Genomic DNA, 56724 nt, shown 5'->3' with positions numbered 1-56724 from the left:
CCAGACCGTCCGGCGCGACGTTCAGCGTCTGTCCGAGGCCAATCTGCTGATCCGCTTTCACGGCGGGGTGAGACTGCCCAATGCGACCACCGAGAACATCGCCTATCGCCAGCGCGCCCACCTGCATGCCGAGGAAAAAGAACGCATCGCCCAGGCCATCGCCCGCGAAATCCCCAACGACTGCTCGCTGCTGATCAACATCGGCACCACCACGGAAGCCATCGCGCGCGCCCTGTCCGGCCATACGGGGCTGCGCGTCATCACCAACAACGTCAACGTTGCCTACACACTGGGCCGCCAGCCAGGATGCGAGGTCATCCTGGCCGGCGGCAATGTGCGTGCCCGGGACCTGGGCATCGTGGGAGAAGCCACGGTGGAATTCATCCGCCAGTTCCGCGCCGACATCGCGCTGATGGGCATTTCCGGCATCGAAGCCGACGGCACCCTGCGCGACTATGATTTCCGCGAGGTCAAAGTATCCCAGGCCATCATGCAGTCGGCCCGGGAGGTCTGGATGGCCGCCGACACCAGCAAATTCCACCGGCCTGCCATGGTCCGGCTGGGGGACCTGTCCCAGATCGGCCGGTTGTTCACCAATGCCCGGCCCCCCGATCCTTTCCCCGGCCTGCTCAAGGCGGCTGGCGTGGACTGTGTCATCGCTTCCTGAGGAACCCCGCCATGACTTACCTGCTTGCCCTGGACCAGGGCACTTCCAGCACTCGCAGCATCGTCTTCGACCGCCAGGGCCGCATCGTCAGCCTGGCGCAGCGGGAGTTCACGCAGCACTATCCCCAACCCGGCTGGGTGGAGCACGACCCGCAGGAAATCTGGCAGACGCAACGCGATACGATGGGCGAGGCCATTCACCGGGCCGGCATCTCCGCGCGCGATGTGCGCGCCATCGGCATCACCAATCAGCGCGAGACCACGGTGGTCTGGGATCGCCGCACGGGCGAGCCCATCCACCGGGCCATCGTCTGGCAGGACCGTCGCGCCGAACCGGCCTGCGCCGAACTGCGCGCCCGGGGGCGTGAACCCGACATCCTCAAGCGGACGGGACTGCGCATCGACGCCTATTTTTCCGCCACCAAACTGAAATGGATCCTGGATCACGTCCCTGGTGCGCGCGCCCGCGCTCAGGCGGGCGAACTGCTGTTCGGCACCATCGACAGCTGGCTGATCTGGAACCTGACCGGCGGCCAGCGGCATCTGACCGACGTCAGCAATGCCGCCCGCACCATGCTGATGGACGTGCACGCCAATGCCTGGGATCCGGATCTGCTGGACTGGCTGGACGTGCCGGCGCGCATGATGCCGGACATCCAGCCCTCCTCGGCCGACTACGGCGCCTCCGCGCCAGATCTGCTGGGCCACGCCGTGCCGATCTGCGGGGTGGCCGGCGACCAGCAAAGCGCCCTCTTCGGCCAGGCGTGCTTTCATCCCGGCATGGCCAAGAACACCTACGGCACGGGGTGCTTCATGCTGATGCATACGGGCGAGCGCTTCCAGGTCTCCGGCAACGGACTGGTGACGACCAGCGCGGCACAGCCCGACCTCCGGCCCGCCTACGCGCTCGAAGGCAGCGTGTTCGTGGGCGGCGCCGTGGTTCAGTGGCTGCGCGACGGCCTGCGCGCCTTCGTGCACAGCAGCGACATCGAGGCACTCGCCGGCAGCGTGCCGGACTCGGGTGGAGTGATGTTCGTGCCCGCCTTCACCGGCCTGGGCGCACCCTGGTGGGACCCCGAGGCGCGCGGCACCATCACCGGCCTGACGCGCGGCACTTCCATGGCCCACATCGCCCGTGCGGCCCTGGAAAGCATCGCCTACCAGAGCGCCGCCCTGCTGCAGGCCATGAGCCGCGACGCCCAGGCGGCGGGCGCGGCGCCCCTGAAGGAACTGCGCGTCGACGGCGGCGCCTGCGTCAACGACCTGCTGATGCAGTTCCAGGCGGATCTGCTGGGCATTCCCGTGCTGCGCCCCACCATGGTGGAGACCACGGCGCTGGGAGTTGCGTTCCTGGCCGGCCTGCAGGCGGGTGTCTACGCCGATCTCCAGGAACTGGCCTCGCTGTGGCGCGTCGAACGCCGCTTCGAACCCGCGATGTCCCGTGATGAAGCCAACGGACGGCTGGCCGGGTGGGACCATGCGATCCGCCAGGCCAGCGCGCGCTGAAACGCATGATCCCGGATAGAATAGGGCTTGCCGCCCGCCAGACCGGGCATGCGCCCGGCACCGGCGCGGGCCTCACACGCACAGGATGCCCATGCTGAAGAAACTGATCCTGATCGTGGCGATCTTCTTCGCCATCCTGCTCGCCCTGAGCCTGAGCGAGACCGTCTTGCACGATGTCTTCGCCTGGATTTCGTCGCTGACCGGTGTGCTGATCCGCAATTTCAGCGACCTGTACATCGCGGCCGCGGGCTATCTGCGCGCCCATACCGGCAAGGTTCTCCTGGCGCTCGTGCTGACCGTCCCCGCCAGCCTGTGGATCCTGCGCTCGCACGGCAAAGGCCTGGACGGCCCTGCGGGCCACCGCAAGATCGCCATCGTGCTGGCGGTCTTTCTGGGCTGGCTGGGTGCACACAGCTTTTATCTGGGCCAGATCGGCAAAGGCATCGTCCTGCTGATCCTCAGCTGGTTCTTCACTCCCCTGGCCGTGATCGTGGGGCTGATCGATGCGATCCGCTACCTGTTCATGGACGACGAGACTTTCGTGACGACCCAGCTGTCATCGTCATGAATCAGGCCATGCCGGAGGCGCACCCTGGCGCCTACCGCCTGCTCGAAATCGCCTCCGACACCGGCCCCCTGGCCGACGAACACCTGCTGACACCGGCACTCCAGATGCCCGTCGCCTGTCTCTGGCAGGCAGCCCCGGGGCTGGTGGTGCCGCGCACCTATGCCGCTCGTCCGGAGTTCGCCACAGTCCAGGCGGATTTCGCCGCACGGGGCTGCCCCGTTCACGTTCGTCAGTCGGGAGGCGGCGTGGTGCCTCAGGGACCGGGCATCCTGAACCTGAGCCTGGCTCAGGTGTTCGCCGGCCGGCCGCTCGATCATTCCGAAAGGCTCTACCGGCATCTGTGCGCGCTGATCGGCGACACGCTGGCGACCTTCGGCATCGCAACCCGGGCCCAGGCGGTCGAGGGCTCGTTCTGCGATGGCAGGTACAATCTGGCCGTGCCGTCTCCCACGCGCAAGATCGCGGGAACCGCGCAGCTCTGGCGGCGCATCCCGGGCCACGCGCCCGACCGCCACGTGGGGCTCGTCCATGCCCTGATCCTGGCACAGGGCGATCCCGCCGGGATGACGGCAAACGCCAATGCGCTGGAAACCGCGCTGGGCACCGCCCGCCGCTACGACGCGGACCGGATCGCAACACTGGACCGCCTGCTGCCACCGGCCCAACGCCCGGGTTTCCCGGCGGCCCTGGAGGCGCGGCTGCAAGAAACCCTGCGGACCCGGCCGTCGTTGCCGACGACCGCGCCGGCCCGACCGAGACCCGAACCATGAGCCCGACCCCGCTGGAAAACAAGACCGCCCGCCTGACCGTGCTGATCGATCCGAACAAGAAAAAGGCCTTCGAACAGCTTTGCGCCCGCCAGGACCTGACGCCCTCGCAGGTGGTGCGTCAGCTGATCCGGGATTACCTGGCACAACACGACGTGGACTGGACGCCGAGCAAGCCGCGCGCCCGGTCATAACGGCTGCGGATCAGGGCCGCGCCGGATCCGCCGGCCCTGCCGAGGCCAGCGCCTCGGCGAGATCCGGCAGGCAATCGCCCGCAGCCAGACGCGACAGCGTGCCCATTCGATGCAGCTTGGCGCGGATACGGGTGTCGGCACCGCACAGAATCACGCGCATGCCGCGCGCATGCGCGGCCGCGATCTCGTCATCCAGCGCCTGCAACGCCGTGGCGTCGGCGAACGGCACCTGATCCAGGCACAGGACCAGCACGGACGAATGCGCCGCCCGGAACGCTTCCCGCAGGGACTCAGCCGCCGCGAAGAACAGCGGCCCCCGGACCCGCAACGCGCGCACGCGTGGTGCGTCCTCTCCGGACGCTGCGTCCGCTATCACCACGGGCGTCACATCGACGCTGGACGCCATGCGGCGCAGGAAGTGCAGGACCGACAGCACAATGCCGATATTGACCGCCACGACGAGGTCAGCGAAGACCGTCAGCAGCAGCGTCAGACACAGGATGACGGCGTCCGCGCGCGGCGCGGACCGGACCAGACGCAGCACACGATGCGCCTCGCTCATGTTCCAGGCGACGACGAACAGGATTGCGGCCAGCGTGGTCAGAGGAATGTTGCGCGCCAGTGGCGCGAACACCAGCAGGACCAGCGCGAGCACCAGGGCATGAACCACACCCGCCAGCGGCGCCGTGCCACCGCTGCGGATGCCCGTGGCCGTCCGGGCGATGGCGCCCGTGGCCGCGATCCCGCCGAACAGGGGACTGATCACATTGGCCAGACCCTGGCCGAACAGCTCGGCATTCGAGTCGTGCCGCGTGCCGGCCATGCCATCGGCAACCACGGCTGACAGCAGCGATTCAATTGCGCCCAGCAGGGCGATGGTGAACGCCGGACCGATCAACGGCACGATCCGGTCCAGCCCGCCTGAGGGCCAATGCGGCATCGGCAGCCCGCGCGGCAGTTCGCCGAAGGTGCTGCCGATGGTGGCCAGCTGCGGGAACTGGGCAACCCCCTGCAGGACTGTCGCCACAACCAGCGCCAGCAGGGGGCCGGGGATCCGCTGCAGCATCCGCACTCGTCGCGGCAACAACACCAGCGTCAGCGAGCCCAGGCCAAAGGCGGTGGTCACCGGATCCAGCTGCGGCAGATGCCGCACCAGGAACCAGAACTTCTCATGAAAGAAATGCCCTGACACCGCCGGCAGCCCGAAAAAGGCCTGCCACTGCCCGACCCAGATGATGATACCGATGCCGGCCGTGAAGCCCAGGATCACCGGCAAGGGGATGTACCGGATCACGCTCCCCAGACGGGCCAGGCCGAAAGCGCACAGGATCAGGCCCGCCATCAGGGTCGCCAGTTGCAGGCCCGCGACGCCATGTTCCGCGACGATGCCCGACAGGATGACGATGAAGGCGCCCGTTGGGCCGGCGATCTGCACCCGGCTGCCGCCGAACAATGACACCACCACCCCCGCCACAATGGCGGTGTACAGACCCTGCTCGGGCTTGACCCCGGAGGCGATCGCGAAGGCCATGGCGAGCGGCAGCGCCACCACGCCGACAATCACGCCCGCCACGATATTGCCCGTCCAGTGTCTGGGAGCCCACAACCCGGCTTTCCAGGCTTCCCGCGCAGCAAACATAATGTCCCGTCCGATGATCCGCATGTCCGAATTCGGCGCCCGTGCCGCCCATGCGGCGCATCGCCTTATCAAATGATCATCATATTATAATGAAACGCACATACAGGATGACGCCGTGTGGATAAAGCATGATGCTGTACTGCAACGCGCTAAAATGCCGGCTGCTCAATTTTCAGCACCAGATTCGAAGTGAGAAAAATCGTTCGCGCCAAGCTGCATGGCATTCGCGTCACCGGAGCCGACCTGGATTATCACGGTTCCATCACCCTGGATCCTGATCACTGCGAAGCCGCCGGCATCCTGCCCATGGAATTCGTGGACATCTGGAACAAGAATTCCGGAGCCCGCATCAGCACCTATGTGATCTATGGCGAACGCGGCTCTCGCTGCTGCATCCTGAACGGCGCGGCGGCGCGCACCTGCCAGCGCGGCGACGAGGTCATCATCGCCAATTCGGAATACATTCAGATATCCGAGCTGGAGCACATCAAGCCCGTCGTGCTGACCTTTCATCCCGACAACAGCGTGTGCGAGCACCTGGGCTATTCCGTCGGGCGCGACGACCGGGGCCGGTTGAGTTTCGAGATCGTGCATTTCGACTGAAACCGGCTGCGCGGGCCCGCCCGCGCGCCATGGATATCCGCCAGGGGACGGGCCGCCGCGTCTCGCATAGAATAGTTCCATCCGATCCACAGGGAATATGACATGCGCCATCAGGCCCAGGCCACCGAGCCCTCCGCGCGAACGGCACCTGCCTATCAGCGCATCAAGGACCATGTCCTGCAGCAGATCCGCGGCGGCGCCTGGACGGAGGGCATGCTGATCCCCACGGAGCTGGTGCTGTGCAAACAGTTCGGCGTCTCGCGCATGACGGTGCACCGGGCGTTGCGCGAGCTGACCGCAGACCAGGTGCTGCTGCGCTACCAGGGATCGGGCACCTACGTGGCGCCAGCCAAGATCCCGTCCACGCTGATCGAGATCCGCAGCATCGCCCAGGACATCCGCGACCGGGGCCATCGGCATTCCTGCCATGTCCTGCGGCTGGAAAGAACCACGGTGTCCACGACACAGGCGCAACGCTTTCATCTCCCGGTGGGCGCCCCGCTGTTTCATTCGATCATCGTGCATTACGAAAACGCGGAACCGATCCAGCTCGAGGACCGGGTCGTCGATGCCCGGCGTCTGCCGGACTATCTGCAGCAGGACTGGACCAGAACCACGCCCAACGAATATCTGATGCGCGCCGCCCCCGAGCCGACAGGCCGCTACACCATCGAAGTCAAGCTGCCGCCGCCGGGCGTGGCGGAGCCGCTGGACATTCCCGTCGAACAGCCCTGTCTGGTGCTGGACCGGACGACTTTCTCGGGCGGCACCTTCGCTTCGCAAGCCGTGATGTGGTATCCAGGCAATCGCTACAAGCTCGCCGGCCAGAGCTAGGGCTTGCGGGCAATCCTTCGCCTTTCGCCGGGCGCCCTTCCCCCGCACCGCCGTCTGCCCTGCGCCGCCTCCCGGGTCGGGCCGTGATTTCCGGCTCCGTCCTGGCTGATCGGGTTCCCTTGGATTGACACTCGATTCTTAATGTATGTACTTTTTTGACAGGTGCCTCGACGCCCCGCAAGAGAACAATTCCATGATGATTTTCAGCAGTGGAGACGCCTGTGCGACCCTGCTCACCGAGGAGACAGACCATGCGCAACACCCCCATCTTCAAATGGCTGCTGGCAGGCAGTTGTCTGGCGGCTGCGTCATTTGCCCTGACCGCCCGGGCGGATCAACTAGCCAACGTGAAAAAAGCCGGCGAACTGGTCGTCGGCACCGAAATGCAGTTCGCGCCATTCGACTTCCTCAAAAACGGCAAACAAGAGGGCTTCAACAAGGAATTCTTCGCCGAGGTCGGCAAAGCGCTGGGCGTGAAGGTCCGCTTCATCGATCTGCCCTGGTCCAGCGTGCTGCCGGGTCTGGATGCCAAGAAATTCGACATGGTGGGCGGCCCGTTGAACGTCACCAAGGCGCGCAAGGAACGCTATCATTTCACCCTGCCCATCGCCGACGGCACGGTCGCTTTCCTCAAGCGCGCCAAGAACAAGGACTTCACCAAACCCGAACAGGTGGCGGGCAAGGTCATCGGCAGCCAGCGCGGCTCGTCGCAGCTGGCGCAGACCAAAGCCTATGCCGAAACCCTGAATCCGGCACCTGAAATCCGTGAATACGTGGACTTCAACCAGGCCTATGCCGACCTGGCCAACGGCCGCATCATGGCGGTGGGGCATTCAATCACCAATATCGCCGTCGCGGCCAAAGAGCGCCCCGACACGTTCGCGGTCGTTCAACCCAGCATTGGCAAAAAAGTCTATTTCGCCTTCATGGGCCACAAAGGCGCCGACAGCGACTCGCTGATCACCGCCATCGACCAGGTCATCCTCGACATGCACAAGGACGGCCGCCTCAAAGCGCTGCAAACAAAATGGTTCGGCATGGAAATGCCGGTTCCCACCGAGGACTTCGTCCCGAACGTCTGACCGCCCTGCCCGGCCTCCTGCCAGAGGCCGGGCGCGCGACGGCGAGGCACAGGTCTCGCCATTTTCCGAAGCGCGATCATGTTCGATGCCGGTTCCTTCACCCAGACCCTGCCGCTGATCCTGAAGGCCTCGCAGATGACGATCTTTGTCTCTGTGATCGGGCTGGTGCTGGGATTCATCATCGCCGTGCTGGTCGTCACCCTCTGCCTGTCACCCTCGCCCTGGCTGCGGCGCTGCGGCCATCTGTACACCTTTCTGTTTCGTGGCGTGCCCCTGCTGGTCCAGCTGATGCTGGCGTACTACTTCCTGCCCACCCTGGGCATCAATGTTTCACCGCTGACAGCCGCCATCGCCGCCATTTCATTCTGTGAAGGCGCCTACCTGGGTGAAATCCTGCGTGGCGGCTTTCTGGGCATTCCGCGTGGCCAGATCGAAGCCGCGCAGATGGTGGGACTGTCACCCCTGCATACCCTGTTGCGCATCGAGATTCCCCAGGCGCTGAAACTGACCACGCCGTCACTCATCAACGAGATGATCCTGCTGATCAAGGCCTCGGCCCTGATCTCTGCGGTGGGGGTGGCAGAAATCACCCGCACCGCGCAGAACGTCGCGGCCAGCACTTTCCGGCCGCTGGAAGCCTATCTGATCGCCGGACTGATCTACATGCTGATCAACGGGGTGCTGTCGATCCTGGGACATTACGCCGAACGGCGCTTCACGAGAGCCTGATGACGGTCGATTTTTCCCTGATTTCGCAATATGGCGGCCAGATCCTGAATGGCTTCGGCATCACGATCCTCAGCTGGCTGGGCGCTGTCGTTCTGGGCATGGTACTGGGCTTCGTGATCGCCGTACTGCAACTGTTCACGGGACGCTGGCTTCGCGCGGTCCTGCGGGTCTACATCGAAATCCTGCGCACCACACCGTTCCTGGTGCAGTTGTTCATCCTGTACTACGGCGGTCCGAACATCGGCCTGTCGCTGTCGGCGCTGGACGCAGGCATTGTGGCGCTGGCGTTGTACGGCAGCGCCTATTTTGCCGAGATCTTCCGCTCGGGTTTCCTGTCGGTGCCTCACGGCCAGATCGAGGCCGCCGACTGTCTGGGCATGTCGCGCATCAGCACCATCTGGCGCGTGCAGCTGCCGCAGATGCTGGTGATCATCACGCCGGCGCTCATCAACATGATCATCATTCTCAGCAAGGAAACCTCCGTACTGTCGATCATCACAGTGCCCGAACTGACGGCTGTGCTCACGCAGATCGGATCAGAGCAATTCATCTATGTTGAAACCACCCTGGTGCTGTGCGTATGCTACCTGCTGCTGGTAGCCGTCACGCAAAAACTGGGCGGCTGGGCCGAACTGAAAGCCAGCCATTACCTGCAGCGCTGATTGACGGAATGACGCATGACGACACCCCACACGCCCTCTCAGGACAGTGAAGAACTGCTGATCGAAACCCGCGACATCACCAAGCGCTACGGCGAGAATCAGGTGCTCGACGGAATTTCCCTGGGAGTGCGCAAATCCGAAGTCATCTGCATCATCGGCCCCTCGGGTTCCGGCAAGAGCACACTGCTGCGCTCGCTGGCCTTCCTGGAGCCTTATGACTCCGGCGACGTCCTGATCGAAGGCCGGCTGCTGGGCTACGTGGATCAGGACACCGGCCGGCGCAAGGCCACGCCGGCCGAGATCAAGGATGTGCGCCGTCACGTAGGCATGGTGTTCCAGCATTTCAACCTGTGGCCACACATGACTGCCCTGGGCAATGTGGCCGAAGCCCTGATCCAAGTAAAAAAACTGCCGCGCGACCAGGCCCATGATCAGGCCCGCGCCATGCTCGCCAAGGTCGGCCTGGCGGATAAGGCCGACAGCTATCCAATCCGCCTCTCGGGCGGCCAGCAGCAGCGTGTAGCCATCGCCCGCGCCCTGGCGATGGAGCCGCACATCATGCTGTTCGACGAACCGACATCCGCGCTGGACCCGGAACTGGTGGGTGAAGTGCTGCAAGTGATGAAAGACCTGGCCAACGACGGCATGACCATGGTGGTCGTGACACACGAAATGGGCTTTGCCGCGCAGGTGGCCGACCGTGTGCTGTTCATCGACCAGGGTCGAATTGCCGCCAGTGGACCGCCCGCAACACTTTTCCGGAACGTGACACACGACCGGCTGAAGCAGTTCCTGCAGAACTACCTGGACCGCAATGCGTTCTGGGAACAATAGGACGCGCTGAGCCATGGCCTCCGGCCCCGCACCCTGCCTGCCCCACAGGACACGCTCCTGCCGCATAGCCGCAGCACAGCGGAACGCACGCGGATGGCGAGCGTCCGGCAGCTGCTGGTTCCGCAGGCGCGCTTGAATCCGGGCCGCATCCTGGACCCCTGAGGCGGATGCCGAACCGCGTGGTGGCTGCGCCATCGGCACCCGCGCGGTCGGTGGTCGCATCTTTCGTCGGCCCCGCACCGCCGTCTGCTTTGCAGCCGCTCCATGTGCCTGTGTTGTACCTCTCCATCAGGCCGGCGTTGTGCCTGTCCCGCTCTTTTCAGGCAGGAAAAGCCGTTCAATTTGTATAGACATATTGACTAAACAGATATACATTTCAACCCGTGATCTTCCGCACAGGAGCCGACCATGTCCCACACCCAATCCGACGATCCGCGCTATGACGCGAGCCGTGAAATCCATGCCCCGAAGGGCTCGGCATTGCATTGCCGCAACTGGACGATCGAGGCGGCCTACCGCATGATCCAGAACAATCTGGATCCGGCCGTGGCGGAAAATCCCAAGCATCTGGTGGTCTATGGTGGCATCGGTCGCGCCGCGCGCAACTGGACCTGCTATGACGCCATCCTCAACAGCCTGCGCGCGCTGGGCGAGGACGAAACCCTGCTGATCCAGTCGGGCAAGCCGGTGGGGGTTTTCAAGACCCATGCCGACGCGCCGCGTGTGCTGCTGGCCAATTCCAACCTGGTCCCCAAATGGGCCACCTGGGAAAAATTCAACGAACTGGACCAGGCGGGCCTGTTCATGTATGGACAGATGACTGCGGGTAGCTGGATCTACATCGGCAGCCAGGGCATTGTCCAGGGCACCTACGAGACGTTCGCCGAGGCCGCCCGGCAGCATTTCGGCGGCTCGTTTGCGGGACGCTGGATCGTCACCGCTGGGCTGGGCGGGATGGGCGGGGCCCAGCCACTGGCGGCGAGTTTTGCCGGGGCCTGCTCACTGACCGTCGAATGCCAGCAATCACGCATCGATTTCCGCCTGCGCACACGCTACCTGGACAAGCAGGCCAGCAATCTGGACGAAGCGCTGGCCATGATCGCCGAGCATACGGGACGCAAGGAAGCCATCTCCATCGGTCTGCTGGGCAACGCAGCCGACATCCTGCCGGAACTTGCCCGGCGCGCCCAGGCGGGCGGCCCACGCCCCGATCTCGTCACGGACCAGACCTCGGCGCACGACCTGATCTATGGTTACCTGCCCTCGGGCTGGACGGTAGCGCAATGGCAGGCCGCTCAGCGCGACCCGGCCCAGCACGCCCGCCTGCGGGCCGAGGCGGCGCAATCCTGCGCCCGGCATGTTCAGGCCATGCTCGATCTGCACGCCATGGGCATCCCCACGGTGGATTATGGCAACAACATCCGCCAGGTCGCCCATGACGAAGGCATCACCAACGCCTTCGACTTCCCCGGTTTCGTGCCGGCCTACATCCGGCCACTGTTCTGCGAAGGCAAAGGACCATTCCGCTGGGTGGCGCTGTCGGGCGACCCGGAAGACATCCATGCCACCGATCGCAAGCTGAAGGAACTGTTCCCGGACAACCACCACATGATCCAATGGCTGGACATGGCGCACGAGCGGATCGCATTCCAGGGCCTGCCCGCGCGCATCTGCTGGCTGGGCCTGGGCGAACGCCACCGCGCCGGGCTGGCCTTCAACGAGATGGTGCGCACGGGCGAACTGAAAGCACCCATCGTGATCGGCCGGGACCATCTGGATACGGGATCGGTGGCCAGCCCCAACCGCGAGACCGAAGCCATGCGCGATGGCACGGACGCCGTATCCGACTGGCCGCTGCTCAATGCCCTGCTGAATACCGCGGGCGGTGCCAGCTGGGTCTCACTGCACCACGGCGGCGGCGTCGGCATGGGCTACAGCCAGCACGCCGGCATGGTGATCGTGGCAGATGGCACCGATGCGGCCGCGCGCCGGCTGGAACGTGTGCTGATCAATGACTGCGGCAGCGGCGTGATGCGCCACGCGGACGCAGGCTACGATCTGGCCATCAGGACCGCACAGAATTTCGGTCTGAACCTGCCGATGATTCCCGCAGCAAAAGGAAGCTGACATGACCCTCCCCCTGGAACTCGTCCCCGGCGCACTGGATCTGGATCAGTTGCGACGCATCTGGCAAGGCGGCGTCACGTTGACCCTGCCCGCCCGGGCCTACGCCGACATGGATGCCTCGGCCGCCGTCGTGCAGGCCATCATCGACCGGGGCGACCCGGCCTATGGCATCAATACGGGCTTTGGCAAGCTGGCCCAGACGCGCATTCCCGACGACCAGTTGCAGGCGCTGCAACGCAACCTGATCCTGTCGCATTCCGTGGGCGTGGGCGATCCGCTGGACGCGCGCATCGTTCGCCTGCTGATGGCCATGAAAGCCGCCAGCCTGGCGCGCGGCTATTCCGGCATCCGCTCCAGCGTGGTGCGCACCTTGCTGCAGGTCTTCAATGCCGGCCTGATCCCGCACATCCCCGAAAAGGGGTCGGTGGGTGCCTCCGGCGACCTGGCGCCTCTGTCGCACATGACTCTGGCGCTGTTCGGCGAGGGCCGCATCCTGTGCGAAGGCCAGTGGCTGCCGGCCGGACAGGCCCTGGCGCAGGCGGACATTGCGCCCATCCACCTAGCCGCCAAAGAAGGCCTGGCCCTGATCAACGGCACGCAGGTCTCCACCGCGCTGGCGCTGCACGGGCTTTTCCTGGCCGAACATTTGTTCGACAGCGCCGTGCTGGCCGGCGCGCTGAGTGTCGATGCCGCCAAGGGCAGCGATGCACCGTTCGACCCGCGTGTGCACGAAATCCGCGGCCAGCCGGGACAGATCGAAATCGCCCGCCGTTATCGGGCCTTGCTGGCGGGCAGCGCCATCCGCACATCCCATCTGGTGTCCGACAACAAGGTGCAGGATCCCTACAGTCTGCGCTGCCAGCCTCAGGTGATGGGCGCCATTCATGATCTGATGGCCCAGGCCTCGCGCACGCTGCTGACCGAGGCCAATGCCGTGACCGACAACCCCCTGGTCTTTCCGGGGCGCGACGGCGAGCCTGACCAGGTGATCTCGGGCGGCAATTTTCATGCCGAGCCCGTGGCATTCGCCGCCGACACCCTGGCATTGGCGATCGCGGAAATCGGCGGCCTGGCCGAACGCCGCGTGGCCCTGCTGATCGATGCCAGCATTTCCGGTCTGCCCCCATTCCTGGTGCCGGAACCCGGGCTGAATTCAGGCTTCATGATCGCGCACGTCACGGCCGCCGCCCTGGCATCGGAAAACAAATCGCTGGCGCATCCCGGCAGCGTGGACAGCCTGCCCACGTCGGCCAATCAGGAAGACCACGTCAGCATGGCGACGTTTTCGGCGCGCCGGCTGGCCGACATGGCCCGCAATACGGCCTACATCGTCGGGATCGAGCTGCTGTGCGCGGCCCAGGGCATCGATTTCCACGCCCCCCTGGCGACATCGGCGCCCTTGCAGGCCCTGCACCGGCGAATCCGCCAGGACGTGCCCTTCTACGACCGCGACCGCCTGCTGGCGCCCGATCTGGACATCATCGGCCAGCGGGTCCTGGAAGGCAGTTACCGGCCGGACTGGAACACGATCCTGCCCTGACGCACCGCGAAACGGCAACGCGGCAATGCCATCCAGTAGGCCAGCTCCGCCGGGCTGTCGATCTCCCAGACCACAAAATCCGCGGGATGACCGACTGCCAGGCGGCCGCTGACCCCGGCATCCCCGAGGGCATCCGCCGCATGACGGGTGACGCCGTCCAGTGCCTCGGCCACCGTCAGCCGGAACAAGGTGCAGGCCATATTCATCATCAGCAGCAATGAGGCCGTGGGCGAGGTGCCGGGATTGCAGTCGGTGGCGACGGCCATGGGCACCCCGTGGCGACGCAGCAGATCGACGGGCGGTACCCGCGTTTCGCGCAGAAAGTAATAGGCCCCCGGCAGCAGCACCGCCACCATGCCGGCCTGTCGCATGGTCCGCACACCGGCCTCGTCCAGCCACTCCAGATGATCGGCCGACAATGCCCCATAACGGGCCGCCAGGGCCGTGCCGCCCAGCAGAGACAACTGCTCGGCATGCATTTTTACGGGCAGGCCCCGTTGCGTCGCCGACCGCAGCACACGTTCGGACTGGGCCAGGCTGAAGCCAATGCCTTCGCAAAAAACGTCCACGGCATCGACCAGCCCTTCATCATGCAGCGTCGGCAACAAGGTGCCGCACACCAGATCGATGTAATCATCGGCCCGGCCCGCGTATTCCGGTGGCAGGGCATGCGCGCCCAGAAAAGTCGTGCGCACCGTGACGGGGCGCGCCTGACCCAGACGCCGGGCCACACGCAGCATCTTGCGCTCGGTTTCCAGGTCCAGGCCGTAGCCGGATTTGATCTCGATGGCGGTCACGCCTTCCGCGCGCAGCGCATCCAGCCGCGTCAGCGCCTGCCGGAACAAGGTGTCTTCGTCGGCTGCGCGCGTGGCCCGCACACTGGACACGATGCCCCCGCCCTGGCGGGCGATCTCCTCATAGCTGGCCCCCTCGAGACGCAGGGCGAATTCGTCCGCCCGCTGCCCCCCGTGGATCAGATGCGTATGACAATCGATCAGCCCCGGCGTCACCAGCGCGCCGCCGAGATCATGTTGCGGCACATCCTGAAAACCGGCGGGCGCCTGGCTCGCTGAACCCAGCCAGGCGATGCGCTCGCCATCGACCGCCAGGTCACAGACGGGGACCGGTCCCGACCGCCAGCCGGCCGGCACCGGGCGCAGGTTCTTCCACAGGACACGGCCGGACGACGAGCGGCGGATTTCCTGGACGGGCGGCATTCCGGAGACCTCGACATGATATTTGTATAGACAATACGAGGCATTATGCCTGTCGGTCACGGGAGGGACAAGAGAAGCCCTCATCAGGAACATGGGCTCACTTGCCCGACCCGCCCGGCCGATCCTACAATCGAACCCAATTCGCCTTTACCGAGCTTCGCTAGGGGTGCCGCTGCGGCGGCTGAGACAGTCCCTTCGAACCTGATTGAGATCATCCTCGCGCAGGAAAGCAGCTCGCCACGGTCGTGGTTCGCCCACTCTCCGTGTCTGCTTTCCGCCTTTTCAGACAGGCACGCCATGCAGACATCCGTTTCCCCCTCCTCCGCTCCCGAACGTGTCTTTGGCTGGCGCGATCACACCGCCTTGTGGTTCAGTCTGGGCGTCGGCCTGCTGGTGATGCAGGTCGGTTCTTACCTGGTCCCGGCGCTGGGCACCCGCGATGCCCTGGCGGCCGTGATCGTAGGCTCGGTCCTGGGTGCCGGCCTGCTGGCCTGGGTGGCCCATCTGGGCTGCAAAAGCGGTCTGTCCAGCGCGGGCCTGATCCATACCGTCTATGGTCGGCACTTCGCCCGGTTGCCCGTGCTGCTGAACATCGTGCAACTGCTGGGCTGGGCGACTTTCGAGCTGGTCGTGATCCGTGACGGCACGGCCGTCATCAGTCGCCAGGCCTTCGGACTGGACATCGGGCTGGTGCTGCCCACGCTGTTCTGGGGACTCATCGTGCTGGCCTTGCTGCGCGGTTCCATGACCACCCTGGTGCGTCGCATCGTCAGCCGCATCGCCCTGCCCCTGGTGATTCTGTCGCTGATCTGGCTGACCCTCCAGTTCGCCCTGAAACTGGGCGCTGCTGGACTGGTTGGCCTGTGGAAGTGCACCGGCGACGGCAGCATGAACGCTTTTCAGGCGCTGGACCTGGTGATCGCGATGCCCGTTTCCTGGTTGCCCCTGGTGGCGGACTACGCCCGTCACGGCCGCAGCAGCCGGGGAGCCCTGGGAGGCACATGGCTGGGCTACACGATTGCCAACATCTGGTGCTACACGCTGGGCATTCTGGTGATCACCGCCACGGAACAGAATCTCGACATGGTGAGCGCTCTGCTGCTGGCGCAAGGCGGCCTGACCGCGCTGGGCCTGATTCTGGTCGACGAACTGGACAACACCTACGGCGATCTCTATTCGGGTGCCGTTTCCGCGCAAAGCCTGTGGCAGGGCCTCAGCCTCAAGACCTGGGGCATGATCCTGACGGTCGTGTCGATCGGACTGGCGATGGTCTTGCCCATGCACGCGCTGGAGCCCTTCCTGCTGACGCTCAGCTCGGTCTTCGTGCCCCTGTTCGGCACCATCCTGGGAAGGCTGAGTGCGCAGCCCATCCGGCCGACCGAGACGCCACGCGCGCTGTACACAGCGCCTGCCCTGATCTGGGTGCTGGGCATCGCGCTCTACCACGCGCTGGCGCAATGGGCTCCGCAATACGGCAGCGCCCTGCCGACGCTGCTGCTGACGTTTGTCCTGGGCGTCCTCAGCGCACGGGTCGGCGAGCGGGCCGCACAAACGGCCTGAGCTGACAGCGGGTTGGGCCTCATCGCCTTCACACATTTGGCCCTGTGCAGGGGCCAGGCATCAGGATACGATCCCATGCTATCGGGATGTCACGGCTCAGCCGCACGCGCAAACCCATGAAACAACGCAATAGCGGCCCTTAGACGACGCCCCTGTCCAATTTCCCGACAGTCAATCAAGCCCGCCTGTGGGCAAGCCTCAGGCAGCTGGCCCACTTTGGCGCCACACCGGCCAGTGGCGCCAATCGCCAGCGCTTTGCCATCCGGCTTCCTTCAGACTCGCAGTCACCCGCAAAACCCTTGCCGTAGGCTAACTCTTCCCCTTGCCGGGCGAGTACGGGACTTGCACCCGCTAGTGGGTACACCCTGCCGGGCGCACCATAAAAAAAGCCCGCCTCTTCCGAGGCGGGCCGTGTGAAGCGCCGGTCTCAGGCGCTTCGTACTGCAAGGCGAACCGCTTACGTCCGCTGAGCGGCCAGTCGCACATCGGCGGCAGGCGCGGACTTGCCATTCAGCAAGGCCGTCACAACCTGCCACATGACACCCAGGCCACCGGTGATGAACACCACATCCCCGAAGGTCCGGGTCCACCGCAGCGTCTGCAGGATATCCTGTTGCATGAAGGTCTCGCCGCGGGCCCACCAGGTTCCCACGCTGTAGCTGGCGTGGAACTGCATCAGGCCGATGGGCAGCAGGCTCAGGGAGATCATCATCACCAGGCCGATGTTCATGCACCAGAAGGCCGTCCGCATGAGGTTCTCATTGAACTGCATGTTGGGGCGCAGATAGCGCAGCACGAACAGGACAAAGCCCAGCGCCAGGAAGCCGTACACACCGAACAGGGCTGCGTGCGCGTGCACCGCCGTCGTGTTCAGGCCCTGGATGTAGTAGAGCGCGATCGGCGGGTTGACCATGAAGCCAAACACCCCGGCGCCCAGCATGTTCCAGAAGGCCACGGCCACGAAGAATTTCAGCGGCCAGCGCAGGTTTTCCATCCAGGGCGCCCGATCCTTCAGGCGCCAGTTCTCCCAGGCTTCATAGCCCAGCACGACCAGCGGCACCACTTCCAGCGCGCTGAACGACGAGGCGATGGCCATGATCGGCGTGGTAGTACCCGAGAAGTACATGTGGTGCAGGGTCCCCGGGGTACCGCCCAGCATGAACAACACGGCCGAAGCCAGGCAGGCGATGGTGGCGTTGCGCTTGGACACCAGGCCCATGGTCGAGAAGATGAAGGCCAACGCCGTGGTGGCGAACACTTCGAAGAAGCCTTCGACCCACAGGTGGACCACCCACCAGCGCCAGTACTCCATGACGGTGATGTGTGTCTTTTCGCCGTAGGACAGGCCGGCGCCGTAGAACAGGCCGATGCAGATCACCGAGGCACTGAACAGGGCCAGCAGGTTCTTGTCGCCTTTCTGCTTGAGCGCCGGCACGATACCGCGCAGCATCAGGAACAGCCAGAACACGATGCCCAGGAACTTGCCGATCTGCCAGAGACGGCCGAGCTCGACATACTCATAGCCTTGATGGCCCAGCCAGAAATTCCATTCAGCGGGAATCAGGTGCGCGATGGCGGCGAAGTTGCCGGTGAACGAGCCGACGACCACCAGGACCAGCGCCCAGAACAGGATATCGACACCGAGCTTCTGGAATTTGGGATCCTTGCCGCCATTGAGGATCGGCACCACGAACAGACCAATGGCCAGAAAACCGGTCGCGATCCAGAACAGGGCCGCCTGGATGTGCCAGGTGCGCACCAGGGAATACGGCAGCCATTCGGAGACATTGATACCGTAGAAGGTCTGGCCTTCAACCGTGTAGTGCGCGGTAAAGCCGCCGATGAAGATCTGCGCCACGAACAGGGCGACGACCAGGAACAGGTACTTGCCCAGCGCGCGCTGCGAGGCGGTCAGCGGAATCTGCAACACCGGATCACGCGCCGGCGCGGGGCCGATGTCGTCGTGTTCCTTGTGCGTGAATGCCCAGCCCCACACCAGCAGGCCCACGCCCGCGATCAGGATGATCACGCTCATGACGGACCAGATAATGTTTTCCGCCGTCGGCACATTGTCGATCAGCGGTTCGTGCGGCCAGTTGTTGGTGTAGCTGGCCACGGTCCCGGGCCGGTCGGTCGAGGCTGACCAGGCCGTCCAGAAGAAGAAATTCGCCAGGCGGGCGCGGGCTTCCGGCGACGGCAGCGTGCCTTCCTTCATGGCGAAGCTCTTGCGGGACTTCTGCATGGAGGCATCGTCGCCGAACAGCTTGTCATAGTACGAAGCCGTCCGGGCAATGGCCTGGGCGCGCCGGTCAGACACCGTGACGGCGCCCGAGGCGGCATCATAGGTGTTCTTGCGATACTCTTCTTTCAGGCGACGCTGCAGCACGGCCTGGGCGTCCCCGTCCAGTTGGGCGAAATTCATCCCATACTGTGCCTGGGCCGCCAGATCCAGCCAGGCCGTCAGCTCGCGATGCAGCCAGTCAGCCGTCCAGTCCGGCGCCTGGTAGGCGCCGTGCCCCCAGATCGAACCGACCGTCATCCCGCCCGCCGACTGCCAGGCGCTCTGACCGTCCAGGATCTGGGTTTCGGTCATGAGGACCTCGCCATTGGCGGTCACGACCTGCGCCGGGATGGGAGGCGCCTGGTTATAGACTTCCTTCCCCATCCATCCCAGGACACTGAATGTCACTAAAAGAACGCCGATCAGCGTCCACCATAACTTCTTATACTCACCCATTCTGCGCTCCTTCTGCAGCCGCGAGATTTTGTGGATACGACGCCGAAACGGCGCCACCTGTTTGCTTCACAAAACATTAAGCAAAAATCATGCCAATTCACCTATCTAGGGGAAATCACTGATATAAATCAAAAAGGGTATTTTTAACCCTTCGACGGACGGTACCAGATACCCTTTAATGGTATAAATTACCCTTATGGAAACCATGCTTCTTCACGACCTGTCCGCCGATCTGTCCGATGGCGTGCGCCTGCAGCGCGCCGCCATGACCATCCGCGAGGCCTTCGCCTGCGATGCTGTCGGCCTGCTGCTGCTCGACAGCGCCGATACCCTGCACCTGGTGGCCGCCGCCGGACTGGCCCACGAGGCCCTGGGTCGACGCTTCATCGTCGCCCAGCACCCACGGTTCGCCACGATCCTGTCGCGCCGCGAACCCACCTGGTTCGACCCCGAAAGCGTGCTGCCCGATCCCTACGATGGCTTGCTGGACGACCGCAAAGGCTCCCCCCTGCCGGTCCACGACTGCATGGGCATGACCCTGTACCGCCAGGGCCGTCCCTGGGGCATCATGACGCTCGACGCGCTTGCCACCGGGACCTTCGACGAAACAGCCCGCGCGCAATTGCTGCGACTCGGCCTGATCCTGCAAGCGGCCGTGCGGATCACCGAACTGGAACGCGAGAACCGCCAGCTGCGCCAGTTGGGCAGCACCCAGCAAGGCCTCGAGCGCATTGGCGAAGCCACCGAAATCCTGGGGCGCAGCGAGGCCATTCAGTCGCTGCTGCACGAACTGGACCTGGTGGCCGATTCGGATCTGCCCATTCTGCTGCTGGGCGAGACCGGCGTCGGCAAAGACCTGTTCGCCCGCCGCCTGCACCGCCACTCCCGCCGCAGCCAGCAGCCCATGATCCAGGTGAACTGCGCGGCCTTGCCCGAATCCCTGGCGGAAAGCGAATTGTTCGGCCACGTCAGGGGGGCGTTCTCGGGCGCCACATCCGACCGCCCGGGACGCTTCGAGGCGGCCCAGGGCGGCACCCTGTTCCTGGACGAGGTCGGAGAGCTGCCCCTGAGCCTGCAGGCCAAGCTGCTGCGCGTCCTGCAGAACGGCGAAATCCAGCGGCTGGGCACGGATCAGGTCATCAAGACCGACGTGCGCATCATTGCCGCCACCAACCGCGACCTCAAGGCCAACACGCAGGCCGGCCTGTTCCGCACCGACCTGTACCACCGTCTTTCGGTCTATCCGATCCCGATTCCGCCGCTGCGCGAGCGCGACCGGGATGTCCTGATCCTGGCCGGCCATTTCCTGGAACTCAGCCGCGCCCGCCTGGGATTGCGCGGCGTGCGCCTGTCCTACGAAGCCGAGCGCGCGCTGGGTCAATATCCCTGGCCCGGCAACGTCCGCGAACTGGAACACGTCATCAGCCGCGCCGCGCTGAAGATGCTCAGCCGCGGCGCCTCGCGCGACCAGGTGCTGACCATCGGCCCGGAACTGCTGGATCTGGACATCGACCTGCCCGACCCGCCTCAGGACGCCCGCAGGCTGCCGCCCGGAGACGATCCCGATCCCACTCCCGCGTCACAGACCATCGACACCATCCCGCTGCTGCGCGACAGCGTCGAGATCTGCCAGCGCCGCGCCATTGGCGAGGCCCTGACCGCCTCGCGAGGCAACTGGGCGCAGGCCGCGCGCGCGCTGGGACTGGACCCCAGCAACCTGCACAAACTCGCCCGCCGTCTGGGCCTGAAGCACGAATCCGGCGTCGCATCCTGATCCCGTCCCGGGACCTGCCGCTCCCTGAATGCACGCCGGGGCTCGTGCGCAGGAACTATTCCGCATCCGGACGCCTCCAACTACAATCCTCACGCCCGGGCCTTTCGACGGGCGCCTCCGATCGTCCCTCAAGGAACCGCACTCCATGCAATGGCAAGAAGTCCTGATCGAAAGCGGCCTGTGGCTGGCCAAGGCTTACGCGCTCACGCTGCTGTTCGGCGTGGCCATCATCTGGAGCCTGGCGCGCTTCACGCGCTGGGGACGGCAGTTCCGGCGTCTGAGCGCCGGCTATTTCTCCCCGCGCCGCAGCTGGAAACCGTTGGCCGGCGTCGCCCTGATCCTGCTGCTGACCCTCGCGGCCGTGCGCCTGGATGTGCTGTTCTCCAATTGGTACAACGCCATGTACAGCGCGCTGCAGTCCCTGGACGAGAAAACCTTCTGGGCCGCCATGCTGCTGTTCTCGCTGCTGGCCGCCGTGCATGTGATCCGCTCGCTGTTCGACTTCTATGTGCAGCAGGCCTTTACCGTCCATTGGCGCGAATGGCTCAATGAGCAGCTGCTGAGCCGCTGGATGAAGGAACAGGCCTATTACCGCGCGCAATCCCTTAGCCATCTGGCCGACAACCCCGACCAGCGGATTCAGCAGGACATCACCAATTTCGCTCAGACATCCATGACGCTTGCCGTGGGCCTGATCAATGCGCTCGTCTCCACCATCGCGTTCACCGTGATCCTCTGGAATCTGTCCGGCCCCATGACCGTCCTGGGTCATGAGATCCCGCGCGCCATGGTGTTCCTGGTCTTCATCTATGTGTTCCTGGCCACGCTGCTGGCCATCTGGATCGGCAAACCGCTCATCCGGCTGAATTTCCTGAACGAAAAGCTCAACGCGGATTACCGTTATGCCCTGGTGCGCGTGCGCGAATACGCCGAGAGCATCGCCTTCTATCGCGGCGAACGCGTCGAAGGCCGGACACTGCGGCACGGCTTCGCCCAGGTGATCGGCAATGCCTGGGACATCATCCACCGCTCCCTGAAATTCCTGGGCTTCAATTTCGTCGTCACGCAGACCGCCGTGGTCTTTCCCTTCATCCTGCAAGCCGCGCGATTCTTCTCCAAGCAGATCAGCCTGGGCGACCTGATCCAGACCGCCCAGGCCTTTGGCCGCCTGCAGGACAATCTGTCTTTCTTCCGCAATGTCTACGACAGTTTCGCCACCTACCGCGCCACGCTGGAACGTCTGGCGGGATTCGACGATGCCATCGACGCGGCCCGGGCCATGCAACTGCCCCACACCCGCCAGGACGGCAGCCGTCTGGCGCTGAGGGAGGTGACCGTGAACCGCCCCGACGACCACGCGCTGATCCGCAATTTGAGCCTGGAGGTCGCCCCCGGCCAACCGCTGCTGGTGCGCGGCCCGTCGGGCTCGGGCAAAACCACCCTGCTGCGCATGATCGCGGGCATCTGGCCGCACGGATCGGGCGAGATCATCCGCCCGGATACATCCGCCCTGTTCCTGGCCCAGAAGCCCTATCTGCCCCTGGGCACCCTGCGTCAGGCGCTGCACTATCCGCAGCCCGCCGATGCCGTCCCGCCCGGCCAGGACGAGACCATCCTGGATCGTGTGCAGCTTGGTCATCTGCGCGACCGGCTCGACATCGAGGACGACTGGAGCCGCATCCTGTCGCTGGGGGAACAGCAGCGCCTGGCCTTCGGCCGCCTGCTGATCGCGCGTCCCCAGGCAGCCTTCCTGGACGAGGCCACGTCCGCCATGGACGAGGGCCTCGAAGACGCCATGTACCGCCTGCTGCGCGACCAGTTGCCCGACGCCCGGATCATCAGTGTGGGCCATCGCGGCACGCTGCGCAGGCATCATGGCGTCGAACTGGCGCTGCAAGGCGAAAACGGCGGCTGGACGCTGAATCCGATCGAATGACCCCGGACGGCGCCCGGCCAGCCGCCACCGCAGCGGCCGGGTACGGTACACTCGCCCAGACCGTCACGGCCCGTCGCCTCATCACAGATTCATTGCCGCAACAGGCATCGCCAAGCTGCCACCTCTCCCCCAGATCATGAATTACTACTTCCCCATCAAACATCTGCACATGATGGCCGTCGGCCTGAGCATCGTCCTGTTCGTCATCCGGGCCTACTGGTCCGTGACCGGCTCGGCCCTGCTCCAGCACCGCCTGGTGCGCATTCTGCCTCACGTGGTCGATACCGTCCTGCTGACCTGTGGCGTGATCCTGGCCGCCATGATCGGCCCCGAACAGCCCTGGATCCTGACCAAGATCATACTGTTGATCGCCTACATCGGCGTCGGCTCATATGCCATCAAGCGCGGCCGCACGCCCCGGACGCGGCTGATCGCCGCCTTGTGCGCCGTCGCCATCTTCGCCTACATCGTCGGCGTGGCCCTGAGCAAAAGTCCCGCCTCCTGGTTTGCCTGAGGCCTGACATACCGGGCGGCACAGGCCATCAGCCGCTCCGATCATTCCCCGGCCGTGATATAAATAAAGTTGATATCCGCCCAGGAATCCACCCCTCATGCTCGGCCTCAGCATCCGCCAGATCGAAGTCTTCGTCGCGGTCGCCACGACCGGCGGTGTGCGGCAGGCCGCCGAACAACTGCACCTGACCCAGCCCGCCGTCAGCATGGCCCTGGGCGAACTGGAGCGTCAGTTGGGCGCCCCCCTGTTCGACCGCGAGCGCGGCCGCCTGCGGCTGAACCCCCAGGGCGCGGAACAACTGCCCCTGGCCCGCGAGATCCTCGAGCGCCTGGGCGACATGCAGCGCCGCCAACGGGACGCCGACGGCACCCTGGAAGGCGAACTGCGCATCGGCGCCAGCAATACGGTCGGCAACTACCTGGTGGGGGAACTTCTGGGCCCCATCACGGCCCAACACCCCATGGTGGCCCTGCATCTGACCGTGGACAATACCCGAGACATCACCCGCATGCTGCTCGATCATGCCATCGACGTGGCCTGCGTCGAAGGCCCCGTGCACCATGCCCAACTGGAGACCCTGCCCTGGCGCAACGACGCATTGGTCGTCTGCGCGGCCCCGGCACACCCCCTGGCGCAGCGCGCGCGACTGCAACCCCGGGATTTTGCCGATGCCCGCTGGATTCTGCGCGAACGCGGCTCGGCCACCCGCAGCCTGACCGAGCAGGCCATGACCGTGCTGCCGCCCGGACGGATCCTGCTGGAACTGGGGCAGATCGAGGCCATCAAGCAAGCCGTCATCGCCGGCCTGGGCATCGCCTGCCTGCCCTATGCCGCCACCCTGGATGCCGTGGCGACGGGCCGGCTGCGTGTGCTGCGCACGCCCTTTCTGCAACTGGACCGGCGCCTGTCGATCGTGCTGCATCGCAGCCGCTATCGAGGCGCCCTGATCGAAGCATTCCTGCAATCCCTGGAGACCGCACCCCATGCCCAAGACTGAATCCCGCGCGTCGGACGCCGCTCAAGCCTACGAAACCCGCGCCCTGGTGCTGCAAGGCGGCGGCGCCCTGGGCGCCTATCAGGCGGGCGTCTACGAAGGTCTGCACGAGGCGGGCATCGAACTGACCGATCTGGCCGGCATTTCCATCGGCGCGCTGAATGCCGCGATCATCGCCGGCAACCCGGTCGAGCGGTGCGTCGAACAACTGCACACATTCTGGGACACGATCTGCCAGCCCTACGTCGGTCCGGTGGCCAATCCGCTGCTCGAGCACAGCTTGCTTCAGATCAGCGACGTGGCGCGCCAGTTCCTCGGCGCCATGCATGCCGGCAGCGCCGTGATGGTGGGGCAGAGGGGATTCTTTCATCCGCGCTTTCCGCCGGCGGCTTTGTCCACGTCCCTGGATCCCGCCCATGTCGGCCACTACGACACCCGGCCGCTCAAGGACACGCTGGAATCCCTGTGCGATTTCGACCGCATCAACGACAGCAGGCTGCGCGTGTCGATCGGCGCCGTCAATGTGCGCACCGGCAATTTCGTCTATTTCGACAACCACAGCACACGCCTGCGGCCGGAACATTTCATGGCATCCGGCGCCCTGCCCCCGGCTTTTCCGGCCATCGAGATCGACGGCGAGTACTACTGGGACGGCGGTCTGGTCTCCAACACCCCGCTCTCCCGGATCCTGGCGCAGAACCTGTCACGCGACACGCTGGTCTTTCAGGTGGACCTGTGGTCGGCCCGCGGCGGGGTGCCGCACAGCCTGAGCGAAGTCGGCGACCGCATCCAGGACATCCGCTACTCCAGCCGGACCCGAATGGTCACCGAACAGATGCGGGCCTACCGCAAGATGCAGCGCCTGCTGCGCGACATGCTGGACAAGGTGCCGGCCAAACTGCGTGATAGCGACCCGGACTGCCGGCAGGCTGCCGAGCTGTCCAGCGACAAGCGCAGCAACATCATCCACCTGATCTACCGCGACAAACCCTACGAACAGCATTTCCGCGACTTCCAGTTCGGCCTGGCCACGATGCGGGAACACTGGTCCACGGGTCTGCAGGACATCCGCGACACCCTGAATCATCCCCGCTACCTGGCGATGCCCGACAACGCGGTCGGCTTCATCACGCACGACGTGCATCGCGACGAAATCGAAGAGGGCATGAAGTAAGCGGCATGTCCGGCAGTAAGCGGCATGTCCGGCATCGGCGGGCGCTGGGCCCTCCTCTGGCTTATGCCGCGACAGGACTCAGCCGCGCGCTGTTGGCCGGTGCCCCAGCACGACGGCCGAAATCGCCACCAGGATCGTGCCCGCCACCTGCAGCGTCGTGATCGGCTCGCCCAGGAACAGCCAGGCCAGGAACAGGATCGACACCGGCCCCAGCAGGCCCAGCTGAGCCGTCAGCGGCGCGCCGATGCGCGCCACCGACCACATGATCATGAAGGTCGGCAACACCGTGTTGATCGTGGCATGAATCAGCGACAGGCCATAGACCGGCAGGCTCTGGTTCAACCCCGCCAGCCCCTTGACCGCAAAAAAATGCACCATCGTCACCCCGGCCGAAACCGTCATCGCATAGGCCGTCAGCCGGGTGGCCGTGACCCGTTCGATCAGTTCGCCCGAGCCGATCAGGTACATGGAATAGGAAAATGCCGCCCCCAGCACGCAAGCCGCCCCCAGGACCACATCATCGCCCGTGATCGACAGATCGGCCCAGAACACCAGCGCCACGCCGCCGTAGGCCAGTGCCATGGCCAGCCATTGACGGGCAGAAATGGGCTTATGCAGGAACCACGCTGAAAACAGCAGCACGAAAGTCGGTGAGAGAAACAGGATCAGCCGCTCCAGTCCGGCGGAAATATATTGCAGTCCCAGAAAATCCAGGAAGCTGGACAGGTAATAGCCGATGAAACCCAGCACGGTGATGCGCAAGCCATCCCGCCACCCCAGCCGCACCAGCAAGCCCCGGCGCGCCCGGGACATCTGGACCAAGGCGATCCCGGCAAAGAACGGCAGCGCCAGCAGCATGCGAAAACCGATCACATCCAGCGCATCCACCCCGTGCAGGTACAGCAGCTTGGCCACGATCGCCTTGGAAGAAAACAGCACGGCGCCCAGGCCCGCCAGCACAAATCCGGTCCAGAACATACGGCGGGAGAGTGGATGCATTTATTTATTTGCCTAGTCAGATATTGATCTGGTATGATTCTATCATGCAAGCCGATCGCCCCGATGGCCCCTCGCCCTCTTCGCAAGACCATGCCTACCAGCATTATGCTGGCGTGCCCGGCGACCTCGTTCTCGAGCGCAACGTCGGTCTGCTCGTCAAGCATGTGCACACGCTGCTGCACCGGATCATCGACCTGCGCGCCGGCCCCATGGGCCTGACGGCCAACCAATGGCGTCCACTGTTGCTGATCCAGCACCGAGGCACCGACACGCCGGCCGAGCTGGCGCGCGCCCTGGACATCGACACAGGCGCCACGACGCGCATGCTGGACCGCCTGGAGTCCAAAGGCTTCGTTCAACGCGAGCGCGTGCCCGAGGACCGGCGTGTCGTGAAAATCGTGCTGACGGACATGGGTCGCACCGTGTCCAGCCAGATCCTGCCCATCGTCGCCCAGGCGCTGAACATCCATTTGAGCGGCTTCTCCGAGGACGAAATCCGCATGCTGATCGCACTGCTCAAACGCATGATCATGAACGGCGAGCACTACCTTCAACAACAGACGGCCGACCGCCCCGACAAGCCCTGACACCGGGCGCATCCGTCCGGACATCCTCTTGCCCCATATAACTGACTAGTCAGATACAGACCCGATCAATAATATTCAGCTTCCTGTCAGCATGAAACCGCTCATCCCCCTGCTGCTCGCCCTGTCGCTCTCCGCCTGCGCACCCATGGATCCCGGGGCGCCCTCGACCCGGGCGCTCGATGCACAGACCCTTGAACTGACCGACACCACCATTGACTGGCCGGGCGACCGGTGGTGGACTCGCTACCGGGATCCCCAACTCGACTCCCTGATCGACCAGGCCCTGCAATCCAATCCGTCGCTGGACGCCGCCGCCGCCCGCGTGCGCCTTGCCCGGGCCGCCGCACGCGGCGCGCGCGCCGTGCAATGGCCGCAGGTCAACGCCAACTATCACCTGACGCGACAGCGCTACAGCGAGAATTACATCTACCCCCCCCCGCTGGGCGGCTCCTACGAAACCGACACCGGCCTGACCTTGAATCTGGGCTTCGACCTGGACCTGTGGGGCCGCCTGCGCTCCCTGTCCGGCGCCGCCGCCCAGCGCGCCACCGCCGCCGAAGCCTCCCGGCAGCAGGCCCGCGTACTGCTCATTTCGGCAGTCGCCCAAGCCTACTTCCAGTTGCAGAACGCCCAGGCCCAGGCCACCGCCATCAACAGCATTGCCAGCAAGCTGCAGGAGGCCCTGAACATCACCCGCGACCGCTACAAGAACGGTCTGGGCATCCAGGTCGACGTGGATCAGGCCGACTCGGCCGTCTCGTCCGCCCGTGTCCAGCTCAGCCAGGCGCGCAACAACGCCCAGCTGCTGCACAACCGGCTGGCCGCACTGCTTGGCCTGTCGCCTGAACAATTGCCGGCCCTGACCGCGCGTCCGGGCGCTGCGCTGCCGCCCGACGTTCCCGCGCATCTGCCCATGGCCCTGCTGGGCCGGCGTGCCGACATCACGGCCGCCCGCCTGCAGGCCGAAGCGGCCGGCGCCGAAGTCTCCGCCGCCAGGGCCGAGTTCCTGCCCAACATCAGCCTGTCGGCCGCTTTCGGCTACCTGTCCCTGGGGCTGGACAAGCTGATCCGCAGCAGCAGCGAAAACTACAGCGCCGGGCCGGTTGTCACGCTGCCGATTTTCAACGCCGGCGCGCTCAATGCCCGGCTGGAAGGCCGCCGCGCCGAGCGCGACGAAGCCATCGCCCGCTACAACGAGACCATCCTGGGCGCCCTGCGCGAAGTGGCCGATGCGAGCGACTCGATCCGGTCATTGAACGAGCAGATCCGCCACCAGGAAGCCAGCATGAAGGCAATCACCTCGGCCTACGACGTGGCCCTGAACCGCTACAAGGCGGGCCTGGGCGACTTCGTCCAGGTGCTGCAAGCGCAAAGCGAAGCCCTCAAGCAGACCGTCCAGACCACCGACCTGCATGCCCGCGCCTATGTTCTGGACGTGCAACTGGCGACCGCCCTGGGCGGAGGCTATGTCCAGGGCGACAGTCCGGCCCGCGGCACCGAAAAACCGGCTCAACCGTAAACCCGCAACCCTCCCTTCGATCGCATCATGACCGCATCCAGTCCCAGCAACTCTCCCGCCCGCACCCGCCTGATGCTCTGGGCCACCGGCGCCTTCATCCTGGCCGCCGTGCTCTATGGCATCTGGTGGCTGATGTTCGCCGCACATTACGAATCCACCGATGACGCCTACGTCCAGGGCAATCTGGTGCCGATCAGCGCCCAGATTCCCGGGACGGTGGTGGCCATCGGCGCCGAGGAAACCCAGACCGTCAGTCAAAGCGACCATCTGGTGACCCTGGACGACAGCGACACGGACATCGCTCTGGCCCAGGCCGAAGCAGCCCTGGCCCAGACCGTGCGCCGCACCCGGACCCTGTTCGTGCAGAACGACGCCCTGGCCGCGGATGTCGCCGTCGGCGAGGCCAACGTCGCGCAGGCCGCAACGCAGCTCAGCAAAACGCGCAACGACCTGCAGCGGCGCAACGCCCTGCGGGGCACGGGCGGGGTCAGCGGCGAAGAACTGCTGCATGCCCAGGTCGCCGTCAAATCTGCCGAAGCGGGCCTGGCGCAGGCCCGCGCCGGTCTGGCGGCCGCACGCGCCAAACTGGCCACCAATCAGGCCCTGACCCAGGGCAGCACCGTGGCCACACATCCCGACGTCCTGCAGGCCGCGGACCTGGTGCGCCTGACTTGGCTGACCAACGTCCGTTCCCGGATTCTCGCGCCGGTCAGCGGCATGGTCGCCCAGCGATCCGTCCAGCTGGGCCAGCGCATCCAGGCGGGTACCCCGTTGATGACCATCGTGCCGCTGAACAGCCTGTGGGTGGAAGCCAATTTCAAGGAAAACCAGCTCGATTCGATGCTGCCTGGTCAAAAAGCCGCACTGGTCTCCGACCTGTACGGCAGCAAGATCATCTATCACGGCACGGTCGTCGGCGTCTCCGCCGGCAGCGGCAGCGCCTTTGCCCTGCTGCCGGCGCAAAACGCCAGCGGCAACTGGATCAAGGTCATCCAGCGCGTGCCCGTGCGCATCCGGCTGGATCCCAAGGAGCTTCAAGAACATCCCCTGCGCGTGGGTCTGTCCATGACGGTCGAGGTCGACCTGTCCTCCTCGCCAGCACCATCGGACGACGGCAAGCCTGCGGACCCGCGCCCGCAGGACCCGGCGGGCAACCCGGCCGAACCCGCGCTCAGCACCCCGGTCTACAACCATGACCCGGCCGAGATCAATGCCCGCATCCAAAAGATCATCCAGGACAACATCAGCTCATGAGCACCGCGACCCTGACGCCTGAAGACAAGGACGCGCCACCGCCGGAGGCGCCCGCCGCGCCTGCGCAGCCGCCTGCCGAAGGCTATCCGCCTCTGGAGGGCAGGGCCCGCACCTTCGGGACCATTGCCCTGTCGGCCGCCGTGTTCATGAACGTGCTGGACTCGTCGATTGCCAATGTCTCGATCCCCACCATTGCGGGCGATCTGGGCGTCAGCGCAACCCAGGGCACCTGGGTGATCACCTCGTTCGCCGTCGCCAATGCCATCACCGTGCCGCTGACGGGCTGGCTGACGCAGCGTTTCGGCCAGGTGCGCCTGTTCGTCATCGCCGTCCTGCTGTTCGTCATGAGCTCCTGGCTGTGCGGTTTCTCCTGGTCGCTGGAGTCCCTCGTGGTCTTCCGCGTCATCCAGGGCGCAGTGGCCGGGCCGATGATCCCGCTGTCGCAATCCCTGATGCTGGCCAGCTACCCCAGGGCCAAGGCCGGCATGGCGCTGGCGCTCTGGTCCATGACGATCCTGGTCGGTCCGATTGCCGGCCCCCTGCTGGGCGGCTGGATCTCGGACAACTATTCCTGGTCCTGGATCTTCTATATCAACGTGCCGGTCGGCCTGATCGCGGGCTGGGGCTCGTGGCAGGTCTACAAGTCACGGGAGTCGCGCCGCGTGCATCGGCCCATCGACCGCATGGGTCTGTTCCTGTTGATCGTCTGGGTCGGCTCCCTGCAGCTCATCCTGGACAAAGGCAAGGAACTGGAATGGTTCGCCAGTCCGCTGATCTGCGTATTGGCTGTGATCTCGATCATCACCTTCGTCTATTTCCTGATCTGGGAACTGACCGCCGCCCATCCCGTGGTCGACCTGACCCTGTTCGCGCAACGCAATTTCACCACCGGCACCATCGCCCTGTCGGTCGCTTATGGCGTGTTCTTCGGCACGGTCGTGCTGCTGCCCCTGTGGCTGCAGAACACCATGGGCTACACGGCCACCTGGGCGGGCGTGGCTTCCGCCCCGGTGGGCATCCTGGCCATCGTCCTGTCGCCGGTCGTCGGCAAGCTGCTGGCCCACGTCGATCCGCGCCCGATCGCCACTATCGCCTTTCTGATCTTCGCCCTGATCAGCTACATGCGCGCCCAGTTCAACACCGGCGTGGACCTGTACACGGTCATGCTGCCCACCTTCATCCAGGGCGCCGCCATGGCGACGTTCTTCATCCCCCTGACGACGATTTCTCTGTCGGGCCTGAGTCCCGACCGGATCCCCGCCGCCGCCGGTCTGTCGAACTTTTTCCGCCTGGTCTGCGGCGCCTTCGGCACCTCGATCACCACCACGATCTGGGACAACCGCGCCACCCTGCACCACAGCCGCCTGACCGAGGTCGCCCGCCCCGGCGAACCGGCCTTCGATCACATCACGGGCGGCCTGCAGAACCGGGGCATCGACCTGCAGCATAGCGCCGGTCTGCTGGACCGGGTGATCAATCAGCAGGCCTTCACGATGTCGGCCACCGACATTTTCTATGCCTCTGCGTGGATTTTCCTGGTCCTGATCGGCCTGATCTGGCTGGCCCGACCCAAATCGGCCACCCACGGCGGCGCGGCAGCGGCGGGCGCGCACTGACTGCGGGACATGCCCCAGCGCGCTTTGCTGGCAAGTAAAAAAATATGCTATAGTTTCGCTTCTATGCAATTCCCCGATAGCTCAGTCGGTAGAGCGACGGACTGTTAATCCGCAGGTCCCAGGTTCGAGCCCTGGTCGGGGAGCCACAGAATACCGAGCAGTATCAAGCACTTATGCCAATCCTTCACAAGATTGGCGTTTTTGTTTTTGGGCATTCTGTCAACCAAGTGTCAACGCAAAAATAACCGACCCATTGGGGCTCAACCCTACGACTCCGCCCCATTTCGGGATTTTTGACGATAAAGTACTCGAAAGGTTGATACGACTTTTCTTGTTGCGCCTCATTTTTCCAGCCCGCCTACCGCAAGGTACGCGGGCTTTGCCATGCCTGGCATTTGGTGCACATGCCTGAACCTGAGCAAGGATGGCAAGCGGATCACTGACACTCCCGTCTGATCTGTGACCGTCCAACTTCTGGGGGCAGTTCACGAAGGCCAGGGTTTTTTGCCGGCATCCTGCCGGGCTGATGATCGATCAGTCTCCCGTGCATTATGATGAACGGGTCGTCATTGATGATTTACGCATCAATCACCCAGGCCACCGCAAGTGGCCTCATGCTCCACCCATTCCAGACGCCTCCATGCACGCGCTCATTGAACTGTTTTCCGCAGTCAGCCTTGGATTGACGCTGATGCTTCCATTGGCCAATCCGCTGACCTCCATGACCCTGCTGCTGTCCATGGGCCACCTCCTCCCGCCCGCGGAACGCAACCGCCAGATCACACAGGCTGCAGTGTATGTCGTGTTGATCATGCTGGTGACATATTTCGCCGGCCAGTGGGTCATGCGCTCGTTCGGCATCTCGATTCCCGGATTGCGCATTGCCGGCGGCCTGATCGTGGTGTTCATCGGATTCACGATGCTGTTCCCGACGCAAAGCACCGAAGAAATGCCGGAAGCCGAGGCCAATGCCGATGCGCTGGCCAAGCGCAAATCCGTCAACATCGCCTTTGTCCCGCTGGCGCTGCCCGGCACGGCGGGGCCAGGCACCATCGCCTTCATCATCAGCATCACCGCTTCCGTGCAGTCGGGTCCGCCCCCCTATTCCACGCTGACGCTGATCCTCGCCCCGATCATCATCTTCATGCTGCTTGGCCTGCTGTTCTGGGTCTGCCTGCGCAGTGCCAACCGGATCGACAAGCTCATCGGCGAAGGGGGCGTCCAGGCCATCGCGCGGGTCATGGGGTTCCTGCTGGTCTGCATGGGGGTGCAATTCGTCATCAACGGCGTCCTGGACATCATCCACACGCAAGGCGCCGCCCTCCCCTGATACTGTGCGGCCTGCCCGGCCAACGAAAACCGCCCCGATCAGGGCAGGACCTCTCGGCAGCCACATTCGACAGACACCGCCGGCACCATCCGGCGACGTTACCGCCCACGCCACCGGTCGATCTGTCGCCGATCACGCTTCGTCGGGCGCCCCTCCTCAAAATCCCGGGCAGGCTCGGGCGCCAGACGGCGCATCTCGGCGGCCTGTTCCCGCGCGGCCACGCTGTCGGACGTTTCTTCATACAGCAACACAGCCTGGGCAGCCGGCCCACGCACCTTGCTGAGCGCACATACCCGGACCTGCAGGGGAGGTGCGCCGGCCCGACGCACCTCGACCCGATCGTTCAGGGAGATCTCCCGGGCGGGCTTGACCGGCTGGCCGCCGACCAGCACCCGACCGGCACCGATTTCATGTGCCGCCAGGCTGCGGGTCTTGTAAAAACGGGCGGCCCAGAGCCATTTGTCGAGTCGTATCTTGTCCATGCCAGGTCCTGTCCTTGTCGGCGACGGCTGCGGGCTGCCGGTGCGCGCCGGCTTGTCCATCGCCCGTGGAAGGGATTATCGTCGTCCGATGATGAATCCCCTCTATACCATCGGCCACTCGAACCGCAGCCTGGACGATTTCATCGCCTTGCTGACCCAGGCAAAGATTGCGCATCTGGCCGACATCCGCACGGTACCACGCTCGCGCGCCAATCCCCAATTCAACCAGGACACCTTGCCCGAGGCCCTGAGAGCGTGCGGCATCACCTACGCGCACATGGTCACCCTGGGCGGGCTGCGCGGCAAATCGAAGACCGTGTCGACCGCAACCAACGGCTACTGGGAAAACGACAGTTTCCATCATTATGCGGACTATGCCCTGAGCCCTGAATTCCATCAGGGACTTGAGGCCCTCATCACCCAGGGGCGGTCACAGCTCACTGTCCTGATGTGCGCCGAATCCGTCTGGTGGCGCTGCCACCGGCGCATCGTCTCGGATCATCTGATCGCCCACGGCATTTCCGTGTTCCACATCATGGGCGCCGGCCGGCTCGAGCCGGCCACGCTGACGCCGGACGCAGTGATTCAGGAAGACAAAACCGTCGTGTACCCGGGACCGCAGCCGACCGGGCACTCTCCGGCCACAGCCTGACGGCTCTCCGACGCAGACCGTTTTCCATACTTCTGGCCTGGACTTTCGATACACTGAGTTCTTTTTCCCGCTTTCCGATCCGGACCGACGCATGCATCCGCACCGAAACGCTCTGCACAACGAACTGCACGCCCGCCCCTCGATGTACTTCGATGCGCCGGCCCAGGTCTTTCACCTGGCGTTCCTGGACGAGCACGAAGCGGCCGAAACCATCGTCCGCTCTCTGTGCAACCGCCACGTCGCATTGGCCGATCCCACCCTGCCCCAGGGAGAATTCCCGGTGGGCGACGCACGACTCAAATGGGAAAGGCATACCGAATTCCTGACGCTGACCCTGGTGATCCCAGGTCCCCAGGCCACGCCCTGGGCGGCCCTGCCTTCGGCGCTCGCCGAAGTCGCCGAGGCCCATAGCGCCCTGCTGATCAACGCCGACCAGATCTGTGTGGAATCGGAGACAAGCTGGCGCGGCTCGATCGGGCATTACGGCTTCACGGATCCGGTCGGCTCCAAGCTGGATGACGGCAAGGCGACCGTCTGGAGCGATCTGCGTCTGAACGGCAACGGCCTGAACCGCATGCTGATCCTCAACCGGCAGTTTGACAGCCGGCGGCTGGGCCGCATGGTGCGCCGCCTGCTGGAGGTCGAAACCTACCGCCTGATGGCCTCGCTGACCCTGCCCGTCGCCCGTTCGCTGGGCGCCGAGTTGCGCCAGTACGAGCAGGAACTGGCCACGCTGTCCGACGCCAACGCCCGTGCCGAGTCCCAGGACATCGAAGCATTGCTGGAGCGCATCACCCGCCTGTCGGCCCGGATCACCCAGACCAGCGCCCGCACACGGTTGCGATTCAGCGCCACCGAAGCCTACGCCCAGCTGGTCTACGAGCGCATCGCTGAACTGCACGAGAGCCGCACCGGAGACTGCCAGCAGCTGGGGACATTCATCGCCCAGCGCTTTCGTCCCACGGTGCGCTATTGTGCGTCCACCGATCAACGCCTGAGCCGCATCGGCAGCGCGGTCTCCCACCTGAGTAACCTGCTCCAGGCTCGCGTCCAGGTCGAAATGGAAGCCCAGAACAGCCAGATCCTGCAGAGCCTGAGCACCCGGGCCGCAACCCAGATCAAGATCCAGAAGGCCGTGGAAGGTCTGTCCATCATCGCCATCAGCTATTATCTGTTCAGCCTGCTCAAACTGCTGTATCAAGGCATACTCACGCTGGGATTCGAACTGCCGCCCCGCACGGCCCTGTTGGCCGGCACACCGCTGGCAGTGCTGATCATCGGCACAATCGCCTACCGCATTCGCAACGCCCGGCGTCACTGACTCTTCCGACACCCCCCCTCCGACCATGCACACATTGCACTTTCGCAGTTTCCTGCTGCTGCTGACCGCGGTATCGATCGCCTTCATCAGCATTCTGCTGCCGTTCTACGCCGCCATCTTCTGGGGCGGCGCGCTGGCCGTGATCTTCAGCCCCATGTTCCGATTCCTGCTGCGCGCCCTGGGCGGACGCAGCCGCGGCCTGGCGGCCTTCCTGACCGTGCTGTGCATCACACTGATCGTCATCCTGCCGATGCTGTTCATTGCCGCCTCGCTCGCCAACGAGGTGGCGGGGCTGTACAACCGCGTCAATTCCGGCCAGATGAACCTGGGCGGCTACTACGAGCAGATCGTCGGCGCCCTGCCGGCCTCCGTGCACAGCTGGCTGGAATCCTTCGGTCTGGGCGATCTGCTCAGCATCCGTGAAAAACTCTCGGCAGGCGCATTGCAGGCCAGCCAGTTCCTGGCCAAGCAGGCCGTCAATATCGGCCAGAATACCTTCCAGTTCGTGGTCGGGCTGGGCATCATGCTCTACCTGCTGTTTTTCCTGCTGCGCGACGGCGCCATCATCGTCCCCAAGCTCAAGCGGCTGATCCCGCTGGAGGACTCGCACCGCCAGGGCCTGTTCCAGAAATTCGCCACCGTGGTGCGCGCCACTGTCAAGGGCAACATCGTCATCGCCGCCACTCAGGGTTTGCTGGGGGGCCTGATGTTCGCCTTTCTGGGTATTCAGGGCTCCCTGTTCTGGGGGGTGATCATGGCCTTTCTGTCTCTGCTGCCAGCCGTGGGCGCCTCACTGATCTGGGTCCCGGTCGCCATCTATTTCCTGGTCACCGGCGCCCTGTGGCAAGGCATTGTCCTGATCCTGTTCGGTGTGCTGGTCATCGGCCTGCTGGACAACCTGCTGCGTCCCATCCTGGTGGGCAAGGACACCAAACTGCCCGACTATGTCGTGCTGATCTCCACCCTGGGCGGCCTGTCGGTATTCGGGTTGAACGGCTTTGTCATCGGCCCGCTGTTCGCCGCACTGTTCATGGCCTGCTGGGATATGTTCCCCGCCGCGGTCACGCAACACCAGAAGGAACACCCGCAGGAACGCCTGCCCTCGAGAACCAGCCCTGAGCAAGACACCTGACTCTCGATCCGCGCCTCCGGGGATCGCGTCAGGCCCACAAAATCGCCAGATTCACGACCAGGGCGGCGCCCCAGACGATCGAGCGGACCAGACCGCGCCCCAGGACATAGGCCAGCACATACAGCACCCGCAAGGCCACCCAGACGCCCATCAGCCAGGCCAGCCGGTCCGGCTGCGCGCCGACATGCAGGGCATACAGCACTGCGGCATAAAAAAACGGCAGTCCCTCGAACAGATTGGCCTGCGCCGCATTGGCGCGGGCACGCCAGCCCTGCTGGGCGGCCAGCCAGGGGCGCGGATCGTTGTTGTCGTATCGCTGGCCGCCGGCCTTGGCCGTCATCGCAGCACCATAGGGCAGCACAGCCGCCGCCACCATCAATCCTTGAATCCAACTCATTCTGGCCTCGCTCGGATCACCCTTCCATGTCCGTATTATGACGGCGATGACCGCCATCAGCCCTGATATCGCGCAATTCCGCATATTTCCGCGTGTTGCGGCGCTTGCGCCGTTCCAGCCCCGGGCCGCCTGAACCTCATGAAATTCATGTATAATAACGGGCTTTGGTGGAGCGCATTCATGTGCGCCTTGACCAGACTGGTGGGACGCATAGACATCCACCGTTGCCGGCTTAGCTCAGTTGGTAGAGCAGCTCATTCGTAATGAGAAGGTCGGGGGTTCGACTCCTCTAGCCGGCACCAGATCGAACAAAAGACAAAACGCCAGTTCTGCGGAACTGGCGTTTTGCATTCAGGCCGGCCCTCACGGGTGTCTGGCGATCCGCCAGACAGCGCGCTAGACCGTCTCGCGTATGGCGCGTTTGTTGAGTTTGCCCACGCTGGTCCGGGGCAGACTGTCCACGAAACGCACCTGATCCGGCACGGCGAACCGCGACAGGGTTCCGGCATCCACCGCGGTCTGGACATGAGCGCGGATGGCCGCCTCATCGACGGACTGGCCGGACTTGAGGACCACAAAGGGCAACGGACGCTCGCCCCACCGAGCATCGGGAATGGCCACCACGGCCACTTCGGTGACGGCCGGATGACTGGAAATCACATCCTCCAGCGCCAGCGACGACACCCATTCGCCGCCCGTCTTGACGACATCCTTGAGGCGGTCGGTCACAGTCAGCATGCCACGCGCATCCAGGATCCCGATATCGCCCGTGTGCAGCCAACCACCCTGCCACAAAGCCTCGGAGGCCTCGGGCTTGCCCAGATACCCCTGGGTCAGCCAAGGCGCCCGCACCACGATCTCGCCCACGCTGACGCCATCGCAGGGTACATCGCGCAGTGCCTCGTTGACCACCCGCACCTGCACCAGCGGCAGGGCGTAGCCGGTCCGCGTGCGGTCGCGCAGGCGCTCAGCGGGGCCCGCGTGCGCGTCGCGCAATTGCGCCAGCGTCAGGACCGGGCAGGTCTCGGACATGCCATACCCGGTGAAAATGTCGATCCCCCGATCCAGCGCGGCCTGGGCCAGGCCCTGTGGCAGCGCCGAACCGCCAATGATGACCTTGCAAGCCGACAGGTCGGTGGCGCCGGCCTCGGGGTGGTTGAGCAGCATGTGCAGGATGGTCGGCACGCAATGCGAAAACGTCACGCACTCTTCGCGGATCAGCCGCAGCAAGGCATCCGGCGTGTAGCGCCCGGGATAAATCTGCTTCAGCCCCAACAGCGTCGCCACGTAGGGCAGCCCCCAGGCATGCACATGGAACATGGGCGTCATCGGCATATAGACGTCATCGCGATGCAAGCGGCCCTGTGCCACCGGACTGCCCAGCGCGGCGGACACCGCCAGCGTATGCAGAACCAGCTGACGGTGGCTGAAATACACCCCCTTGGGGTCGCCCGTGGTGCCCGTCGTATAGAAAGTGGTGGCCCGTGTGTACTCGTCGAAATCGGGAAAATCGAATTCCGGCTGCGCGCGGGCCAGCAGGGACTCGTATTCGCCATGCTCCGCAGTCTGGCCGCCGTCGGCGGTATCGGTCAGCCCCACGATCCGCCGCACGGTTTGCAGCCGGTCACGGATCGTGCCCAGCATCGGCACGAAATCATCGTGAATCAGCAAGACGCTGGCCCCGGCGTCGTTCAAGGTATATGTGATCTGGTCTGGCGACAGGCGCACATTGACGGTCATCAGCACCGCCCCCATCATGGGCACGGCAAAAAAAGCCTCCAGATAGCGATGACTGTCCCAGTCCAGGATGGCGACGGTGTCGCCGGGTCGAACCCCCAGTTCGGTCAACGCCCCCGCCAGCCGGGCCACGCGCTCGAAAAACGCCGGATACCCGAAACGATGGTCATGGTCCACGATTTCACGGTCACTGGCGACGGCCTTTGATGACATGAAGATCTGCTTGATCAACAAGGGATAGCCATAAGCCGAGGCGGCCGCCAGATGTTGAGACGTCATCACATTCCTCCTGTTCGATGCCACATCTTTGTCTTTTTTATACCCTGGATCGGTGTTTGAAATCCGCTGGAATGGGCGGTGCCATTGATCTCCAACAAGCGTTTGAAATCCGCTAACATGGACCGCATCACCCACCTCCGGGTCGCCCAGACATGCCGACCGAATCCTTCGTTCCCGTGATCGAATCCCTGCTGGATACCGATCTGTACAAGTTTACGATGTGGCAGGCCATGCTGCACCGGCATCCCGCCGCGCAGGCCGAATACCGCTTCATCTGCCGCACCCGGCCTGAATCCGCGCTGTCGGAACTGGCGCCGGCACTCGACCGGCAGCTCGATCATTTGTGCACCCTGCGCTTCCATCCCGAGGAACTCGACTATCTGCGCGGACTGCGTTACATCAAGCCGGACTTCGTCGATTTTCTGTCGCTGTTCCACTTCCAGCGCCACTTCATCCGGGTCACGACCCGAGGTGGGGATCTGGAAGTCGTGGCGCGCGGCCCGCAAGTCCATGTCATGGCCTTCGAGGTTTTCGTGCTGGCCATCATCAACGAATTGTATTTCCGCCGCTATCAGACAACGGAAGTGCTGGCCGAAGGCCGCCGCAGACTGCGCGACAAGATCTCCCTGCTGCAGGCATTCAGCCGCGAGCCCGCGCGGCGCTTTCCCTTGCTGATCTCGGATTTCGGTCTGCGCCGACGATTCTCGCGCGCCTGGCAGGAAGAAATCCTGCAGCAACTGCGCCAGGACGTGCCGCACTATCTGACGGGCACCTCCAACGTGTTCCTGGCCCGCAAACACGACCTGACCCCCGTGGGCACCATGGCGCACGAATATCTTCAGTCCTATCAGGCGTTCGGCAAGGTCCGTCTGCGCGACTTCCAGCGCGCCGCGCTCGAGGATTGGGTTCAGGAATACCGGGGCGACCTGGGCATCGCGCTGACCGACGTGGTGGGCATGGATGCCTTTCTGGCGGATTTCGACCTGTATTTCGCCAAACTGTTCGACGGGCTGCGTCATGACTCCGGTGACCCGATTGCCTGGGGCGAGCGCGCCATCGCGCACTATCAGTCGCTGCGCATCGACCCGGCCGGCAAGCGCCTCGTCTTCTCGGACGGACTGGACCTGCCGCGCGCGCTGGAACTGTACCGCCACTTCGCCGATCGGGTGCAGCCGGCCTTTGGCATCGGTACCCACCTGACCAACGACCTGGGTCCCACGCCGCTGAACATTGTCATGAAACTGTTCCAGTGCAACGGCATGCCGACAGCCAAGCTGCCTGACAGCCCCGGTAAAATCCACTGCACTGACGAGACATTCCTGGCCTATCTGCGGCAAGTGTTCGGACAGACGAAATAAACGCGAGGCGCCCGCATGAGTGCAGGGTGCTCACAAGCCTCCGCACTGCCTCGGCCTCAGGGTCAAGAAATGCAATGATGACAAGGCGATACTTGATTTGCCCGGGCGGCGTCCGGATAATCCAACCCATACTGAGCACACAAGAGCCTGCCCATGTCGGACAACAAAACAAAACTGCGAGAACTGTACCAGGAAGCCCTGAAATACAAGTCCCAGGAGGACGCGGACGGCGATCTCCGTTTCGAGGTGCCGGGACTGGGCCATTTCTGCATCATCCTGCTCGAGGATGATCCCGAATTCCTGAAAATCGATTACCCGTACTTTTACGACAACAGCAAGAACAAAGCGCTCGGCAAGACCGAATTCTGTATTGCCGCTGAAGAGGTCAGCCGCAAATTCAAGGCGGCAAAGATTTCGGTCCAGTGGACCGAACAAGACCAGACCTGGAACGCGTCCGCCCATATCGAGGCCTTTATTGCCGGCCCCGACAAACTGCCCGACCTCGAACTGCTCAAAGAGATCCTGTACCGGAACATCACCGCCATCGAGTCGGCCAGGGACGCATTCATCACCACCATCGAGGGATCGTCCACCCCCCAGGAGACGACCGCCCCCAAAGAGGAGGCCCCGCCCGCCATCCGGCTGATCAAGACATCAGACCAGGAATCCTCTGAATAAGTGACAACCGCCGCAAGCGGCTACGCCGTCCCGCCGACCGTCAGGCCTTCGATCCGCAGAGTCGGCATGCCCACCCCGACGGGCACGCTCTGGCCTTCCTTGCCGCAGGTGCCGACCCCGGAATCCAGCGCCAGATCATCGCCGATCATGGCGATCCGGCCCATGGCCTCCGGGCCGCTGCCGATCAGGGTGGCGCCCTTGACAGGGTGCGTGACCCGGCCATTTTCGATCAGATAGGCCTCGGATGCGGAAAACACGAATTTCCCGCTGGTGATGTCGACCTGACCACCGCCGAAATTGACGGCATACAGGCCACGATCGACCGAAGCAATGATGTCCTCAGGCGCATCGCGTCCGGCCAGCATGTAGGTATTGGTCATGCGGGGCATGGGCAGGTGCGCGTAGGACTCGCGCCGGCCATTGCCGGTCGGCGCCTGCTTCATCAGGCGAGCATTCATGGAATCCTGCATGTAGCCGCGCAGGATGCCGTCCTCGATCAGGACATTGTGCTGGGTGGGATGCCCCTCATCGTCCACATTCAGCGACCCGCGCCGATCCACCAGCGTGCCATCGTCGACCACTGTGACGCCGCGCGAAGCCACGCGTTCGCCGATACGGCCCGAAAACACGCTCGACCCCTTGCGGTTGAAATCACCCTCCAGGCCGTGTCCCACCGCCTCGTGCAGCAGGATCCCGGGCCAGCCCGAGCCCAGCACCACCGCCATCTGCCCCGCCGGCGCCGGACGGGCCTCGAGATTGACGCGGGCCTCGTGCACCGCGCGGTCCACATAGCCACGCAGGATGTCGTCGGTGAAATAGGTCAGGCCAGTGCGTCCACCGCCACCGCCGTGACCCATTTCCCGCCGCCCCTGGCGCTCTGCAATGACGGTCAGTGACAGCCGGACCAGAGGGCGCACATCGGCCACCAGCCGGCCGTCGCTGCCGGCCACCAGAATGACATCGTATTCGGCTGCCAGTCCGGCCATGACCTGGATGATTTCCGGATCGGCGGCGCGGGCCATGCGCTCGACCCGTTCCAGCAAAGCTACCTTGTCCGGAGCGGAAAGCGAATCCACGGGATTGACGGCCGCATACAAGTGATGGGGCATTTCGACCCCGCCATCCACACGGCACCGGCCCGCCCCCTGTCGCGCAATCGTGCGCACCGCTCGGGCGGAGGACATCAGGGCCTGGGGCGACAAACTGTCGGAATAGGCAAACGCGGTTTTCTCGCCGCTGACGGCCCGCACCCCGACCCCCTGGTCGATGGAAAAACTGCCGGTCTTGACGATGCTTTCTTCGAGACTCCAGCCTTCGGCGCAGCTGTACTGAAAATACAGATCGGCATAATCGACGCAATGGCTGTGAATATCGGACAAGGCCTGCGCCAGATGCGACTCATCCAGCCCCCACGGTTCCAGCAACAACGTCCTGGCAGCATTCAAAGCATCCAGGCCCGGCTCAACAAGTTTCATCTGACACCATTCATCCATCGAACATCGACCCGCGCCCGCGCGCGGTCCTGGGCATGATTCACAGCACCCGATGGCGCAACGCAGGCAGGGATTCCCGCACCGCCGCCAGGCGATCTGTTTCCATGACTCCCGCCGCCACACCGGGACCTTCGGGCAGGCAATCCAGGATCTCGCCCCAAGGATCGATCAGCATCGAATGCCCCCAGGTGCGCCGGCCATTGGCATGCGTCCCCCCCTGGGCGCTGGCCAGCACATAGCACTGGTTTTCAATGGCGCGCGCGCGCAGCAGGACTTCCCAGTGTACCGAACCCGTGGTCCAGGTAAAAGCCGCCGGCAACACCATCAGCCGCACATCGCCCTGCGCGCGAAAGAACTCGGGGAATCGCAGGTCATAGCAAATCCCCAGGGCCGTACGCCCGAACGGCATATCGAAAACCTGGGGCGGATCATCCCCCGGGCGAATCGCCCGGGACTCATCATAGGACTCCTGCCCCCGATGGAAACTGAACAGATGGATCTTGTCATAACGCGCGCAGACCTGGCCCTGGGGATCATGCACCAGGCATGTGTTATAAATCCGGTCCGCATCCGGGCTGCGCAAAGGCAACGTGCCGCCCACCAGCCAAATACCATGATGGCGCGCCTGTTCCGCCAAAAAGGTCTGGATCGGCCCCTCACCCGGCATTTCGGCCAGCGGCAGCTTATCCTTGTCATGCTGCCCCATAAAACAAAAATACTCGGGCAGCGCCACCAGCGATGCGCCTTGCAAGACCGCTTGTTCGATGCCCCGGGCAGCCTGCTCGAGATTACCGGTCACGTCCAGGCCCGACACCATCTGCACCGCAGCAATACGCATCGAAAGATCACCACTGCTCATGAATTCTCCTGATTACTAAAAGCTGAAAGGATGTCGCTCCATGTCCACACGCTGGAATATAAATATTGCGCACATCTTTTGAAACAAGATTAAAATCAATCCCGGTATTCAAATACGATTTTTGAATCCCGCCATCATATTGATCGATCCCCAACGGAGCTATGAATGACCCGTCCCAGCTATACCACCGAAAAATCCCGTCTAGAAAAAGAAATGGCCAAGCTCCAGAAAAGAATCCAGACATTGCAGACCAAGCAACGCAAACCCAAGATCGCCGCGATCGTGCGCTCGATGCGCGAATACGACATTACCCTCGAAGAAGTCTCCGCCGCTTTCAACCGCAAGGCGCCCGGCCGCAAGCCCGCCGCACCCCGCAAGACGAGTGCCACGGCCAAGCGGGTGGTCGCCCCAAAATACCGCCATCCCGAGACCCAGGCCACCTGGACGGGCCGGGGCAAGGCGCCGCGCTGGATCAGCGAAGCCGAAGCCGCCGGTACGCCGCGCGAGACCTTCCTGATCGCCGACAAGGCCGGCTGAGAGGATTCATTCCAAAGGATAGCGTACTTTGACGACCTGGCCGTTGCGGCCGGGGAAATGATCGAACAGGGCGCGCGCCAGATACGGCATGGCCGCGCCCAACTGATTGCGACGACTGGTCGCAACCGCCGTCGCGCGATAGACCTCACGCCCCTGCTGCGCTTTGTCATCGATCCGCACAGAGAGGGTCAGTCGATAAATATCGACGGCGACGGTTTGAATCTCCGGCCCCATGCCCCACGCCCAGCGTGAATGATAAAACCCGCCATAAGGCCCGTAGATCCCTCCGTAATACATCATGGGGTCCACGAATTCCTGGCGCCACAGCCTTTCCTGGGGGCTGCCGTATTCCATATGCACCTTGAAACGAGACTGCGCGGCCGACCTGGCCTCGACCAGTCCGGTCGGCCCCAAGGCGGCGCGCACCGTATCGGCATAGGTCTGAAATTCCAGATTATTGCGCTGCGTTTCGTCAGCCTCGATCCAGTAGGTCGCCCCCTGGGTATTCTCCGGCCATTGCTGATAGCGCGTGACCTGCGCCGAAAACACCGAGGCACACCCGCCCAACAGCAGCGCCAGACATAATCCGGACAAGCAACGGAGCCATCCGCGCTCCATCCTCGTCAACGCCAAACCACGACCCACCATCACGCGCTCCATTCTGATCCATCAACCGATCCTGCGGATTGCGCCCAAACGCGATCCATCGCGCCATCATAGGCGCTGCGATGGCCGGCGAACAACTGGCCGTTGCACTCCGATACAGCCCGGTCATGCCGTAAAGGGCCGACTACAATGGGGCTGCAGACATGCTTTTCGGAACAGAATCATGCGTACGGATATCGCCCCCACCATCTTTCGCCAGGACTACGCTCCTTATCCCTACCGCCTGCCACAGGTGCGGCTGGAATTCGATCTTGCCGCGGAATCCACCCGGGTCCGTTCCGAGCTGCGCTTCGAATTCGCACCGGGCACCGCGCCGGGCACGCCGCTCATGCTGCAAGGCGAGGATCTGGAACTGATCGAGGTCCGGCTCGACGGCCGCCCTCTGAGCGCCGACGAATATCAGCTGGCCGATGGCGCCCTCAGTCTTGTGCCACCAGGACATGGCAAATCCTTCACCATCGGCATCGTCAGCCTGTGCCGCCCGGCCGACAACACCACCTTGATGGGACTGTATGTCTCGGGCGACAAGCTCTTCACCCAGTGCGAAGCCCAGGGCTTTCGCCGCATCACCTGGTTTCCGGATCGTCCCGACGTGATGGCGCGCTTCGAGGTGCTGCTGCGGGCCGACCCGGCTGCCTATCCGCTGCTGCTGTCCAACGGCAACCTGATCGAACAGGCCGGCCTGCCCGATGGCCGCCACCAGGCACTGTGGCGAGATCCTCACCCCAAACCCTGCTATCTGTTCGCTCTGGTGGCCGGCGATTTCGACTGCATCGAACGCACCGACACCACCCGCAGCCGCCGCGAAGTGCTGCTGCAGGTCTACAGCGACAAGGGCTATCAGGCGCAGACCCGCTGGGCGCTGGACTGCCTGACAAACGCCCTGCACTGGGACGAGCGGCGTTTCGGCCTTGAACTGGATCTGGATCGGTTCATGGTGGTGGCCGCGCGCGACTTCAACATGGGCGCCATGGAGAACAAGGGCCTGAACATTTTCAATGCCGCCTATGTGCTGGCCGACCCCTCGACCGCCACGGATGCGGCCTATCGCGGCATCGAAGCGGTGATCGGCCATGAATATTTCCATAACTGGACCGGCAACCGCGTGACCTGCCGCGACTGGTTCCAGTTGTCCCTCAAGGAGGGCCTGACGGTCTTCCGCGACCAGGAATTCTCCGCCGACATGCTGGCCGAAGGCCTGTCCCCCGCCGAGGCCGCCAGCGCCCGGGCCGTCAAACGCATCGACGACGTGCATACCCTGCGCCTGGCTCAGTTTCCCGAGGACGCCGGCCCCATGGCCCATCCCATCCGGCCGGACAGCTACCAGGAAATCGGCAATTTCTACACGGCCACGGTCTACGAAAAAGGCGCGGAAGTCATCCGCATGCAGCACACCCTGCTGGGCGAATCGGGGTTTCGCGCCGGGATGGAGGAATATTTTCGCCGCCATGACGGCCAGGCCGTGACCTGCGATGACTTCGTCAATGCCATGGAATCCGTCTACACACAGCAGCACCCCGGCCAGGATTTTTCCATGTTCCGGCGCTGGTACGCTCAGGCCGGCACACCGCGCGTCCGGGTGCGCTCGCACTATGATCCTGCCACAGGCACCTGCCGCATCACGCTCGAACAGCACTGCGCTCCTGTGGGGCAGGAAACCCGTCAATCGCCGCCCGCCGAAAAGCTGCCGCTGCACATCCCTGTCGCAATCGGCCTGATCGACGCGCAGGGCCGCGCCCTGCCCCTGCGGCAGGACGACGAGATCCTCGACACCCTCATTCTGGAACTGCGCGAAACCAGCCAGACCTGGACCCTGACGGACATCCCGAGCGCGCCTGTCCTGTCTCTGCTGCGCGGCTTCTCCGCTCCCGTCATCCTGGAAACCGACCGCACGACAGACGACCTCGCGCTGCTGGCGCGCCATGACCCGGACCCCTTTGCCCGCTGGGATGCCGCCCAGGAAACCGCACATCGTCATCTCCAGGGCTGCATGAGAGCCGATCGCGAAGGCACCGCGCAACCGGCCCCGGACACGCTGCTGTCGATCTGGCGCGCCGCCCTCGATCCCGCCGGGCATGGCGTCGCCCCGGCCCGCAACACGGCGGCCTCCGGCGCCAGGCCACGTGCTGGCAACGGGGAGGACCACCAGACTCTGTCACCCGCCTACCGCGCGCGGCTGCTGGCGCTGCCCGCCGTGCGCGAGGTCATCGATCGCAGCGAGCCCATGGATCCCCTGGCCGCGGTGACCGCCTGGACCCGCACCCGGCAATCCCTGGGAGCGTCATTGTCCGACGCTTGGCGCGCCACCTACGACGACCTGGCCGACGACGGCCGTCCCTATGCGCCGGACCCCCTCTCTTCGGGCCGCCGCGCCCTGCACAATCTGGCACTGGACAATCTGCTGGCAGGACAAGCGCCCGACGCGGTCGAGCTGGCCCTGGCCCAATACCGCCAGGCCCGCAACATGACCGAGAGCCTGGGCGCACTGACGGCCCTGCTGCAGCACGCACCGCAGGCGGCTGCGGACCCCCTGGCCGATTTCCATGCCCGCTGGCACGACGACCCATTGGTGCTGGACCGCTGGTTCGGTGTCCAGGCCAGCGCCCCCGGCTGCACCGTCGACGGCGTCCGCGCCCTGATGGCGCTGCCGGATTTTTCGCTGCGCAATCCCAACCGCGCACGCGCGGTCGTTTTCCGCTTCTGCCTGGACAACCCTGGTAACCTGCACACGCCGCAAGGCTATGATTTCTGGGCGGAACAGGTCCTGGCGCTCGATGCCCTGAATCCCGAGGTCGCCGCCCGGCTGTCGCGCGCCTTCGACAACTGGGCGCGCCATGAACCGGTTGCCCAGGCCGGCATGCAGGCGGCTCTGCAACGCGTGCTGGCGGCGTCCAGCCTGTCGCGCAATGTCCGCGAGATCATCTCCAAGGCGCTAGGAGCCTGAGCACCACTGAACACGCAACACGAAAGCCCATCCACCTATCGGGGAACCACTTTGAAATACAAGACTTTGACCCAGTATCTGGTCGAACAGCAGCGCGAGCACAAGGCCGTGTCGGCCGAGGTCCGGCTGTTGATCGAGACCGTCTCTCGCGCCTGCAAGGCGATCAGCCACGCCGTCAGCAAGGGCGCACTGGGCGGCGTGCTCGGCAGCCTGGGCACCGAAAACGTCCAGGGCGAGGTCCAGAAAAAACTCGACGTGCTGTCCAACGAGATTCTGCTGGAGGCCAATGAATGGGGCGGCAATCTGGCGGCCATGGCCTCCGAGGAAATGCAGACCATCCACCGCATTCCAAACCACTACCCCAAGGGCCAGAACCTGCTGCTTTTCGATCCCCTGGACGGCTCCTCGAACATCGACGTGAACGTATCCATCGGCACGATCTTCTCCGTGCTGCAGGCCCCCGCCGAGGCCGCGGGCCGCGAGATCGACGAGGTGGATTTCCTGCAGCCAGGCACCCGCCAGGTCGCCGCCGGTTACGCCATCTACGGCCCGCAAACCATGCTGGTCCTGACTGTGGGCGCCGGGGTCATGGGGTTCACCCTGGACCGCGAAATGGGCTCCTGGCTGCTGACGCATGAACACATCCGCCTGCCCGAACAGACACAGGAATTCGCCATCAACATGTCGAACATGCGGCACTGGGAAGCCCCGGTGCGCCGCTACATCGACGAATGTCTGCAAGGCGAGACCGGCCCACTGGGCAAGAACTACAACATGCGCTGGATCGCGTCCATGGTGGCCGATGTCCACCGCATCCTGACGCGCGGCGGCGTCTTCATGTATCCCCGCGATGCCCGCGCATCCGGACGCAAGGGCAAGCTGCGCCTGATGTACGAAGCCAACCCCATGAGTTTCCTGGTCGAACAGGCCGGGGGCTGCGCGATCGATGGCGCGGGCCGGATCCTGGACATCCTGCCCGACGCCCTGCATCAGCGTGTCGGCGTCATCCTGGGATCGCGCGAAGAAGTCGAACGCGTGCAGGGCTATCACCAGAGCGCCTGACCCGGTAATCCCGGCGGTCCCGTGCATCAGCCGCCGGCCACGGGCCGGGCCTCCTGCCCGGCCCGTCCCGTCAGTCCAGAGTCAGCACAGTCGCGCCCGTCGTCCCGCGCGAATTCAGGGCGGCATGCGCCTGCGCTGCGTCCGCCAGAGAAAACCGCTGACCGATCACGATGTCGAGCTTGCCGGCAGTCACCAGTTCGAACACCTCGTCTGCGGCGGCCTGCATGGCCTGCGCGGTCGCCACGTACGCTGCCAGCGTTGGCCGGGTGACATAGAGCGACCCCTTGGCCGCAAGCAGGCCCAGATTGACGCCTTCGACCGGCCCGGACGCATTGCCGAAACTGACCATCAGGCCACGCGGCTGGAGACAATCGAGCGAGATTTCCCAGGTGCTCTTGCCGACGCCGTCGTAGACCACCGGCACCTTGCTGCCATCGGTCAGTTCCTTGACCCGGGCGACGATGTCCTCACGGCTGGAATCGATCACCTCCCAGGCCCCGTGACGGCGCGCCAGCGCGGCCTTTTCAGGGGTCGATACGGTGCCGATCAGACGCACGCCCAGCGCCCTGGCCCACTGACAGGCGATCAGCCCGACCCCGCCTGCTGCGGCATGGAACAGCACGGTTTCATTGCCCTGCAGCCGATAGGTCTGGCGAAACAGATACTGCACCGTCAGCCCCTTGAGCATCAGCGCGGCGGCTTGCTCGAACCCGACACCATCGGGAATCCTCACCACCCGGTCACCCGGCACGTTGCGCAAGTCCGCATACGCGCCGATGGGGCTCTGTCCGTAGGCCACGCGATCGCCCGCGCGCAAGTGACGCACCTCGGCACCCACCGACTCGACCACGCCGGCAGCCTCGAAGCCCAGGCCATGAGGCAGCGGATTCGGATAAAGGCCCGTACGGCAGTAGATATCGATGAAATTCAGGCCGATGGCCTTCTGGCGGATGCGGACCTCATGCAGCGCGGGGGGCGGAACGTCTATCTCTTCCAGCCGCATCAGTTCGGGTCCGCCATGCTCATGCACGCGAATCACCTGGGCCTTTTCCGTTTTTTCCACGATGGACACCCCCGGCCCCGCCGGGCCTGACTGTTTGACAAAGATTCAGACTAGCATAAATTCCTGCCGGTTCATGATGCGCCGCCTGCGCCCGTGGATCGGACCAGGGCAACCAGGCCGCAGACTGATTTGGCCTGAGGCGTTAAAATCGCAGGTTCGTTGAACGCATCCTCTTAGAACTCGACACATCATGGCCGGACACAGCAAATGGGCAAACATCCAGCACCGCAAAGGGCGTCAGGACGCCAAGCGCGGCAAGCTCTGGACGAAGATCATCCGTGAAATCACTGTGGCCGCCCGTGCCGGCGGTCCCGATCCCGATGCCAATCCCGCCCTGCGCCTCGCCTGGGACAAGGCGACGTCCGCCAACATGCCCAAGGACAACATCCTGCGCGCCATCCAGCGCGGATCGGGCACCGAGGACGGCGCCAACTACGAGGAAATCCGCTACGAAGGCTACGGCATCGGCGGCGCGGCGCTGATCATCGACTGCATGACCGACAATCGCCAGCGCACCGTCTCCGAAGTCCGCCACACGCTGTCCAAGCACGGCGGCAACCTGGGCCAGGACGGCAGTGTGGTCTACATGTTCAAGCATTGCGGTCAATTCATCTTCGCGCCCGGCACCTCGGAAGAACAGGCCATGGAGATCGCCCTGGAAAACGGCGCCGATGACGTCCAGTCCGACGAGGAAGGCATGATCGAGGTCACCTGTGAGCCGGGCGATTACGCGGCGCTGAAGCAGGCTTTCGAGGCCGCCGGTCTCGAGGCCGAGGTGCACGGCGTCATCATGAAGGCCCTGTCCAAAGTCGAGCTGGCCGGAGAGGATGCCGAAAAAATGCAAAGGATCATCGATCTGCTGGAGGATCTGGACGATGTCCAGGAGGTCTATACCACCGCCGTTCTGGACGAGGCCGAATGAAACTGCTCGTCATCGGTTCCGGCGGCCGCGAACACGCCCTGGCATGGCGTCTGGCCCAATCGCCCCGGGTACAAAAAGTCTATGTCGCGCCCGGCAATGGCGGCACCGACCAGGCGCCGGCCCTGGAAAACCTGCCGCTGCAGGACACCGACGCGCTGATCGAGTTCGCACGCCAGGAAAAGATCGCCTTTACCGTCGTCGGCCCCGAGGCGCCGCTGGCCGCTGGCATCGTGGACGCCTTTCGCGCCGCGGGATTGCGCATTTTCGGCCCCACGCAGGCGGCTGCCCAGCTCGAAAGCTCAAAGGACCACGCCAAGGCGTTCATGGTGCGCCACGACATTCCGACCGCCGCCTATGCGACCTTTACCGACGCCGACGAGGCCCACGCCTACATCCGCACCCAAGGAGCGCCCATCGTCATCAAGGCCGACGGCCTGGCCGCCGGCAAAGGCGTGGTCGTGGCCCAGCACCTGGACGAGGCCCTGGGGGCCATCGATCACATGCTGGGTGAACACGGCGCCTTCGGCGCGGCCGGCGCCCGCGTGGTGGTCGAAGAATTCCTCGAAGGCGAAGAAGCCAGCTTCATCGTCATGTGCGACGGCCAGCACGTCCTGCCACTGGCCACCAGCCAGGATCACAAGCGTCTGCTGGATGGCGACACCGGCCCCAACACCGGCGGCATGGGCGCCTACTCACCCGCGCCCATCGTCACCCCGGCCCTGCACAACCGCATCATGCGCGAAATCATCCAGCCCGCGATCCAGGGCATGGCGCATGACGGTCTGCCCTATACCGGCTTTCTGTATGCCGGCCTGATGATCGGCCCGGGACCCGACGCCAGCCGCAGCCTCAAGGTCCTGGAATTCAACTGCCGCCTGGGCGACCCTGAGACCCAACCCATCATGCTGCGCGTGAAAAGCGACTTTTCCGAGGTCCTGGAGCATGCCCTGGACGGCACGCTGGACCAGGCCGAGATCGATTGGGACCGGCGCACTGCCGTGGGCGTGGTGCTCGCCGCGGCCGGCTATCCGGACGCCCCCCGCAAGGGCGATCCGATCACGGCGCTGGTGCCGGACACACCCGACTGCGTCACATTCCATGCCGGCACCGTGACCGACGGCGGTCCGCTGCGCACCAGCGGAGGACGTGTGCTGTGCGTCACGGCGCTGTCCGACTCCATTCGCCGCGCCCAGCAAGCCGCCTACGAGACCGTCAATCAGACCCAGTTCGAAGGCCGTCAGTTCCGTCGCGACATCGGCTGGCGCGCCCTGGCCGCTGGCAAGCGGCACGACTGAGGCACACAGCGGACAGAGCCCGACATGCACGTCCCCGTCCTCCTGGTTCACGATACATTTTCCCAGCTCCAGGACCGCATCGTCCAGGCCCTGGAGGATCTCGAGGGCTCGGCCTTCGGCCGGGATCCCTGGTCGCGCCCGGAGGGCGGCGGCGGCCTGGCCCGCTATTGCGAGGACGGCAAGGTCTTCGAGCGCGCCGGCGTGCTGTTCAGCCATGTGCAGGGCGATGCCTTGCCGCCTTCGGCCAGCGCCCACCGACCCGAACTGACCGGTCGCAGCTGGGAGGCCATGGGCGTGTCCATGGTGCTGCATCCGCGCAATCCCCATGTGCCGACCACGCACATGAATGTGCGTCTGTTCGTCGCGCATGACCCGGAAGGCCATCACGCCGACGTTTTCTGGTTCGGCGGCGGTCTGGATCTGACGCCCTACTACCCGGTAGATGCCGACGTGCATCATTTCCATCAGGTCTGCCACGATGCGGTCGCCCCCTTTGGCGACGACAAGTACCCCCGCTACAAGGCCTGGTGCGACGACTATTTCCTGCTGCGCCACCGGGGTGAGACACGCGGGGTCGGCGGCCTGTTCTTCGACGATCTGAACACCCCTGATTTCGACATCTGCTTCGCCCTGACCCGGGCCGTGGGCGACTGCTTCATCCCGGCCTACGCACCTATTGTCCAGGCGCGCCGCGACACCCCCTATGGTGAACGCGAGCGCGCGTTCCAGGCCTATCGGCGCGGCCGCTATGTGGAATTCAACCTGGTTTACGACCGGGGCACGCTGTTCGGCCTGCAATCGGGCGGGCGCACGGAATCCATCCTGCTGTCCATGCCGCCCCTTGCCCAATGGCGTTACGACTGGACGCCCGAGCCGGGATCACCCGAATCGGCGCTGGCCGACTATCTGCGACCGCGCGCATGGCTGTGACGTCCCAGGTCGGACTGTTGGGGGGCAGCTTCGACCCGGTGCACCGGGCCCATATCGCGCTGGCCCAGGCCGCACGGGACGCCCTGGGACTGGAACATGTCGAACTGCTGCCCGCCGCGCGCCCCTGGCAGCGAGGCCGACTGGGCGCTGCGCCGGAACATCGGCTGCGCATGCTGGAACTGGCCTGCGCCGACGACCCGGGCCTGCGTGTCAACCCGATCGAGCTGCGGCGCGCCGGCAACACCTACACCATCGACACGCTTGCCGCGCTGCCTGCCACGGCTCAATATACATGGATCCTCGGATCGGACCAGCTGGCCAATTTCTGCACCTGGCACCACTGGCGCGAATTGCTGCAACACGTCCGGCTGGCCGTCGCCGAACGACCCGGCTCGCCCGTGGCACCCCCCGCCGAGCTGGCACAGGCCCTGGCACCCGGCGGACTGGTCCGGATTCCCTTCACGCCGTGGCCGATTTCCGCCACGGAAATCCGGCAGCACCTGGCCTCCGGTCAGCCTGTCGGCACGATGCTGAACCCTCGCGTGCTGGCCTATATCCGCCGCCATCGGCTCTACCTGAACCCCGAAACCCCATGAATCTGCAAAAACAGCAACGCCTTGTCATCGACGCCCTGGAAGACGCCAAGGCCCGGGACATCAAAGTCTTCAACACCACAGGCCTGACCGGCCTGTTCGACCGCGTCATCATCGCCACCGGCACCTCCAATCGCCAGACCCGCGCCATTGCCAGCCATGTCGCCGAACAGGCCAAGCAACACGGTCTGGAGATCATCGCCTACGAAGGCGAGGACACTGGCGAATGGCTGCTGGTCGATCTGGGCGACATCGTGGTGCACTGCATGCAACCCGCCATCCGCACCTACTACAATCTGGAAGAAATCTGGGGTGCCAAGCCGGTGCGGGTCAGGCTGCTGCCCACCGGCCCCGCGCAAGCCAACAAACTGGCCGGTTCTGACGAAGACGAATGAAACTCCTGGTCTATGCCGTCGGCACCCGCATGCCCGCCTGGGTCCAGACGGCCTGGCAGGATTTTGCCAAGCGCCTGCCGCGCGACTGCGCGCTGGAGCTGCATGAGATCCGTCCCGAGCCCCGCACCAGCGGCAAGACCCCCCGGCAGCTGATGCATGCCGAAGCCCTGCGCATCGAGGCCGCCCTGCCCGCGCAGGCCTGGCGCGTCATCCTCGACGAGCGCGGCCGCGACCTGAGCACGCAGGACCTGGCGGGCCACCTCGAAACCTGGCGCGCCAGTGGTCACGACATTGCCTTCATTGTCGGCGGACCCGACGGACTGGATCCGGCCCTGAAACAAACCGCCAGACAGACCGTGCGCCTGTCCTCTCTGACTTTGCCCCATCCCCTGGTCCGCATCCTGCTGGCCGAACAGCTCTACCGCGCCTGGTCCATCCAGGCGGGCCACCCATATCATCGAGCCTGAGGAGCATCCGCCATGACAGTCCGCCGCCGCACCAAGATCGTCGCCACGCTGGGGCCCTCGACCTCCAGCCCCGAAAGCATCGAAGCTCTGATTCTGGCCGGCCTGGACGTGGCCCGGCTGAATTTTTCCCATGGCAAGCCCGAAGACCACCGCGAGCGGGTCCGGCTGGTGCGCGAGATTTCTGCGCGGCACAACCGGCACATCGGACTCATGGGTGATCTTCAGGGGCCCAAAATCCGCATCGGCCGCTTTGCCGACGGACCGGTGACCCTGAATGCGGGGGATACCTTCATCCTGTCGATCCAGCATCCGCTGGACGCCGGCACCGATGAAATCGTCGGCATCGAATACCCGCCGCTGGTCCAGGACTGCGCGCCTGGCGACGAACTGCTGCTGGACGATGGCCGCGTCATCCTGCGGGTCGAGTCCGTGGACGCCGTGGCGGTACATACCCGGATCGAGGTCGGCGGGCCACTGTCCAACAACAAGGGCATCAATCGGCGCGGCGGTGGCATCTCGGCCCCCAGCCTCACCGACAAGGACCGCCAGGACATCCTGCTGGCCGCCGAACTCGAACTGGACTACGTCGCGGTGTCCTTTCCCCGCGCGGGAGAGGACATTGAACAAGCGCGTCAGCTGGTGCGCGACGCTGGCAGCGCAGCCTGGATCATTGCCAAGATCGAACGCGCCGAGGCCGTGGCCGACGATACAGCGCTGGACGACCTGATCCGCGCCAGTGATGGCGTGATGGTGGCCCGGGGCGATCTGGGCGTGGAGATCGGCGATGCCCGCCTGGCGGGCATCCAGAAACGCATCATCCAGCACGCCCGGACGCTGAACAAGCTGGTGATCACGGCCACCCAGATGATGGAGTCCATGATCTCCAGCCCCATTCCGACCCGGGCAGAGGTCTCCGATGTGGCCAATGCGGTGCTCGACTACACGGATGCGGTCATGCTCTCGGCAGAATCGGCCTCCGGACAATACCCTGTCGAGGCGGTTCAAGCCATGGCGCGGATCTGCCTGGGTGCCGAACGCGAGCCCACCAGCACCCTGTCCCATCACCGCCTGGGCGAGACATTCTCACGTTGCGACGAGACCATCGCGCTGGCCAGCATGTATTCGGCCAACCATTTTCCGGGCATCAAGGCCATCATCAGCCTGACGGAAAGCGGCCATACCCCGCTCATCATGTCGCGCATCCGCTCCGGCGTTCCCATCTACTGCTATACACGTCACCCTGCCACCCAGTGCCGGGCCGCGCTGTTCCGGGGCGTCTATACCGTCTCCTTCGATGCCGCCGCTCTGCCCCCCGCGGAGGTCAGCGAGGCCGCCATCGACATCCTGCGCAGTCAGGGACAGTTGCAGTCGGGCGACTGGATCATCCTGACCAAGGGCGACTTCTACAGCAACAGCGGCGGTACCAACGGGATGAAGATCCTGCGTGTGAACTGAAGCATGAATTCTGCGTTCGCCGCGCAGGACCGCCGGTGAGAAGCCCCTTTACGATGCCGCCTTCCTTCATTCTGCTGGCCTCGGCCAGCCCCCGCCGCCACGAGATCCTGGACCAGCTGGCGATTCCTCACGGTATCCTGCGCGTACCCGCGCCGGAAGGCGAAGACGAGCCGCAATTGCCGGGCGAAGCCGCTGCCGACTACGTCCGTCGCACGGCGCGAGACAAGGCCGAGCATGCGGTCCGCTGGCTGGCCGCTGGCGGCCAGCCCGATCCGCTGCCCGGATCCTGGCCCACCCGGTGGCGGGATGCGCCCATCCTGTGCGCGGACACCACGGTCATTCTGGAAGGCGACGTGCTGGGCAAACCGCGCGATGCGGCTGACGCCGCAGCCATGCTGCGCCGCCTGTCGGACCGGGCACATGCAGTCCACACCGCGGTGGTCCTGGCGCATCGTGGCACTTTTCATGAGGCGGTCAGCATCAGCACGGTGCATTTCCAGCCGCTGACGGACGCCGACGTCGAGGCCTACATTGCCAGTGGAGAACCCTTCGGCAAAGCAGGCAGCTATGCCATCCAGGGTCTGGCCGCAGCCTTCGTGGCGCATCTTGCGGGCAGCCACAGCGGTGTCATGGGACTGCCGGCACACGAGACCTTCCGGCTGCTGGCGCGCATCGGCTAAGCGGACGCACATCAACCGGGCTGGCACGCCTTTTCCATTTGGAAATGGCAGTGCCTTCAGAGGAAAGCGGGGATCAAACAGCCGAACTCAGGTGCTCCGGCAGGCGTGCGCCCGCGCTGGCGGCCCAAAGACAAAGCCCCTGCAGAATACTCTGCAGGGGCTTTGCGGTATAAGAGCCTGACGATGACCTACTTTCACAGGTGTCCACCCACTATCATCGGCGCAAAGGCGTTTCACTGTCCTGTTCGGGATGGGAAGGAGTGGGTCCACCTTGCTATGGTCGTCAAGCATAACTGGTTGCAATCCAGCCCTCTTGCAAGAAGACTGAATCGCCAATTTGGAAGAAGCACACCACGCACGGGCTG

At 64.6% G+C, this 56724-nt stretch carries 51 protein-coding genes, 2 tRNA genes, 1 rRNA gene and 1 riboswitch (1 of these 55 only partly in view); of the genes, 42 read left to right on the top strand and 12 right to left on the bottom strand.

The genetic code is table 11. The features are described from left to right. The 5 genes from ACK5JE_RS07785 to ACK5JE_RS07765 all read left to right on the top strand — a co-directional run. On the top strand, nucleotides 1-667 hold the 3' portion of the coding sequence (locus ACK5JE_RS07785; protein ID WP_416801129.1) for a DeoR/GlpR family DNA-binding transcription regulator. 98 nt of this gene lie to the left of the window's left edge; only the last 667 of its 765 coding nucleotides appear in the window; the start codon falls outside the window, past its left edge; the stop codon is at nucleotides 665-667. Between the two features lie 11 nt (nucleotides 668-678). Next, complete coding sequence (gene glpK, locus ACK5JE_RS07780) at nucleotides 679-2172, top strand: glycerol kinase GlpK (protein ID WP_416801128.1); 1494 nt, start codon at nucleotides 679-681, stop codon at nucleotides 2170-2172. 91 nt (nucleotides 2173-2263) lie between these two features. Then, the gene (locus ACK5JE_RS07775; protein WP_416801127.1) at nucleotides 2264-2740 is read left to right on the top strand and encodes a TM2 domain-containing protein; all 477 of its coding nucleotides are present in this window, start codon (nucleotides 2264-2266) and stop codon (nucleotides 2738-2740) included. Next, nucleotides 2737-3510: a lipoyl protein ligase domain-containing protein gene (locus ACK5JE_RS07770; RefSeq protein ID WP_416801126.1), complete on the top strand. Its 774-nt coding sequence runs from the start codon at nucleotides 2737-2739 to the stop codon at nucleotides 3508-3510. Before ACK5JE_RS07775 ends, ACK5JE_RS07770 begins: the two co-directional genes overlap by 4 nt. 11 nt (nucleotides 3511-3521) lie before the next feature. Further along, nucleotides 3522-3701: a ribbon-helix-helix protein, CopG family gene (locus tag ACK5JE_RS07765; RefSeq protein WP_416801212.1), complete on the top strand. Its 180-nt coding sequence runs from the start codon at nucleotides 3522-3524 to the stop codon at nucleotides 3699-3701. A gap of 10 nt (nucleotides 3702-3711) precedes the next feature. Here the strand turns inward: ACK5JE_RS07765 and ACK5JE_RS07760 are convergent, their stop codons facing one another. Further along, nucleotides 3712-5340 (bottom strand): SulP family inorganic anion transporter, encoded by a 1629-nt coding sequence (locus ACK5JE_RS07760; protein ID WP_416801125.1) that lies wholly within the window; start codon nucleotides 5338-5340, stop codon nucleotides 3712-3714. A gap of 189 nt (nucleotides 5341-5529) precedes the next feature. Here ACK5JE_RS07760 and panD point away from each other — a divergent pair, with 189 nt between their 5' ends. The 8 genes from panD to hutH all read left to right on the top strand — a co-directional run bounded on the left by panD (nucleotide 5530) and on the right by hutH (nucleotide 13751). Beyond that, nucleotides 5530-5943, top strand: coding sequence for an aspartate 1-decarboxylase (panD, locus tag ACK5JE_RS07755; protein ID WP_416801124.1), 414 nt, complete (start codon nucleotides 5530-5532; stop codon nucleotides 5941-5943). 102 nt (nucleotides 5944-6045) lie between these two features. Further along, on the top strand, nucleotides 6046-6777 hold the full coding sequence (gene hutC / locus ACK5JE_RS07750; RefSeq protein ID WP_416801123.1) for a histidine utilization repressor: 732 nt from the start codon (nucleotides 6046-6048) through the stop codon (nucleotides 6775-6777). 251 nt (nucleotides 6778-7028) lie between these two features. Beyond that, nucleotides 7029-7859 (top strand): transporter substrate-binding domain-containing protein, encoded by an 831-nt coding sequence (locus tag ACK5JE_RS07745; protein ID WP_416801122.1) that lies wholly within the window; start codon nucleotides 7029-7031, stop codon nucleotides 7857-7859. A 78-nt stretch (nucleotides 7860-7937) separates the two neighbouring features. After that, entirely contained in the window at nucleotides 7938-8588 is a 651-nt protein-coding gene (locus ACK5JE_RS07740) for an amino acid ABC transporter permease (RefSeq protein ID WP_416801121.1), read from the top strand. Next, nucleotides 8585-9250: an amino acid ABC transporter permease gene (locus tag ACK5JE_RS07735; RefSeq protein ID WP_416801211.1), complete on the top strand. Its 666-nt coding sequence runs from the start codon at nucleotides 8585-8587 to the stop codon at nucleotides 9248-9250. Before ACK5JE_RS07740 ends, ACK5JE_RS07735 begins: the two co-directional genes overlap by 4 nt. A 15-nt stretch (nucleotides 9251-9265) precedes the next feature. After that, nucleotides 9266-10084 carry an amino acid ABC transporter ATP-binding protein gene (locus tag ACK5JE_RS07730; protein ID WP_416801120.1) on the top strand — a complete coding sequence of 273 codons (819 nt, stop codon included), beginning with the start codon at nucleotides 9266-9268 and terminating at the stop codon, nucleotides 10082-10084. Nucleotides 10085-10492: 408 nt separating this feature from the next. Next, a complete protein-coding gene (hutU, locus tag ACK5JE_RS07725) occupies nucleotides 10493-12211 on the top strand; it encodes a urocanate hydratase (protein WP_416801119.1) in 1719 nt (572 codons plus the stop codon). Between the two features lies 1 nt (nucleotide 12212). Then, nucleotides 12213-13751, top strand: coding sequence for a histidine ammonia-lyase (hutH, locus tag ACK5JE_RS07720; protein WP_416801118.1), 1539 nt, complete (start codon nucleotides 12213-12215; stop codon nucleotides 13749-13751). On the opposite strand, the gene hutI is transcribed toward hutH, so the two are convergent. Next, nucleotides 13718-14968, bottom strand: coding sequence for an imidazolonepropionase (hutI, locus tag ACK5JE_RS07715; protein WP_416801117.1), 1251 nt, complete (start codon nucleotides 14966-14968; stop codon nucleotides 13718-13720). The two genes, hutH and hutI, sit on opposite strands and share 34 nt — an antisense overlap. Before the next feature lie 152 nt (nucleotides 14969-15120). Further along, a riboswitch (TPP riboswitch) is annotated at nucleotides 15121-15213 on the top strand. 52 nt (nucleotides 15214-15265) lie between these two features. Here hutI and ACK5JE_RS07710 point away from each other — a divergent pair. Further along, a complete protein-coding gene (locus tag ACK5JE_RS07710) occupies nucleotides 15266-16528 on the top strand; it encodes a purine-cytosine permease family protein (RefSeq protein ID WP_416801116.1) in 1263 nt (420 codons plus the stop codon). Between the two features lie 457 nt (nucleotides 16529-16985). On the opposite strand, the gene ACK5JE_RS07705 is transcribed toward ACK5JE_RS07710, so the two are convergent. Next, the gene (locus ACK5JE_RS07705; protein WP_416801115.1) at nucleotides 16986-19265 is read right to left on the bottom strand and encodes a nitric-oxide reductase large subunit; all 2280 of its coding nucleotides are present in this window, start codon (nucleotides 19263-19265) and stop codon (nucleotides 16986-16988) included. A gap of 196 nt (nucleotides 19266-19461) precedes the next feature. Between ACK5JE_RS07705 and norR the strand changes: the two genes are divergently transcribed. The 5 genes from norR (at nucleotide 19462) to ACK5JE_RS07680 (ending at nucleotide 25657) form a co-directional block, all read left to right on the top strand. Continuing rightward, nucleotides 19462-21039: a nitric oxide reductase transcriptional regulator NorR gene (gene norR / locus ACK5JE_RS07700; protein WP_416801114.1), complete on the top strand. Its 1578-nt coding sequence runs from the start codon at nucleotides 19462-19464 to the stop codon at nucleotides 21037-21039. A gap of 145 nt (nucleotides 21040-21184) precedes the next feature. After that, nucleotides 21185-22975 (top strand): ABC transporter ATP-binding protein/permease, encoded by a 1791-nt coding sequence (locus ACK5JE_RS07695; protein WP_416801113.1) that lies wholly within the window; start codon nucleotides 21185-21187, stop codon nucleotides 22973-22975. Between the two features lie 136 nt (nucleotides 22976-23111). After that, the gene (locus ACK5JE_RS07690; RefSeq protein WP_416801112.1) at nucleotides 23112-23489 is read left to right on the top strand and encodes a SirB2 family protein; all 378 of its coding nucleotides are present in this window, start codon (nucleotides 23112-23114) and stop codon (nucleotides 23487-23489) included. 97 nt (nucleotides 23490-23586) lie between these two features. Beyond that, a complete protein-coding gene (locus ACK5JE_RS07685) occupies nucleotides 23587-24486 on the top strand; it encodes a LysR substrate-binding domain-containing protein (protein ID WP_416801111.1) in 900 nt (299 codons plus the stop codon). Next, a complete protein-coding gene (locus tag ACK5JE_RS07680; RefSeq protein ID WP_416801110.1) occupies nucleotides 24473-25657 on the top strand; it encodes a DUF3734 domain-containing protein in 1185 nt (394 codons plus the stop codon). Before ACK5JE_RS07685 ends, ACK5JE_RS07680 begins: the two co-directional genes overlap by 14 nt. 78 nt (nucleotides 25658-25735) lie before the next feature. On the opposite strand, the gene ACK5JE_RS07675 is transcribed toward ACK5JE_RS07680, so the two are convergent. Further along, nucleotides 25736-26656, bottom strand: a complete 921-nt coding sequence (locus ACK5JE_RS07675; protein WP_416801109.1) for a DMT family transporter — start codon at nucleotides 26654-26656, stop codon at nucleotides 25736-25738. A gap of 44 nt (nucleotides 26657-26700) precedes the next feature. Between ACK5JE_RS07675 and ACK5JE_RS07670 the strand changes: the two genes are divergently transcribed. The 6 genes from ACK5JE_RS07670 (at nucleotide 26701) to ACK5JE_RS07645 (ending at nucleotide 32962) form a co-directional block, all read left to right on the top strand. Beyond that, a complete protein-coding gene (locus ACK5JE_RS07670; protein ID WP_416801108.1) occupies nucleotides 26701-27243 on the top strand; it encodes a MarR family winged helix-turn-helix transcriptional regulator in 543 nt (180 codons plus the stop codon). A 91-nt stretch (nucleotides 27244-27334) separates the two neighbouring features. Continuing rightward, entirely contained in the window at nucleotides 27335-28762 is a 1428-nt protein-coding gene (locus ACK5JE_RS07665; RefSeq protein WP_416801107.1) for an efflux transporter outer membrane subunit, read from the top strand. A 27-nt stretch (nucleotides 28763-28789) separates the two neighbouring features. Next, nucleotides 28790-30016, top strand: coding sequence for an HlyD family efflux transporter periplasmic adaptor subunit (locus ACK5JE_RS07660; protein WP_416801106.1), 1227 nt, complete (start codon nucleotides 28790-28792; stop codon nucleotides 30014-30016). Beyond that, nucleotides 30013-31632 carry a DHA2 family efflux MFS transporter permease subunit gene (locus tag ACK5JE_RS07655; protein WP_416801105.1) on the top strand — a complete coding sequence of 540 codons (1620 nt, stop codon included), beginning with the start codon at nucleotides 30013-30015 and terminating at the stop codon, nucleotides 31630-31632. The genes ACK5JE_RS07660 and ACK5JE_RS07655 overlap by 4 nt, the downstream gene beginning before the upstream one ends. Nucleotides 31633-31702: 70 nt before the next feature. Then, a tRNA-Asn gene (locus ACK5JE_RS07650) sits at nucleotides 31703-31778 on the top strand. 494 nt (nucleotides 31779-32272) lie between these two features. Next, nucleotides 32273-32962, top strand: coding sequence for a MarC family NAAT transporter (locus ACK5JE_RS07645; protein ID WP_416801104.1), 690 nt, complete (start codon nucleotides 32273-32275; stop codon nucleotides 32960-32962). Nucleotides 32963-33060: 98 nt separating this feature from the next. Here the strand turns inward: ACK5JE_RS07645 and ACK5JE_RS07640 are convergent, their stop codons facing one another. Further along, nucleotides 33061-33444, bottom strand: coding sequence for an RNA-binding S4 domain-containing protein (locus ACK5JE_RS07640; protein ID WP_416801103.1), 384 nt, complete (start codon nucleotides 33442-33444; stop codon nucleotides 33061-33063). Between the two features lie 88 nt (nucleotides 33445-33532). Between ACK5JE_RS07640 and ACK5JE_RS07635 the strand changes: the two genes are divergently transcribed. The 3 genes from ACK5JE_RS07635 (at nucleotide 33533) to ACK5JE_RS07625 (ending at nucleotide 36549) form a co-directional block, all read left to right on the top strand. Further along, nucleotides 33533-34096 carry a DUF488 family protein gene (locus ACK5JE_RS07635; RefSeq protein ID WP_416801210.1) on the top strand — a complete coding sequence of 188 codons (564 nt, stop codon included), beginning with the start codon at nucleotides 33533-33535 and terminating at the stop codon, nucleotides 34094-34096. A gap of 91 nt (nucleotides 34097-34187) precedes the next feature. Further along, on the top strand, nucleotides 34188-35417 hold the full coding sequence (locus tag ACK5JE_RS07630; RefSeq protein WP_416801102.1) for a DUF3422 domain-containing protein: 1230 nt from the start codon (nucleotides 34188-34190) through the stop codon (nucleotides 35415-35417). 25 nt (nucleotides 35418-35442) lie between these two features. Beyond that, nucleotides 35443-36549 carry an AI-2E family transporter gene (locus ACK5JE_RS07625; RefSeq protein ID WP_416801101.1) on the top strand — a complete coding sequence of 369 codons (1107 nt, stop codon included), beginning with the start codon at nucleotides 35443-35445 and terminating at the stop codon, nucleotides 36547-36549. Between the two features lie 28 nt (nucleotides 36550-36577). On the opposite strand, the gene ACK5JE_RS07620 is transcribed toward ACK5JE_RS07625, so the two are convergent. After that, entirely contained in the window at nucleotides 36578-36946 is a 369-nt protein-coding gene (locus ACK5JE_RS07620) for an MAPEG family protein (RefSeq protein ID WP_416801100.1), read from the bottom strand. 226 nt (nucleotides 36947-37172) lie between these two features. Between ACK5JE_RS07620 and ACK5JE_RS07615 the strand changes: the two genes are divergently transcribed. Further along, nucleotides 37173-37248, top strand: a tRNA-Thr gene (locus tag ACK5JE_RS07615). A 94-nt stretch (nucleotides 37249-37342) separates the two neighbouring features. Here the strand turns inward: ACK5JE_RS07615 and ACK5JE_RS07610 are convergent. After that, a complete protein-coding gene (locus ACK5JE_RS07610; RefSeq protein WP_416801099.1) occupies nucleotides 37343-38962 on the bottom strand; it encodes a fatty acid--CoA ligase in 1620 nt (539 codons plus the stop codon). Nucleotides 38963-39114: 152 nt separating this feature from the next. Here ACK5JE_RS07610 and pncB point away from each other — a divergent pair, with 152 nt between their 5' ends. Beyond that, nucleotides 39115-40320, top strand: coding sequence for a nicotinate phosphoribosyltransferase (gene pncB, locus ACK5JE_RS07605; RefSeq protein WP_416801098.1), 1206 nt, complete (start codon nucleotides 39115-39117; stop codon nucleotides 40318-40320). 153 nt (nucleotides 40321-40473) lie between these two features. Further along, nucleotides 40474-40998, top strand: coding sequence for a hypothetical protein (locus ACK5JE_RS07600; protein ID WP_416801097.1), 525 nt, complete (start codon nucleotides 40474-40476; stop codon nucleotides 40996-40998). A gap of 20 nt (nucleotides 40999-41018) precedes the next feature. Here ACK5JE_RS07600 and tldD read toward each other — a convergent pair whose 3' ends face one another. Both tldD and ACK5JE_RS07590 read right to left on the bottom strand, forming a co-directional pair. Then, a complete protein-coding gene (tldD, locus tag ACK5JE_RS07595) occupies nucleotides 41019-42473 on the bottom strand; it encodes a metalloprotease TldD (protein WP_416801096.1) in 1455 nt (484 codons plus the stop codon). Between the two features lie 58 nt (nucleotides 42474-42531). Further along, entirely contained in the window at nucleotides 42532-43350 is an 819-nt protein-coding gene (locus ACK5JE_RS07590; RefSeq protein ID WP_416801095.1) for a carbon-nitrogen hydrolase family protein, read from the bottom strand. Between the two features lie 165 nt (nucleotides 43351-43515). Here ACK5JE_RS07590 and ACK5JE_RS07585 point away from each other — a divergent pair, with 165 nt between their 5' ends. Next, nucleotides 43516-43887 carry an H-NS family nucleoid-associated regulatory protein gene (locus ACK5JE_RS07585; RefSeq protein ID WP_416801094.1) on the top strand — a complete coding sequence of 124 codons (372 nt, stop codon included), beginning with the start codon at nucleotides 43516-43518 and terminating at the stop codon, nucleotides 43885-43887. 6 nt (nucleotides 43888-43893) lie between these two features. Here the strand turns inward: ACK5JE_RS07585 and ACK5JE_RS07580 are convergent, their stop codons facing one another. Continuing rightward, nucleotides 43894-44481, bottom strand: a complete 588-nt coding sequence (locus ACK5JE_RS07580) for a DUF4136 domain-containing protein (RefSeq protein ID WP_416801093.1) — start codon at nucleotides 44479-44481, stop codon at nucleotides 43894-43896. A gap of 235 nt (nucleotides 44482-44716) precedes the next feature. Here ACK5JE_RS07580 and pepN point away from each other — a divergent pair, with 235 nt between their 5' ends. After that, the gene (gene pepN / locus ACK5JE_RS07575) at nucleotides 44717-47497 is read left to right on the top strand and encodes an aminopeptidase N (RefSeq protein WP_416801092.1); all 2781 of its coding nucleotides are present in this window, start codon (nucleotides 44717-44719) and stop codon (nucleotides 47495-47497) included. Between the two features lie 51 nt (nucleotides 47498-47548). Then, nucleotides 47549-48559, top strand: a complete 1011-nt coding sequence (locus tag ACK5JE_RS07570; RefSeq protein ID WP_416801091.1) for a class 1 fructose-bisphosphatase — start codon at nucleotides 47549-47551, stop codon at nucleotides 48557-48559. A gap of 70 nt (nucleotides 48560-48629) precedes the next feature. Here ACK5JE_RS07570 and ACK5JE_RS07565 read toward each other — a convergent pair whose 3' ends face one another. Beyond that, nucleotides 48630-49625 carry a quinone oxidoreductase family protein gene (locus tag ACK5JE_RS07565; RefSeq protein ID WP_416801209.1) on the bottom strand — a complete coding sequence of 332 codons (996 nt, stop codon included), beginning with the start codon at nucleotides 49623-49625 and terminating at the stop codon, nucleotides 48630-48632. Between the two features lie 187 nt (nucleotides 49626-49812). Between ACK5JE_RS07565 and ACK5JE_RS07560 the strand changes: the two genes are divergently transcribed. From ACK5JE_RS07560 to ACK5JE_RS07525, 8 genes are read left to right on the top strand one after another with little or no spacing between them, the layout of a single operon-like run. Then, a complete protein-coding gene (locus tag ACK5JE_RS07560) occupies nucleotides 49813-50544 on the top strand; it encodes a YebC/PmpR family DNA-binding transcriptional regulator (protein WP_416801090.1) in 732 nt (243 codons plus the stop codon). After that, nucleotides 50541-51839 (top strand): phosphoribosylamine--glycine ligase, encoded by a 1299-nt coding sequence (gene purD, locus ACK5JE_RS07555; protein ID WP_416801089.1) that lies wholly within the window; start codon nucleotides 50541-50543, stop codon nucleotides 51837-51839. Before ACK5JE_RS07560 ends, purD begins: the two co-directional genes overlap by 4 nt. Nucleotides 51840-51863: 24 nt before the next feature. Next, nucleotides 51864-52769 (top strand): oxygen-dependent coproporphyrinogen oxidase, encoded by a 906-nt coding sequence (gene hemF / locus ACK5JE_RS07550; protein WP_416801088.1) that lies wholly within the window; start codon nucleotides 51864-51866, stop codon nucleotides 52767-52769. After that, nucleotides 52760-53365: a nicotinate (nicotinamide) nucleotide adenylyltransferase gene (nadD, locus tag ACK5JE_RS07545; RefSeq protein ID WP_416801087.1), complete on the top strand. Its 606-nt coding sequence runs from the start codon at nucleotides 52760-52762 to the stop codon at nucleotides 53363-53365. The genes hemF and nadD overlap by 10 nt, the downstream gene beginning before the upstream one ends. Further along, nucleotides 53362-53757, top strand: a complete 396-nt coding sequence (rsfS, locus tag ACK5JE_RS07540) for a ribosome silencing factor (protein ID WP_416801086.1) — start codon at nucleotides 53362-53364, stop codon at nucleotides 53755-53757. The genes nadD and rsfS overlap by 4 nt, the downstream gene beginning before the upstream one ends. Next, nucleotides 53754-54224 carry a 23S rRNA (pseudouridine(1915)-N(3))-methyltransferase RlmH gene (gene rlmH / locus ACK5JE_RS07535; RefSeq protein ID WP_416801085.1) on the top strand — a complete coding sequence of 157 codons (471 nt, stop codon included), beginning with the start codon at nucleotides 53754-53756 and terminating at the stop codon, nucleotides 54222-54224. Before rsfS ends, rlmH begins: the two co-directional genes overlap by 4 nt. Nucleotides 54225-54236: 12 nt before the next feature. Then, nucleotides 54237-55679: a pyruvate kinase gene (gene pyk, locus ACK5JE_RS07530; RefSeq protein WP_416801084.1), complete on the top strand. Its 1443-nt coding sequence runs from the start codon at nucleotides 54237-54239 to the stop codon at nucleotides 55677-55679. Nucleotides 55680-55732: 53 nt separating this feature from the next. After that, the gene (locus ACK5JE_RS07525) at nucleotides 55733-56359 is read left to right on the top strand and encodes a Maf family protein (RefSeq protein ID WP_416801083.1); all 627 of its coding nucleotides are present in this window, start codon (nucleotides 55733-55735) and stop codon (nucleotides 56357-56359) included. Between the two features lie 175 nt (nucleotides 56360-56534). Here the strand turns inward: ACK5JE_RS07525 and rrf are convergent. Next, nucleotides 56535-56647, bottom strand: a 5S ribosomal RNA gene (gene rrf / locus ACK5JE_RS07520). Nucleotides 56648-56724 lie beyond the last annotated feature (77 nt).

It is taken from the genome of Castellaniella sp., assembly GCF_047971665.1.
Classification (GTDB): Bacteria; Pseudomonadota; Gammaproteobacteria; order Burkholderiales; family Burkholderiaceae_B; genus Castellaniella.
Note: the sequence above shows the minus strand (reverse complement) of the source record. Positions and strands in the feature narration are given on the sequence as shown.

Excerpts from the sequence above, each read along its gene's own strand:
- ACK5JE_RS07630 (WP_416801102.1), top strand. The coding sequence starts at position 34,188 with ATGCATCCGCACCGAAACGCTCTGCACAACGAACTGCACGCCCGCCCC.
- nadD (WP_416801087.1), top strand. The coding sequence starts at position 52,760 with ATGGCTGTGACGTCCCAGGTCGGACTGTTGGGGGGCAGCTTCGACCCG.
- pepN (WP_416801092.1), top strand. The coding sequence starts at position 44,717 with ATGCGTACGGATATCGCCCCCACCATCTTTCGCCAGGACTACGCTCCT.
- ACK5JE_RS07710 (WP_416801116.1), top strand. The coding sequence starts at position 15,266 with ATGCAGACATCCGTTTCCCCCTCCTCCGCTCCCGAACGTGTCTTTGGC.
- ACK5JE_RS07525 (WP_416801083.1), top strand. The coding sequence starts at position 55,733 with ATGCCGCCTTCCTTCATTCTGCTGGCCTCGGCCAGCCCCCGCCGCCAC.
- ACK5JE_RS07680 (WP_416801110.1), top strand. The coding sequence starts at position 24,473 with ATGCCCAAGACTGAATCCCGCGCGTCGGACGCCGCTCAAGCCTACGAA.
- ACK5JE_RS07600 (WP_416801097.1), top strand. The coding sequence starts at position 40,474 with ATGTCGGACAACAAAACAAAACTGCGAGAACTGTACCAGGAAGCCCTG.
- rsfS (WP_416801086.1), top strand. The coding sequence starts at position 53,362 with ATGAATCTGCAAAAACAGCAACGCCTTGTCATCGACGCCCTGGAAGAC.
- hutC (WP_416801123.1), top strand. The coding sequence starts at position 6,046 with ATGCGCCATCAGGCCCAGGCCACCGAGCCCTCCGCGCGAACGGCACCT.
- ACK5JE_RS07665 (WP_416801107.1), top strand. The coding sequence starts at position 27,335 with ATGAAACCGCTCATCCCCCTGCTGCTCGCCCTGTCGCTCTCCGCCTGC.
- ACK5JE_RS07770 (WP_416801126.1), top strand. The coding sequence starts at position 2,737 with ATGAATCAGGCCATGCCGGAGGCGCACCCTGGCGCCTACCGCCTGCTC.
- ACK5JE_RS07635 (WP_416801210.1), top strand. The coding sequence starts at position 33,533 with ATGATGAATCCCCTCTATACCATCGGCCACTCGAACCGCAGCCTGGAC.
- ACK5JE_RS07745 (WP_416801122.1), top strand. The coding sequence starts at position 7,029 with ATGCGCAACACCCCCATCTTCAAATGGCTGCTGGCAGGCAGTTGTCTG.
- ACK5JE_RS07670 (WP_416801108.1), top strand. The coding sequence starts at position 26,701 with ATGCAAGCCGATCGCCCCGATGGCCCCTCGCCCTCTTCGCAAGACCAT.
- pncB (WP_416801098.1), top strand. The coding sequence starts at position 39,115 with ATGCCGACCGAATCCTTCGTTCCCGTGATCGAATCCCTGCTGGATACC.
- ACK5JE_RS07610 (WP_416801099.1), bottom strand. The coding sequence starts at position 38,962 with ATGACGTCTCAACATCTGGCGGCCGCCTCGGCTTATGGCTATCCCTTG.
- tldD (WP_416801096.1), bottom strand. The coding sequence starts at position 42,473 with ATGAAACTTGTTGAGCCGGGCCTGGATGCTTTGAATGCTGCCAGGACG.
- rlmH (WP_416801085.1), top strand. The coding sequence starts at position 53,754 with ATGAAACTCCTGGTCTATGCCGTCGGCACCCGCATGCCCGCCTGGGTC.
- hutI (WP_416801117.1), bottom strand. The coding sequence starts at position 14,968 with ATGCCGCCCGTCCAGGAAATCCGCCGCTCGTCGTCCGGCCGTGTCCTG.
- ACK5JE_RS07660 (WP_416801106.1), top strand. The coding sequence starts at position 28,790 with ATGACCGCATCCAGTCCCAGCAACTCTCCCGCCCGCACCCGCCTGATG.
- ACK5JE_RS07775 (WP_416801127.1), top strand. The coding sequence starts at position 2,264 with ATGCTGAAGAAACTGATCCTGATCGTGGCGATCTTCTTCGCCATCCTG.
- glpK (WP_416801128.1), top strand. The coding sequence starts at position 679 with ATGACTTACCTGCTTGCCCTGGACCAGGGCACTTCCAGCACTCGCAGC.
- ACK5JE_RS07625 (WP_416801101.1), top strand. The coding sequence starts at position 35,443 with ATGCACACATTGCACTTTCGCAGTTTCCTGCTGCTGCTGACCGCGGTA.
- ACK5JE_RS07645 (WP_416801104.1), top strand. The coding sequence starts at position 32,273 with ATGCACGCGCTCATTGAACTGTTTTCCGCAGTCAGCCTTGGATTGACG.
- ACK5JE_RS07760 (WP_416801125.1), bottom strand. The coding sequence starts at position 5,340 with ATGTTTGCTGCGCGGGAAGCCTGGAAAGCCGGGTTGTGGGCTCCCAGA.
- ACK5JE_RS07640 (WP_416801103.1), bottom strand. The coding sequence starts at position 33,444 with ATGGACAAGATACGACTCGACAAATGGCTCTGGGCCGCCCGTTTTTAC.
- ACK5JE_RS07685 (WP_416801111.1), top strand. The coding sequence starts at position 23,587 with ATGCTCGGCCTCAGCATCCGCCAGATCGAAGTCTTCGTCGCGGTCGCC.
- ACK5JE_RS07705 (WP_416801115.1), bottom strand. The coding sequence starts at position 19,265 with ATGGGTGAGTATAAGAAGTTATGGTGGACGCTGATCGGCGTTCTTTTA.
- ACK5JE_RS07675 (WP_416801109.1), bottom strand. The coding sequence starts at position 26,656 with ATGCATCCACTCTCCCGCCGTATGTTCTGGACCGGATTTGTGCTGGCG.
- hutH (WP_416801118.1), top strand. The coding sequence starts at position 12,213 with ATGACCCTCCCCCTGGAACTCGTCCCCGGCGCACTGGATCTGGATCAG.
- ACK5JE_RS07690 (WP_416801112.1), top strand. The coding sequence starts at position 23,112 with ATGAATTACTACTTCCCCATCAAACATCTGCACATGATGGCCGTCGGC.
- ACK5JE_RS07740 (WP_416801121.1), top strand. The coding sequence starts at position 7,938 with ATGTTCGATGCCGGTTCCTTCACCCAGACCCTGCCGCTGATCCTGAAG.
- pyk (WP_416801084.1), top strand. The coding sequence starts at position 54,237 with ATGACAGTCCGCCGCCGCACCAAGATCGTCGCCACGCTGGGGCCCTCG.
- ACK5JE_RS07655 (WP_416801105.1), top strand. The coding sequence starts at position 30,013 with ATGAGCACCGCGACCCTGACGCCTGAAGACAAGGACGCGCCACCGCCG.
- ACK5JE_RS07590 (WP_416801095.1), bottom strand. The coding sequence starts at position 43,350 with ATGAGCAGTGGTGATCTTTCGATGCGTATTGCTGCGGTGCAGATGGTG.
- ACK5JE_RS07695 (WP_416801113.1), top strand. The coding sequence starts at position 21,185 with ATGCAATGGCAAGAAGTCCTGATCGAAAGCGGCCTGTGGCTGGCCAAG.
- hemF (WP_416801088.1), top strand. The coding sequence starts at position 51,864 with ATGCACGTCCCCGTCCTCCTGGTTCACGATACATTTTCCCAGCTCCAG.
- ACK5JE_RS07560 (WP_416801090.1), top strand. The coding sequence starts at position 49,813 with ATGGCCGGACACAGCAAATGGGCAAACATCCAGCACCGCAAAGGGCGT.
- ACK5JE_RS07585 (WP_416801094.1), top strand. The coding sequence starts at position 43,516 with ATGACCCGTCCCAGCTATACCACCGAAAAATCCCGTCTAGAAAAAGAA.
- norR (WP_416801114.1), top strand. The coding sequence starts at position 19,462 with ATGGAAACCATGCTTCTTCACGACCTGTCCGCCGATCTGTCCGATGGC.
- purD (WP_416801089.1), top strand. The coding sequence starts at position 50,541 with ATGAAACTGCTCGTCATCGGTTCCGGCGGCCGCGAACACGCCCTGGCA.
- ACK5JE_RS07730 (WP_416801120.1), top strand. The coding sequence starts at position 9,266 with ATGACGACACCCCACACGCCCTCTCAGGACAGTGAAGAACTGCTGATC.
- hutU (WP_416801119.1), top strand. The coding sequence starts at position 10,493 with ATGTCCCACACCCAATCCGACGATCCGCGCTATGACGCGAGCCGTGAA.
- ACK5JE_RS07620 (WP_416801100.1), bottom strand. The coding sequence starts at position 36,946 with ATGAGTTGGATTCAAGGATTGATGGTGGCGGCGGCTGTGCTGCCCTAT.